Source organism: Afipia birgiae 34632, from assembly GCF_000308295.2.
GTDB classification, from domain to species: Bacteria; Pseudomonadota; Alphaproteobacteria; order Rhizobiales; family Xanthobacteraceae; genus Afipia; species Afipia birgiae.
Map to the genome: position 1 here is coordinate 282,926 of NZ_HG326654.1, position 57,671 is coordinate 340,596.

The window sequence follows — 57,671 nt, forward strand, 5'->3', positions numbered from 1 at the left end:
CCCGCAGGAACACCACGCGGTATATTTCGACGTGATGCGCGATTTCCTGAGCGCTGTGCCGAGCGCTGCTGGGATGATTGAGGAAATCAATAACCACATCTTAAGCGGCGACTACTATAGAGCCTTGAAGGAATCCAAGAAGCTGATCGCTTACGAGAAGCGCCTGATCGATCAGGCCCGCGGCCTGAACGCGGAAATGGCCCAAGCCGGCTTCAGCAGCGCCGCTTAGCACCACACGCAAACCAACATGCGAACAGGCCTCCAGAAGGAGGCCTTTTTCGTTTCAGGGTTTCGGTGTCATGGATCAAGTGCGTGACGATCGCCCGGCGGCGTGACGATGCACGCCGGCCTTACAGGAACTTCACCAGGCTCATCTGGTAAAGCGACGCGGTGGTTTGATACGACGCCTGCAAGGCGGTCTGCAAAGCAAGGATCTTGGTTGCGACCTCGTTGTCGTTGATGCCCTGGATCGAATCCAGCATCGACTGGGCGACCGCTCCGGTCTGTGTCTGCCGGTCTTTGGCGATGGAGATCGCACTTTGCGCTCCGGCAAAATCGGCCTGGATGTCCTGGATCGATTGCGTGCCCGGATGCACGGCAAGATTGTCGACAATCCGCGAGTTCAGCGCGGTGAGTTGTCCGTTCGCGTTCGGATTGCTCGCATTGGTCGACACGGCGGCATAGACCGCGATGTTCTTCAACTGTGCAACGAACGCATCTTCGTTGGCACGTGCCCCGTACTGCACCGAGATCGATTGATCGATGCCGGCGACAGCCGTTCCGCGCGCCGGGTCAGGACCGTCCTCGCCAGTGTACCAGGAGACAGTGTTGGTTGCCGTGCCGGGTACGAGCAGCGTCGCGGTGTTGAATGGAGGCCCATTGACGCGCAACGGCGGCGACGAACTGAAGAAATTATCGGATGCAGCCATGGCAGAGGCCGCCACCAGCGCCGTGTTCGACAGGGTGCCGACCGCGGTATTGAGCGCGGCCTTGAGGTTGGCGGCCGTTGCCGTTGAGTCAGCGCCGATGGCGAAGCTGCCGGCGGGCACCGGCGTTGTTGTCGTCGCCGTGAGCTCGATGGTTTCAGAGGTGCCGTCCGGCAGGCTGAATGTGAACCGGACCTTGTCGCCATCGGCCGGATTGGTCGCGCCGAGATCGACCGACATTTCCGAAGGTGCGCCGGGAGGCGCTGCCGGAGGCGCGGGGCCGGTGACGGTCGCAGTCGCCGACGTTGTTGTAATCGCGCTCAGCTTGAGGCCAAACGGAGATCCCGCGACGTCTTCGCCGATCGTCACCGATGTCGGCGTCGGCGACGTGATGACCGTCCGGCCAAGGCCTGTGGTGCCGTCAGCCTGGCCGCGCTCGTCGATGATCTGGTTCAGCCCGGCGCGGGTGCCGCTGCCGTTGAGAATCACATCGGCCGATTCCGTCGCGGGCGTATCGGTGGCGCGGCCGGAAAACATGTAACGTCCGCCGACTTCGGTGTTGAGAAGCGCGATGACCTGCGTGAATGACGCCATCGCGGTTTTTTGCCCGGCTGTTTTGCCGCTGCTGTCGAGATTAAGCGTTGCACCTGCGGCCGCAGCCTTGACCTGACTGCCCGCGCTGCTGATGCCCTGCAAGGACAGGTTCGCGACATTGATGCGCGTATTCAGCACGGAGCCGGTGTTGGCGTAACCGGCAATCGACGAAATCTGCGCGCGCAGGCCCGTTGCCGTGCCCGAATCAACGCCGAGGCCGGCATAGGTTGTCGACTTCTTTCCCGACGCAAGTTGCTGCGTCAGCGTATCGAGCTGACTCTTAAGGTTGAGAATCGACGAGCCGAGATACGAAGTCCGGCCGCTAACGCCCTCGATAGCCATGAGACCCTCACAATACCTGCATCAATGACTGGAACATCGAATTGACCGTGGACATCACGCGGGCGTTCGCCGAGTAAGCGTTTTGCAGCGCCAGCAGGTTGGCCATTTCCGTGTCGATATCCACGCCGGAGGTCGCATCCATCTTTTTCTGCAACGTATTGAGCACAACATCCTGACCGTCAGAGAGCTGCTGCGCCGAACTCGCGGCATTGGCCTGCAGGTTCGTGAACTGCTGGGTGAAGCTGAGCAGCGTCCCTTTATAGGGTGTAGCGATCGAGCCGACGCCTGTCGTTCCCGAATAGCTGTAGGTGGCCGACGTCAGTTGCGACAGGATGAAATCAGAGCGCGTGGTGTCGCCGGCCGGCGTCGCAGGGCTCGTGCTGTAAACGATCAGCCGTGACGAGTCCGCCAGCAATCCGGCATTGACAGTGATGCGTCCCGCCAGTCCGGTTTGCTGAGAACCGGACGCCGTGATCGCTCCCGTGTAAGGTCTTCCGCCGTCAGTGAACAAGGCGATCTGCGGGCCACCGCCGGTCAGCGATGTCGCCGTCGTCGTCACTGATGCGGCGTTGACGTCAGACAGGCCGCCCGCGCCGTCGTCAACCACACGCAGCGTCGAGCCCGCCGGATTCGAGAACTGGATGTTGGCTCCGCCAAGTGCGGCATTGAGCTGCGAGACCACCGACGACATGCCGCCGGAGAAATCGACACCGATCACCTTGTCATTCGGATCGATCGTCGCCGTGTCCTTCAGCGGCAATGCGTTCGGATCATCCACGCGAATGATCGAAACATTACGCTGAGTGCCGGTGCTGTCGGTGTAGGTCAGACGAACAACGTTGCCAGCCTGGAGACCGGAAAGATCGAGATCGAAGCCCGCTGGTGTTCCGGGCGGCGGAACGGGCGTAGCGGGCGGGTATGGCGTGCCGCCTGTCGTCTTGTCGGACAGCGCACTTGCCATCGCTGCCGCGAGCTGGTCGACCTGTTCCTGTGCCTGCACCAGCGTTTTGTCGCGCAATTCGAGATAGGCCGCGATTGATCCGGATCGGATCGCTCCACTTGAAACCAGATCTATGCTTCCGCCGTTCGCATAGGAAATGGAAATCGTTCCGAGCGCGCTCTTTGATGGATCGGCATTCCACTGCGCATCCGGCGTGACCGTGCCTTGGGTGTTGAACGACAGTTGCGCCGCATCGGAGCCGCCGACGAGCTGCGTGCCCGAGGTCGTGTAAACGGAAACCTGATTGCCATCTCCTTTGACGACGCGCACGTCCATCAATTGCGACACCTGCGTGATGAATTGATCACGCTGGTCCAGCAGCGCTGCCGTCGCAGCATCCTGGTTGGCATAACCCTGCAATTGCCGGTTGATCTTGGCAATCTGAATCAACGCGTTGTTGGCCGTCGACACCGCGTTGGTTATTCCCGTCTCAGCGCTGTTGCGCAGAGCCTGGATACCCTGGGAAGTGGAATTCAACTGCTGCGCCAGCGCCTGCGCCGCATTGATGACGCCGGTGCGCGCCGATTGCGAATCCGGGCTTGTCGAGAGCGACTGAAGCGCGGTCGTGAGCGAATTGAATGCCGCTTCGATCGTCGCAGACGAATCCGGATCGCCGTATACGCTCTGCAGATTGCTCAGGAAATTCGCGCGGGTGCGGGTATAGGCCGCACCTGAAGTTTCCGTCCGCAACTGGCTCTGGATATAGTCGTCGAGCACACGATTGACGCCGATGGTTTCGACGCCCGCGCCGTTGCCGACCGCGGTCTGGACCTGATTGGACGTCTTGCGGACGTAGCCCGGCGTCTCCGCGTTCGCCACGTTCGACGAGACCAGCGCGAGCGCCGCCTGATTTGCCCGCAAGCCGGACATCGCGGTTGAAAGAGCTTGGCTCAGACCCATAACATACTGCCCATCTCAGGTCGCATCATGCGACGCCACACTCGCGATTATCGCAGCACGTTCAGCAGATCCTGCGCCATCTGGTTCGCAGTGGTGATGACCTTGGTGTTTGCCGAATAGGCCTGCTGCGTAACGATCAGCTTGGTGAATTCGTCCGCAATATCGCTGTTGGATCCTTCGAGCGCCGAGCCGGTGATGCTACCGGCTTTTCCAAAAATCGGATTACCGGACTGGTCGGTTTCCTCGAACGCACCGCCATCGAGTCGTTTCAGGAAGTTCGCGCCGTTGAATGTGGCCAGCGTGATCTGCGCGAGATCGATGTTGCGGCCGTTCGAATAGTTGCCGACCACGCGGCCATTGTCGCCGATCGACACCGTCTGCAACGAGCCCGCCGGGAATCCATCCTGGCGGATTTCGTTGACCTGCGCGTTGCCGTTGGCATCGGCAAACGAGGTCAAGCCGCTGACGCCGAAGTTGACGGTGACATTGCCGAGCGTGATGCCGCTGATGGTCGGGGTCGTAAGGGTGACCGAAGCGACCGCCGGCGTGAGCTGGCCGTTTGCGCTGAAGGTGAAGTCGGTGCCGATATTCTGCCAGGCCGTCGCGGTGCCGGTCGCATTCGGGTCGACCTGATAGAACATGTTCCATCTATCGGTACGGCCCGGTCCGAGCGTCGAACTGTCCATCTTGGCCCAGCGGAACTGGATGCTCACCGGCGAACCGGAGATGTCGTAGCCGGTGGTGGCGCCACCCGCGATCGATTGTGAAATGAACGTTGCAGAATCGGAACCGATGACCGTTCCGGCGCCCGGCGAGCCGCCACCCAGACGGTTCACCGCCACGGGACCGGAGAAGCCGAGAGCGGCAAAGGCCGTCCCGTTGCTCGAACTGACTGTGAGATTGTTCGCCAGACCTGTATGCAACTGAACAGAGCCATTGTTGACGGTCGACGACAACGACGAGTTGCCGCTCAGCCCGTCAATCTTGTTGAGCAATTGATCGATTGTGCTGTCGATCGGAATGTTGTTTGCGTCGTCGAGACCGGGCGTCGGCGACGTCGATGCGGCCGTGAAGGTGATGGTGTTGCCGTTGACGGTGATGGTGTCTCCGATTGCGAAGCCCGCCGACAGCGAGTTGGTGTTCGCTGCGCCCGACAGTGCGGTCGAGCCGTTGATCTTGGTTGCCGTGGTCAGCGCGCTGTTGACGGAGGCACCGCTCCTGACGTTGTCGAGGTAAGGCAGCGGCGGGGTGCCGACCGTGCTCGGATTGACGGTGAAGTCGCCGACGTTGATCAGTTCGGAACCGGGAACAGACTTGTCGCTCTTCGTGGTCAGCGGATACGAGGCCAGGTTGGCGCGATAGGTGACGGTGCTGGTGGGCTGCGCCGGAAGGAAGTCGCTGCCGAATTTCAGAACCTGCGGGTTGCTGCCGGTGACGTTGCCCGTCGTCGGATCGATCGGAATGCCTTCGAGATAGTAGCCGGCGCCGTTTACGAGATAGCCGTTCTTGTCGAGTGTGAAGTCGCCACGGCGCGTGTAGTTGTTGACGCCGTTGAAGACCGGGTTGTTGTCGGTGAAGCTACCGGGCTTCTGAACCACAAAGAAGCCGTCACCGCTGATCGCCATGTAGGTGGCAACGGCCGCCTTCTGAACGTCGCCCTGCACCGTATTGGTTGAGCGCGATTCGGTCGCAACGCTACCCGCAAGCTGGTTGTTGTTGCCGGTCTCGGGAATAAGGTCGAGAAAACTCGTATCGATGCGCTTGAAAGCCGTCGTCTGCGAGTTCGCGATGTTGCCGGAGATATTTTCCAGCGCATAGGACTGAGCACGAAGACCCGCGACGGATGTGGTGAGAGCGCCAAAGAGACCCATTACATTATCTCCAACTTCGACCCGGGCGGCCTACCGGTGCCCAACGTTCACGGCCGCATTCGAAGAAGAGATCGCAAGCGCTGTGCCAACAGCAATAATTACGAAAAATCAGTCACTTAAAAGAAACGCCCCGGCCAAATGACCGGGGCACAATTGCCTAGCGGGCAAGAATTGCCGCGCGTATCAGGTCGTCGAGCCGGCCGCGGGCTTGAAGGTCAGCGCCAGTCCGTTCATGCAATAACGCAGCCCGGTCGGCTTCGGACCGTCGTCGAACACATGACCGAGGTGGCCGCCGCATCGCCGGCAAAGGGTTTCGGTCCTCACCATCATGAAGGTGCGATCGGACTTCTCGACAATGGCGTTGGGCAGCGCCTGATAGAAGCTCGGCCAGCCGGTGCCGCTTTCAAACTTCGTCTCCGAGGCGAACAGCGGCAGGTCGCACCCGGCGCAGGTGAAGGTTCCCTTGCGCTTCTCCTTGTTCAGCGGACTGGTGAACGGGCGCTCGGTGCCGGCTTCGCGCAGCACATGATACTGGGCGGCACTCAACTGCTTGCGCCACTCTTCTGGCGTTTTCTCGATCTCGAATTTTTCGGCGGATTTTTCGCCCGCGATGGCGCTGCCGCCAAAACCGAGCCAGCGGAATGCCGAGAATGCAGCGAGACTCATCGCGGATGCGAGCAGGATACGGCGGTCGATCATCGTCAAAGCTCCGTGCAGGTCGGGAAACAGGCTGTCCATCACGATCTACGGTCCCCGTCGCGAAAAGTTACAGCATCGCACTGGCGAGAGGCTCACTTTCGCGCGAGGTGGGAACGTCCCGCTAGGCCCGCCTGTTCCTTGAACCCCGATGCCGGCAGGTTATTCACCCGCCTCGCCCGTCACGCGCCGCCCTGACCGCGGCGATCTTCATGCATCGCCGCCGACGCCTGCTGCCTTGCAAAGGAGGCCTGCGCCCTTGCGGATGCGATCCTCGCCTCTCGCGCATACTCCCGCGCCTGTTCCCGGCCGCGGGCGCGTTCGCGAAATCGCGACAATGCGCCGGCCGCGGCAGATTGGCCGCGCGACCATAGATCGATCGCCTGCCCCGCGATGCGTCCGGCCGATCCGCCGGCCCACACCAGTTCGAACGGCGAAAACAGCCGCCAGCGGTCGTCACCCGACAGAATGCTGCGCGCCAAAAGCTGACCGCCCATCGCCGTCGTGTTCAGTCCCTGACGGCCGAAGCCGCTGAGAATCCAGAGACCCGGCTGAACTTCGCCGATCTGCGGCATGCCGTGCACCGTCTGGCCGAACATCCCGCCCCAGGTGTCTGCGGTCTTGACCGGACCCAGCTTCGGGAAAATCGCGGCGATGCGGCCCTGGATGCGCCTGGCATAGCGTCGCGGATCGCCCTGCCAGGTCGTCTCGGGACTCGACCACAGCAACCGATCGCCATCGACGACGCGAAAATGATCGATGCCGTGAGTATCCGTCACCGATCCCTGAAAGGCCACCGCGCCGGCGAGCCGCTCGCCAAGCGGCTCCGTCAACGCAACGTAGCGCCATGTCGGCAACAGCGTCGCGGCGAGACGGCGGCTGGGCGCGCCGATATGCGCATTGCCCGCAAGCACGACATGAGAGCAGCGCAGCTTTGCCGACGGCGTAAAGACGCGCTTGCGGATACCGGCGGGATCGATGCTGACCACCGGCGTGTCCTCGAAGATCCGCACGCCTTCGCTTTCCGCGAGCGCCGCCAGGCCGTGCACATATGCCCGCGCGTCGATCTGAAACGCCTTCGGAAAATGAATCGCATGAAAGTAGCGATCGGTCTTCAGCGCCTCGCGCACGCGGTCGGTCTGCCAGCCTTCGAGCTCTGTGCCGAAATCCTCACCGAGCGTCTGCAACCGGCTGATGAGCTCGTCACCGGCATCGACCCTTGAAACTTCAAGCGCGCCTTCCGTCAGCGCGATATCCGGCATGCCGGACGCTGTGGCGCGGACGTAATCGGCGCCCCCCTGCGCAAGTTTCCACAAATCGCGGGCATCTTCGAAACCAACGCGTTCGATCAGGTCGGACGCCGCGATGCCATATCCGGGCATCACCGTACCGAGATTGTGGCCAGAGGCATTCCAGCCGATGCTTCGGCCTTCGAGCAACGCCACGCTCGCGCCCCTTCGGACCGATTCAAGCGCCATGGTCAGGCCGGCCAGCCCTCCTCCAATGACGCAGATATCGACATCGAGATCGAACGTCAGCCCCGGACGGTTAGACACATTCGCCGGAGGATTTGCAGAAGGTTCTTCCATGCCCTTATTCCGGAAATCGCAGGCCGTGAGGCATCTGTTTTCTGGGTGTAACGGCACTCGCATCCGTCACATTGTTCTGCGTAAGCTTGTACACTATTCCGCGCCGTGCCCTAGTGTCCTGAATCCCAAGTTCGCTTCATTTTTCAGAAGCTTCTGTGCGAACTTGGAATTCAGGACACTAGCAATAGTAAATTCTAGTGTGGCTTTGGTTCGCAAGTCCGCAAAAACGCGCTGCAAATTTGATGCGGACTTACGAACCGCTACACTGGCGCCCGAAATCCTAAGCTGGCAACGTTTTCGACGCTTGCCGCGCAGACCGAAAACGAGATCGCGACATGCGCCGCCTGATCCTGCTCCGCCACGCTAAAACCGAGCGGGACGCCCCCTCGGGCAAGGACCGGGATCGCCGCCTTGACGAACGCGGCCGGCACGACGGCGCAGAGATCGGCCGCTGGCTCGCGCTTCAGGATTATCGCCCCGACCTTGTGCTGGTCTCGACCGCAACACGCACCCAGGAAACCTGGGACCTGCTGCGCACGACAATGCCGTCCGCACGCGTCAAGCATTTACCGGAACTGTACGGAGCCGATCCGTCTGAACTGTTGAGAGCTGTTCACGGCGCGGCGAAAGCAGACCCGCAATGCCTGATGATTCTCGCGCACAATCCCGGTCTGCATGAACTGGCGCTTGCGCTGGTTGCCAGCGGCGACACGGCCGGGCGGCACGGGTTGGCCGGCAATCTGCCAACCGCGGGGGTCGTCGTGATCGATTTCAAAATCGACCACTGGGACGGTGTCAGATTTCGCGGCGGGCGCCTCGAACGCTTCGCCAGCCCCAAGCTCCTGAGAGAATGGTCGGACGACGCTTAAGACCAACACAACTGGACGACCTTGCATCTTGCCGCCAACGACTTCATCGTAAGCGATCCATCGAGCGGAGAGACCGATGTTCCAGTCCATTCTCGTCCCCATCGACCTTGCCGATACCGATCTCGCAAAGCCGGCCATCGAGACCGCGGCTTCATTATCGAAATCGTCCGGCGGCACCGTGCGGCTGGTCAATGTGATGCCGATGACGCCCGTGATGCTGGCTGAGTATGTCCCGCCCGATTTCGACATTCAGCAGCGCCAGTCGTCAGAAGAAGCGCTGGCAATTGTTGCGCGCGAATCCGGAATTGAAAGCCGGCGCATTTCGGTCGTCGTCCGTCAGGGCGGCATCTATCACGAAGTGCTCGAAGAAGCCGCCGACATCGGCGCCGACCTGATCGTGATGACGTCGCACCGGCCGTCGATGCAGAGTTACTTTCTCGGTTCGAATGCCGGTCATGTCGTCCGCTATGCAAAATGCTCAGTGCTTGTGGTGCGGCACTAACGCGCAATTTTCGTGGCCCGGACTGGCTTCTCTCCGACATCATCGTCCGCTATGGTCGGGCGCCGTCGGAGGGTGATCCCCATCATCGGGCGGTAAGGTTTGGCCGGGCCGGCCAACGATGCCCGGCCGAGCTGACCGCCTGTTTTCTTACGGCAAGACGTCCTTTGGCAACGCGTCGAACGTGTAACCGCGCGGCCGGTTGCGCCGCATGAAGCCCCCGATCTGCCAGACAAACCAGCCGCCGAAGCCCGCCAGAAACAGGGCGCCAGCGAATTCGGCTGTGACCAGCGCACGAACGAACAGACCCAAAATCGAGATGCCGATTAGCGCCATCACAACAAGCCCCGCCATGTACAGCACCGGATTGATTCCAGCCGTCAGGCGGGCGCTGCTGTGCACGCTTGCCAAGCGGCGATGCAATTCCGTGATGAAAGCGCGGTAGTCATCATCCTGACGCGCCATCTGCGAGATCGAGTGCCACGTGGTCGAGAAGATCTTGATGCTTTGGCCGCTCAGCGTCTCGATATCCGCGCGAAACCGCCACGCCTGCATCGATGCCGGACGGTATGAAAGCCGGATGGCGGCAATGCTCTCCAGCGGCCACAACTCCGTCCTGGTCGCCTGCACGGTCAAGCCTGCATCAGAGAGCGTGAGCTGTTTCGCCCCGCCCGCAAGCGAGGACTTGAACAGATAGTGCGTCCCGTCGCCGGTTGCCGATCCCGCGGCTGGCGATTGACGAAGAGATGTAAGCAGTCCCGACAGCATCGAATGTCCTCAGTCCGGCCGTGCGCGCCCTGCTTGCACCCTGCCCGGACTTTACCTTACAAGATGAAGGACACGATCAGAAACGAATGCGCGCAACCGCAGCCCCGGCGAACATCTCGCACCATGGCAAAACCGGCCTATTTCTCACGCCACATCGTTCTCGCCGGGTCGATCCTGTTCGGCGTGCTGCTTGCGCTCGGCATCCACATCATCATCCAGCGCTTCAATCTTAATCTCGGCGACCTGTGGCGGACGGACGTTCCGGAATTGATCCCCGCGCGTGCGGCACTGGCATGGTGGCTGATCGGAGGGGTGGCGTTTCTCGCCGGCTTCATCTCGGCCTCGCTGATGAGCAGCGCGGTCTCGGGGCGGATCTCGCTGCGCCTGCGTCAATTCCTGATCGCCGTCGGCGTTATCATGCTGGCGGCCGCCGGTCAGGCCGCGTCCGCGCCGAGCCCGATTCCCACCCTGTCCGGCGCGCTGGCTGGTCTCGCGGCGCTCGGACTTGGCGCCGTGATGTCGCTATGCGGCGCGCAGTTCGCATTGCGCCGAAGCTGATCCTGAAGTTGCGCGAATGCCGCGCGGTTTGCGCCAACGCGGCGATTTACCTCACGGCTTCTCAATCCAGAGCAGGACGCAATCGGCCTGGTTGGCGGCCTTCAGGTTGATGCCACCAGCGGGCCGTAACGCGTGATCTCATAATGCTCGGCTGCCTGCGCCGCATTGATCAACGCCGCGTCGAGCACTTCCTCGTCCTTGAGCTAATTGCCATTGGCTTTTTCGGCGAGTTTTTGAATCGCCTTCACAAGTTGCTTCTAGGCGCAATAGACGTCCTGAAGCTGATGCACGAACAGATCGTCCAGCGTCTTGATGTCCCTTGTAAACAGTCCCATCGCCGTATCCTCAGCTTGTGAGAATCTCAGGGGACGCGATAACGCTGCCGTCCATTGCGACGGCCCGTCAATGCGCTCGGGCGTGATGGCTGTCTAACGGCGCGCATTGACTGATGTTCCGAAAATCCGATGCGAAGAATCGGCAATAATCGATGGAACAGAACGACCGGATCGGCCTTTCAAACAGCATGTTCATTCCCCACATGGGACAGACCGGATCAACGCAGGGCCGGTCCCTAATATGAAGCGCAGATGACGGTCCTTAGACCCCGTTTATCAGCCAAAACCGTTATTCGCGCTGCACAACCGCCCTATTTTCCAAGCGCGGGATTTCGCGTATGAGTACCGCCGCAGCCGCTTGCTCACTGTCGCCTCAATCGGCTTTTATAAGTTTCGCGCCCTGCCGGGAGGACGAATGCAACAATTGTTGAGCACGCTTGGGCGTGTCTTCAGGGAACGAATTGGCTGGAAACGGGTCGGGATCGTCGCCAGTATTGTCATCGTTTCCATTGCGATCATGCATTTGTTCCGCACCCTCAAGGGCGTGGACACCGCGATCGTTCTGACAGCGCTCGCCGAAAAGTCGCAGGGCCAGATCGCGCTGGCCGCATTGTGCGTGCTGGGTGCGTTCTTTACCCTGACGTTCTACGACCTGTTCGCGCTGCGTACGATCGGCAAGACGCATGTGCCTTACCGTATCGCCGCGCTGTCGAGCTTCACCAGCTACACCATCGGCCATAACCTCGGCGCCACCGTTTTCACCGGCGGCGCAATCCGCTTTCGCATCTATTCCGACTGGGGACTGAGCGCGATCGATGTCGCGAAAATCTGTTTCATTTCCGGCCTGACATTCTGGCTCGGCAACACCTTCGTGCTCGGCATCGGAATGATCTGGCATCCGGCCGCAGCCTCCTCGATCGATCTGCTGCCTGAGAGCGTCAACCGGTTGATCGGCATCGGGTTGCTTGCCGGCATTGCCGTGTATCTCGCATGGATCGCGACAGGACATGGCCGCCGCAAACTCGGCAAGGACGGCTGGAAGGTCCATCTGCCGTCCGCGCCGCTGACCGCGCTGCAAATCCTGATCGGCGTTGTCGATCTCGGCTTCTGCGCGCTTGCGATGTATCTTCTCGCACCATCGAGTCCTGACCTCGATTTCGTAACACTCTCGGTCGTGTTCATTCTCGCCACGCTGCTCGGCTTCGCCAGTCACGCACCGGGAAGTCTTGGCGTGTTCGACGCGGCGATGCTGGTCGGCCTGCCGATGCTCGGCAAGGAAGAGTTGCTCGCATCGCTGCTGGTGTTCCGCATTCTGTACTTCCTGATCCCGTTCGCCACCTCGATCACGATCATGGGCATCCGGGAGCTCTGGCTGAGCGTCATCCTGCCGTGGCAACAGAGCCGCAAACTCCGGCCCGCACCCGCTGTCGCACAATCGTCACCGCCGCAATCGAAGCCCAAGCAGGCGGCGGAGTAATCCGCGCACAAAGATGTGGCTTGTGGGGTCCCAGGGCGTATTCTACGTTTTGGGTTCGCCCCACATTTTGGCCTTATCCATCGGCTTCAAACCAGCATGATCCAGTCGCGCGTCATCCGCTTATCGCTCAAGGTTAGGCTCCTGATTGGAGCGTTCTTGATCGCCGCGCTCGGCAGCGCAATGGCGGGCCTTGCAGGCGCGCAGACGCCTCCCGCTGCGGACCCATCCGTCGCCCAGCCGCCGCTCGCGCAGCAGCCCGCCGTGCAACTCAGCACGACGATGCAGATTTCGTGGGAAGTCCGTAATCGCTTTCGGCTGTTTCGCGAAGAGCGCGACTTCAAGCTCCAGGTGGATTCGCTCAGCGGCCGCAGCATTCTTGCCGCCGAGCAGACTTTGGCGGCGCAGAGCGACGGTCGCGGCTGGGCACGCAACACGCTCGGCCGGCTTTGCATCGACCCGGCGGGACGCGTCAGCGAACCCTGCACCCGCGACGGCGTGAAGGAAAGCTATCTCACGCCGGTCGATCATCCGGTCACGGTTCGCCTCACCGGCACCGTGCCGGTCGGCGCGATCTGCGCATGGACCTTCGAGGACGGGGATCCGCCGCGGCAGTCGACGCTCGACTGCGCCGAGCCGATCAACCTGCGCATCCGCTACGGCCGCCCCACCCCTGTCACCGTCGATATCTCGAGCGGGTCGGAAGCGCCGCAGCGAGCCACAACACAGATCGCAGTGCGCGACATCTTCATCGCGGGTCTCGGCGATTCCATCGCGTCAGGCGAAGGCAATCCCGATCGGCCGGTGGCGCTCTCCGACGAAGGCTTCTGCTTCCGCTCTTATCTCGGTGGCCCCGCCGGAATGTATTTCCGCCCCGGTCGCGCCGGCTTCAAGGGCGCGCGCGCCTGCGATACGTCTGACGGCGCCAGCCTGCAGAACTGGCAGCGCGCCGGTGCGCAATGGTTCAACCCGGCGTGTCACCGCTCGCTCTATAGCTACCAGACCCGCATGGCGATCGCGCTGGCGGCGCAGAACCCGCAGATCGCGGTGACCTATCTGCCGCTGGCCTGCACCGGCGCAACCATCGCCGAAGGCATGTTCGGATCACAGCGCGCTCGTGAATGTATCGTCGGAAAGAACGGTTTGACCTGTCAGGGTACGGTGAACGCGCAGGTTGCCGAGTTGCGCGAAGCGCTGACCGCCGCCACGCGGCGGCAACCGGACCGGCAGCTCGATCTCATCCTGCTGTCCATCGGCGCCAACGACATCGACTTTTCGGGGCTGGTCGCCGACGTTATCGTAGAGCGTCAAACCGAGCGCGCACTGTCGCGGCGAACCGGCGTTCTCAGTTCGGTCGATGAAGCGCGGGGCGTCCTGCAAAGAGATCTTCCGCGGGATTTCAGCAAACTGCGTCAGGCATTGAAACCGCTCGTCGGCGGCGACCTGTCACGCGTCGTCTACACCTCTTACGCAAATCCGTCGCTGGCGAACGGCGCACCTTGCCCCGGCGGCCGTGGCGGCTTCGACATTCATCCATCGTTCAACGCCGATCCGCAGCGTCTCGCCGATGTGACGAATTTCGTCCAGAGCGAATTCCTGCCGCAGATCAAGCGGCTCGCGCTGTGCAGCGGCGGCGTGCTGTGCGGCGACAGCACCCGCGACCGCATGACCTTCGTCGACCAGCATCAGGAGGCCTTCGCCCAACACGGCTTCTGTGCGCGCGCGGAAACCGATCCGCCGTTCGACCGTGAATGCTTTTCGGCAAAAGGCGACAGTTTCGTCGCGGACATCGTCGATGGCGCGAACAATCCTCTGGTCTGCGGCGCGGCCGCCAGCGACTTCCGCGCCTACGCGCCGCGCGCGCGCTGGGTCCGCGACGCCAACGACAGCTACTTCACGGCGATGACCTATCCGCAGGCCGCGAAGGCGCCGAACCAGCCGGGCGACATTCATGATGCGACGTGGGGCGTGCTGTCGGCAGTATACGGCGGCGCAATCCATCCAACCGCAGAAGGCCACGCCGCCATGGCGGATGCGGCACTCCCCGCCGCAAAGGCGGTGCTCGGGCTTGGCCTCTCCGAAAATCCGGTGACCAGCGAACCGATCTCACCGATGCCGCAGCAGCAGACCCGTTAAACCGCTCTACTGACAGCTTGGAAATTCGAACGTCCAGTTAACACCGGCGGGAGAGAAATCGAGCGTGCCGACGCCATTCAGCGCACGCGGCACGATCTGCTCGATCACCACGTGGCCAAAGCCCCGGCGTTGCGGCGGCGCGACGACGGGCCCTCCGCTCTCGCACCATCGCACGTGAACCTTATCGCCCGCATCATTGAACAGCCATTGGATCGAAACCTTTCCGTCCGGAGCCGACAGCGCGCCGTGTTTCGATGCATTGGTGGCCAGTTCATGAAAGGCCAGACCAAGATTCTGCACCGCATCGGGTTTGAGAATAATCGGCGGTCCCACGACCTCGATGCGTCCCTCGACGGTTTCGTGAAACGGTTTCAGCTGCGCCGAGACCAGATCGCGGAACGACGCACCATGCCAGCTGTCCCTCACCAGCAGATCGTGACAGTGCGCAAGCGCCGTCAGGCGTTCCGAGAAACGCGCCTGATACTGCGCTACGTCACCAACTTGCCGGGCGGTCTGATTGGCAACGGCCATGACAACGGCCAGCAGGTTCTTCGTCCGATGCGACAGTTCGTCGATGATGAAGCGGATATGCTCCTCGCGTCGTATCTGCTCGCTGATGTCGATATGGGTGCCGATCCAGCGGTAGATGATGTCATTGGTGTCGCGAAGCGGAATGACGCGGGTCAGAAACGGACGGTACTCACCGTCCTTGCCGCAGAGCGACAATTCCATCTCGAATGCCGTACCGGTCGCGAGCGATCGCGCCCAATGTTCGCTTGCCTTGCGAGCGACAGCGGGATCGAGGAGCTTGTTCCAGTCGCGGCCGAGAATTTCCCCCGCCGGGATGCCCGTGTAGCCGTACCAGTGATTGTTGAACCAGAATATCTTGCCGTCGGCTTCGGCCATCCAGACGAGTTGGGGAATGGAATCCGCCAGCGTGTGAAATTGCTGTTCACTCGCCTTGAGCGCCGCCTCTGCGCGCTTGCGCTCGGTGATCTCCTCAGCCGCGACATTGATCCCTACGATCTCGCCATTTCGACCGTGCAGCGGATGCCAGTAGGTGACCCACGAGCGCTCATCGACCTGATCGGCCCGCTGCCCCGCGACCTCGATTCCCGTGACCGGTTCTCCGCTTTCGACAATCGACCGGACGATGGCTTCGACCGAGTCGGCCAGGGCCGGAACGCACTCGCGAACAGTGCGGCCCAGATGACCTTCAACAGAGATGCCGCAAATTTCCGTCAGGCGCTGGTTGATCTGGAGATAGCGGCAGTCGGTTGAGAGAAATGCCAGACCGATCGGGGCGCTGTCATAAATCAGCTGCAAGGCGGGCTGCTGCGAAAACGGCAGACCGAAAAAGGGCGACGACTGCCTCCCGGCGAACGCATCGTGATGCGAATTCTTCGACAACGATCCCTCCTGCCAAGGGTGTACGGTTCGTCGAACGTCGGCAAATTTTACAAAGCGTGTTGGGCGAGTTTCCCGCTCTAGTTCATCGCAGCATGAGCGCTCATGCGCGATTGATCAATCGCAACTTGTATCAAAATCGACCCGAAATCCGGCGAATTGGCGACGCCGCCTCGCCGGAGGGATACCCCAATTGGGTCAATTTACCCCGAGCTTCTTCTGCAGGCTCGACGATGAGGTCGTGTACTGGAACACGACGCGCTTGTCCGGGAAGACATAGCGGCTCGCCTTCTGCGCCATCAGCGCACCTTCATGGAAGCCCGAGAGAATGAGCTTCAGCTTGCCGGGATAGGTGTTGATGTCACCGATGGCGAAGATGCCGGGCACGTTGGTCTCGAACGCCTCGGTATCGACCGGCACGAGATTATTCTCGAGCTTGATGCCCCAGTTCGCGACCGGGCCAAGCTTCATGGTCAGTCCGAAGAACGGCAGCATGGTGTTGCACTCGACCTTGAAGATCTCGTTGTCGTTGCCCTTCACCGTGGCGCCCGACAACACGCCGTTCTCGCCTTCGAGGCCGGTCACCTGCCCGAGTTTCATATCCATTTTGCCCGCCGCAACCAGTGCGCGCATCTGATCGACGCTATGCGGCGCTGCGCGGAAGTCGTCACGGCGATGCAGCAGGGTGACGCGCTTCGCGATCGGCTGAAGATTGAGCACCCAGTCGAGCGCGCTGTCGCCACCGCCGACGATCAGCAGATCCTTGCCGCGGAACTGCTCCATCTTGCGCACAGCATAGAACACCGAGGTGCCTTCATAGGCCTCGATGCCCGGCACCGGCGGGCGCTTCGGCTGGAACGAGCCGCCGCCTGCCGAGATCACCACGACCTTGGTTTCGAACACCTGCCCGGCATCCGTGGTGACGCGAAACAGCGGATCGCCGATCTTCTCGATGGTCTCGACCATTTCATTGAGATGGAAGGTCGGATTGAACGGCTTGATCTGCTCCATCAGTGCATCGGTGAGGCCCTGCCCCGTCACCATCGGAATCGCCGGAATGTCGTAGATCGGCTTCTCCGGATAAAGCTCCGCGCACTGACCGCCCAGCTTGTCGAGAATATCGACCAGATGCACTTTCATATCGAGCAGGCCCAGTTCGAACACTGCGAACAGGCCGCAAGGGCCGGCGCCGATAATCAGGACATCAGTTTTGATCGTGACGGTCATGCTCGTTCCGGTCTTTGATGGAAAGAAATGGAGGTGCGGGAGCGGAAGGTGCCGCTTTTAGGGGCATTGTCTAGCCAAGACGGCCCCTCGGGGGAAGGGATTTTCGGCTGGCGGCCCTGCGCCATCGGCTTGTGACGCCCGGCTTTTTTCAGGTAAGGGTGCATAAATCCGGAGACTTATTCCTTGAACGCGCCGACCCGCCCACAGTCCAGCTTCAAGCTGGAAGATTACCCGTTCCGCCTGGCCGACAACGTCCGCTATGGCGACCTCGATCCCAACAAGCACGTCAACAACGGGGTGTATTCGACCTACTTCGAGACGGCACGCGTCACCCTCCTGCGCAGCGGCGACCGCGGCCTGATGCCGAAGGGCCTGAGCTGGATGCTGGTGCATCTGGCGATCGACTTCCGTGCCGAAATGCACTGGCCCGGAAGCTTCGAACTCGGCATCGGCGTCTCGAAGCTCGGCCGCACCTCGGCGCGATTCCAGCAGGTGGTGTTTGCCGGCGATGTCTGCACCGCCTCCGCCGAAGCTGTCACCGTCCTGGTCGACGCCCAAACGCGCAAGCCGACGCCACTGACCCCCGCCATCATCGAACGGTTTCAGCCATGGCTCTTGCGGGCATAAAGCAGCACGCCCACAGCGATTGATGTTGCCGTGGCCATCGTCTGCCTCTAAAGCTCCTGTCGAAATTCAGAGGCAAACGGACAGTTTCCGTCATGCTCATCTTCTCGACCGACGACCTGCGCCCACATGAGCGGTTCGATTACTGGTGCGAAGTGCGCGCCCGTAACCTGTTTGGCGTGACGATCTCGCTGAAGCAGGAAGAACGGCAGAACTTTCGCGGGCAGTTCTCGGCCAAACCCGTCGGCGGTGCGGTCCTGAGCCAGATGCAGGCGTCGCCCTACAGCGTGTCGCGCACGGCCGCCGATATTTCCCGCGCGTCGAACGACAGCCTTTGCATCTATCAACAGACCGGCGGCGCAAGCTGGTTCAACAGCCAGGCCGGCGGCGAGTTCGTGGTGCGGGCCGGTGAGTTCGCCATCAGTCATGCGGATCTGCCTTACCTGACCCGGCCCACCATGTCCCACGGCTTTGATCTGCGCGTCCTGAAGATCCCGATGGCCGGGCGCACGGCGCTCACTCCTGGCGCGCTTCGTCTCGCGCCCGCACCACTGCACAACGATCCGCGTCTGACGGCGCTGATATCCGCCTCGTTCGCCGCGCTCGTCGCGGACTCCACGAGAAGTCCTGGCTCCGATTTCGATCTGGCCGTCGCTCATCTGGCACAGCTGGCGCTGCTGGCCCGAAGCTCTGTTGCGACCGGCTCGCCGGACAGCCGCGCCGCACTGCGCTTCGGGTATCTGCAGGCAGCCCGCAATATCCTCGCGCGCGACCTGCATCGGCCGGACCTGTCACCGGCATTCGTGGCCGGTACGCTCGGTATTTCGTTGCGGCAGCTGCACCTTCTGTTCGAGCCGACCGGCTTCTCGTTTGCGCGCACGCTGACGGCAATGCGGCTGAAAGAAGCGCGGCGGCGGCTCGAGACCATGCCGGCGCGCTCGGTCGCGGACATCGCCTACGCCTGCGGCTTCGACAGCATCGCGACATTCTATCGCGTGTTTCGTTCGACCTTCGGCATGACGCCTGGCGATGTCCGGATGGCTTCTCGCAACGCGTGAATCCTTGCGGCCGCTGTCCGCCACGGCCTGAAAAGGATTAACCTTTCTGCATCCGGGTTGTGAATCTGCGCGGAATGAGAAGACGGGCACGCACCGATCTGCCACATGGAGCCGACACATCAAAGCCCCGCACACAGGCGGGGCTTCGCGTCGGATTTCATGACGTAAGTACTTACTGCCTACGTATTTTCAGCGCTTCTTTTCATGACCTAAAAATTTCCCGCTGCCCGCTGCCCGCAGCCGGTATTACGCCTGACGCTCCGGTGTCGTCAGCGTGAGACCTTCGAGGTCGTCGGTGACCTTGATCTGGCACGACAGGCGCGAATTCGGCCGCACGTCGTAACCGAAGTCGAGCATGTCCTCTTCCATCGGCGTCGGCGAGCCGACCTTCTCGCGCCAGGCTTCATCGACATACACATGGCAGGTCGCGCAGGCGCACGCGCCGCCGCACTCAGCCTCGATTCCGGGAATGGCGTTGCGGATCGCCGCTTCCATAACGGTTGCGCCGGCGTCCACGTCCACGGAACGGGTGGTACCTGTGTGATCGGTGAAGTTGATTTTGACCATGATTGTCGTGCTGCCCGGATAATTCAGATTGAGCAGTCGTATAACGGGTCAATCCACGGGATGCTAGTGATCCGGTTCTGGCATTCGTATCATAGCCTTAGCGGGCACGTTTACGAGTGCCAGAACCAAAGGATGACTAGAATCTAGTTTGCCAGTGTCCTTTCGTATCCGACGTTCGCTCGGGAGCTGCTGCAAAGTGAAGCGAACGTCGGATACGGGACCCTGACACTGGCGGGATAAAAGCGGTGCGGGAAAAGACCCGATCAGGACCGGTTCAACATCCGCCCGATCGTGGCCTGGGCTTCCTCGACGGTCTGCTGCAGAAGGGTGATCGCGGCTGCAATGTCGCCATTGTTCTTCATGGCTGCTTCAACATCAAGAGCAGCTTCGGCGACCCGGAAAGCGCCGATGGCCCGCGCAGACCCCTTCAGCGTGTGCGCCAGTGCGGCGGCGTCGGGCGGGATGGCTTTGAGGCGGGTGACGAGCTCCCCGCTCTGGGCCGAGAAAAGCGCGAGAACTTCGGCTTCGAGCGCGGCCTCGCCGAGCGTCATGCGCCCGAGATGCTGGACGTCGATGGCGGAGTCTTCCGGAACGAGCGGTGGCGACGGCATCCAGTTCAACCGCTCCAAATTGAGTGACATTGTCCATCCGAGATTGCTGACGGCGCCGGATCAACCGGCCGAAAACAGCCTCAAGCAATCACACCAATGGTTAATGAAACGTATCAGCTATTCGCCACCATTTAGCCATGCTTTCGCCGTGCCGCCGCCTAGAAATACCAATGTGCTTTTGAAAACTGTTGATTTCTTAAAGTGTTAACCCTTGCGCCGTTAACGATGATTAAAAATCTATTAACTCCTGCCATTTCATTCGACCGACCGAGCCAATAGGATGTTTGCGGAAGTGCGGGACAACCGGCGGGACAAATCGGCGACGTAACTTTCGTTTCGGCCGACGGTATCGGGGAACATTCGAAGGCGCGCGGCTTCTGCTGCGTAGCCACTTGCGGATGACGTAAAAATAAAGGCGTGCGGGACACATGGACAAAAATCCGAAGGTCAAGGATCCAACCGAAGTTGCTCTTTCGGCAATCCAGGAAGCTCTGAACATCGGCGACCTGCCTGAGACGGACCACAGCCGGGACAACCACTTGCGCAACGAACCGACGCTCGGCGCCGCCACCCGCGGTCCTGACAACCGTGGTTCTGATCTGCGCCAGCCGGCCGACGATCTTGGCGCTCCCGTCTTCGACCGCCTTCCCGCGAACGACGACCGCGAGACCATCGGCAACATTCTCCAGGCGATCCAGAAGGGCCGTCCGCGCCGCAACGCCTATACCGTCGCCACGCTGTTCTCGGGCCTGTGGATTGCAGGCGTCGGATTCCTCGCTTTCGCCTTCCTGCCCGCGCTTGAATCGATTGCCGGCCTGGGCAGCGCCGGCGCGCTGGCCATGATCGGTCTGATCGCCGTTCTCGTCGCCCCCCTGCTGCTGTTCTACTTCCTCGCCAGCATGGCGTGGCGCAGCCAGGAAATGAGCATGATCGCCCAGTCCATGGCGCAGATGGCCGTGCGGTTCTCCGAACCCGAACATATTGCCAATGGCTCTATCGTGACGGTGGGTCAGGCGATCCGCCGCGAAGTCGCGGCGATGGGCGACGGCGTCGAACGCGCGATCGCACGTGCCGGCGAACTCGAAGCCCTCGTTGCCAATGAAGTCTCGTCGCTTGAGCGCGCCTACAGCGACAATGAAGTGCGCATCCGCGCCCTGCTCCAGGACATCGCGGTTCAGCGCGACAACCTCGTCGGCCAGGCCGAGCAGGTCCGCAATGCCATTTCCGGCGTGCAGATCGACCTGCGTCAGGATATCGCCCTGATCAGCGACGCCATCGCATCGCGCGTCGATGAAGTGGCGAGCAGCATCACCGGCGCACTCGAGGAGCGCAGCGAACACATCACCCGCGCGCTCTCCAGCGCCGGCGACAACATGATCATCGCGCTCGGCGAGCGCGGCGGCGACCTGCTCGATCGCCTTGAGGAAGCCTCAACCCAGACCGCCGCCAGCGTGCTCGACGCCAGCGAGAAGCTGACCGCCAGCCTCAATTTCAAGACCGGCCACGTCCACGAGGAATTCGCGGACCTCGCCGACCGCGTTCACGACGCGCTGAACGAGCGCCTTGACAAGATGACCGGTGATTTCGAGCAGCGCTCGACCACCATCGTCGACGGCATCTCGGCGCGCTCCGAAGAGATCGTGCGAAGCGTCGCGGACCGTACCGAACGCATCTTCGACTCGATGAAGAATTCGAGCGAATCCCTGCTGTCGGAACTCGACGTGCGCGGCGCCACCCTTTCCGAGCAGATCGACGAAGCCGGCAACCGGCTGGCCGATCGCGTGCTGACCAGCGGCGACAAGGCCAGCGAAGCGCTCGACGTTACCATCAGCACGCTGGTGGCGAAGGTCATGACCCAGACCGAAAGCGCCCACGAGACGCTAAGCAACCAGATCGGCCTGTTCGACGGCCTGGTCAAGGAACAGGGCAACGAACTGGCGGAACGGTTCGCGCGCGACAGCGGCACGCTGGGCGCTCTCATCACCCGCCACATCGCCGAGTTCGACCGCACCGTGAAGACCTATGGCGGCGAGATCGTCGAGCGCATGGGCGAACACACCCAGGGCCTGGCCGACAGTCTCAAGACCTATGTCGACACCTTCGACGGCCGCGTCACCTCGCATGGCGACCAGTTGCACGCCAAGCTCGACCAGAGCCTCGACGGCTTCAAGTCTGCCGTTGAAACACGCATCGACAATCTCGACAACTCGCTGCTCGGCAAGGTCAGTGCGCTCGACGAGACCGTCACGAACCGCACCAGGGCGCTCGAAGAATCGTTCGATGCACGCGCCGCCGCCTTCGGCGAGACGGTCAGCGGCCGTGCCGCGTCCTTCACCTCGGTGATGGATTCGCGCACCAGCGCCTTCACCGATGCGATCGACAGCCGCGCGGTTGCATTCACCCAGAAACTCGACACCCACACCGACGCACTCGCCAGGACGTTCGACACGCGTGCCGCCGAGTTCACCGAGAAACTGGAGAACCACACCGCGGAGATCGCCAAGACGTTCGACACCCGCGCTGCCGAATTCACCGAAACGGTCGGCAATCACACCGCGGCGTTCAAGGAAACGATCGACTACCGCACCACCGCCTTCACCGACACCATCGACGGCCGCACCACCGCGTTCGCCGATCTCATTGATGCGCGCACCGCCGCCATCAGCTCGCGGATCAACAATGGAGCGGAAGCCTTCACCACCGTGGTCGATGCCCGCACCGCCGCGATCACCGAGGCGTTCGATACCCGCACGGCGGCCTTTGCAGACATCGTCGATGCGCGGACCAACGCGGTCTCCGACGCCTTCGATACCCGCACCGCGGCCTTCGCAGACATCGTCGATACCCGCACCTCATCCGTGGTGCAGACGTTCGACAGCCGCGCCGCGGCCTTCGTGGCGGTTGTCGAAAACCGCTCCGCGACCATCGCGGACGCGATGGAGAGCCGTGGCGCGCAGGTCATGAGCCTGATGACCAGCGGCGTCGACGACATGGCCGGCGCCATGTCGGCCCGCGTCAAGGACATCCAGAACAACCTGGAGTTCAACGTCTCCGCCCTCGCCTCGGATATCAGCGCACGCGTCGCGCAGTTCGAGAATCTGCTCGATACCCGCGTCGAGGCTGCCGCCAACCGCGTCACCACCAGCGGCCAGCATGCCGCCGAGGCGATCGGCTCCCGCTCCGACGAACTGTCGCTGACGATCAAGTCGCGTGTCGAGGAAGCCGAACGCATGCTGACCGGCCTGATGGCCGATACCACCGCGACGGTTCAGGGAGGCGCGCGCGCCGCCCAGCAGTCGCTGCTGTCGCTGTCCAGCGACGTCGGCAACCAGCTCAAGACCGTCTCAAGCGAAGTCAGCACCGAGCTGAAGACCGTCTCCAACGAAGTCGGCTCGCAGCTTCGCGGCATCACGGGCGATGTCGGCACCCATCTCCGGGATATTTCCGGCGAGGTGGGCTCGCATCTGCGCGGCGTCTCCAGCGACGTCAGCACCAGCCTCAAGGCTGTCTCCACCGACATCGAGCGCAGCATCCAGATGGCTGCGCGCGAAGCCGAGAACACCCTTACCGTCGCGTCGACCGGCGCGACCTCGCAGATCAAGTCGGCCTCGGCGGAGATCGAACGCACCATCGCGGTCTCCACCGACCGCTTCGGCTCGACCCTCAACGGCAAGGTCGAGGCGATCACCGACGGCGTTCGCGAACATACCGAGCAGCTCGCCCAGCTGGTCGACAGCAAGCGCAGCGCACTGGTCGATGCCATCGGCAGCAAGGCCGCCGAGATTTCGACCACCATCGGCAGCGCTGCGGATTCCGCGCTCAAGTCGATCGAGAACCATGGCGGCGCGTTCACCGTTGCGATGATGAACAACAGCTCCGATCTGGCGCGCCAGATCAATACCGCCAGCGAAATCGCGATCGGCGCCGTCAGCAAGTCGCTGAAGGACATCGACCAGACCTCGCGCGCGGCGATCGACCAGTCCCGTCAGGTCGCGACCTCGACCATCAACGAGCTGCAGGAAACCAGCAAGATCCTGCGCACGGACACGCTCGCCCTGTTCGAGCGGCTGCGCGAAGGCAATATCCTGCTGCAGGAAGTGCTCACCGGCGCACACGAGAACCTCAACTCGCTGGAGCGCACGCTTGTGACGCGGGTGGCGGAGTTCGTCTCGACGATGAACGACGTGACCAGCCGCAACGGCGAATCCACCGCTACGCTGGAGCAGCAGCTCGGAACCTTCACCGCCAAGACGTCGGGCGCGCTGGAGAATCTCAACGCCCTCTCTGCGCAGTTCGAACATCACGGCCGCGCGCTGGCCGAAGCCGCGACCCTGGTCGAGAAGAGCAACGAACGCGCCGGCGACTCCGTCGCCGATCGTAACGCGATCCTGGAATCGCTGGTCTCGAACATCGACCTGCGGACCCACGATCTCGACGATCGCCTCTCCCGCTTCACGAACCTGCTCGACGACTCGCTCGCCGCTGCGGAGACGCGGGCACGCGACATCGCGCAGATCGTGGCGCAGACCGCAGGCTCCAGCTCGGCCGAAGTCAGCCGCCAGTTCGAAGCGGTCCGCATGGCCGTCGAGGACGAACGCCGCCAGACCTCCGAGGCCATGGCAGAACTGTACGAACAGGGCACCCGCGAGGCGGACAACATGTTCCGTCAGGCTGCCGACAAGTTCGCGACCATTGTGCACGGCATGAAGCAGATGGCATCGGAACTGCACAGCGAGCTCGACGCCACCCGCGCCGAACTGCGCCGCGGCGTTCTCGAAGTGCCGCAGGAAGCCGCCGAGAGCACGGCGCATATGCGCAAGGTCATCGTCGACCAGATCGAGGCGCTCGCCGAACTGAACCGGATTGTCGCCCGCCACGGCAAGGGCCTCGACGTCGTGACGGCCGGCAGCCGCGCCGCTCAGCGCGAGGACGAGCTTGCGATGGTGAATGCAGGCGGACGTCAGGACGCCGTGTCCCGGCCCGCACCGCGCCCGCGTGACATCACCAGCGCATCGAGCCTGCCGCCGCCGGAATTCGGCCCGGCCAACCCCGCTCCGCGCCGCACCGAAGCGCCTCCGGTCAGCCCTGCTGGCAACGACCGCAACAACGACGGTTGGCTTTCGGACCTCTTGAGCCGATCCGACACCGACGAAGGCCCGCGTGGCCGCGGCGCTGCCGCTCCGCGCCAGTCCGGAAATCCGCTTGAGGCGCTGTCGCTCGACATCGCCCGGCTGGTGGAGCGCGAACTCGCAGCGGAAATGTGGGATCGCTATCAGCGCGGCGAACGCAAGGCGTTCTCCAAGCGGCTCTACACGCCGGCCGGCCAGAAGGCGTTCGACGAGGTCGCCCGCAAATATCGCTCCGACCGCAACTTCAAGCAGACGGTGGATCGTTACATCAACGAGTTCGAGCGGCTGCTCGACGAAGTCTCGCGCGACGAGCGCGGACCAGCGGCGCTGCGCAGCCACCTCGTGTCGGAAACCGGGCTGGTCTACACCCTGCTCGCCCACGCCGCGGGACGGCTGGGGTAAGACACACACCATTCGGCAACCATAAGAAAAGCGGAGGCGCGAGCCTCCGCTTTTTTCGTTTCACGAAATGGATTTCCTTCGTGACACTTGGCTATGGTCGCTTGCTGGCCAGCTACAAGATCAAGCAACCAGTTCGGATGGGCTCCATGAGATTGCTCCGCGTTGCTGCCGTTGCAGCCTTTCTGCTCTTTATCGCCTGGGCCACCATCGCGCGGCCAGATCACAAGTATCGGCTGACGTTCAATGTCGCCACACCGCACGGCATGGTGTCGGCGTCGAATGTCATGGCCGTCTATCTCGACGATTTTTCCATCGGTCCAATCGGTGGCGGCATCGGCATGAAAGGCGATGCCGTCTTTCTCGATCTGGGCGAAGGCAAGAACATCATTGCAATTCTGGCGCATGGGAAGGATGGCTCAGAGGATCGGATAGGTACTCTCGCAAGGGAGGCCTTTGCTACCGCAGGCCGAAAGGTGCAGTTCAAGGATGTGAAGCAGCTCACTGGAAAAGTTCCGGTGCAAGGTAATCTCATCCCTACCCTTGTGACCTTTACTGACTTGAACGAGCCCACCACGGCGAAAGTGCTCGATATCGGTGACATTGATACAAGTTTCGGTAAAGGCTATCGCCTGCAGAGTGTGTCGCTGGAAATGTTACCGGTGGGCCTGTGGCCATTCGATTTCGGCGGACCGCTTGGCGAGCCGGTAACGCGAGGGATCGAGGGGAAATTACCTTGGTGGAACAAGCCAGGTCGCCCGAACGCCGTTGCCCTAAGAGCTGCCGGATTGAGAACAGGGTCAACAATCGGTCCAGAATTGGCTTTCAGCAGAAACTAATTGGCCCATAGCAAGCGTAGCCCGGCCCGGATAGAGCGCAGCACAATCCGGGCATGCGCTCACCGTTCGTGCGAGATTTCGCTTCCTCCGGGCTACAACGATCGAACAAGCAAGAATGGATTGCTTCGTCGGCTTCGCCTCCTCGCGATGACGCTCTGTCTTGACATTTTCCGATTTAGGAATATATTCTCCATCACCTTGTTCGTGAGGGGCGCTTTCTAGAGGCGTCTTGAGAGCGGAGCAGGATGCGGCGCCCGCGCGCGTGTCTCGCACACACGTCGTCCGGGAGGCTGGGGTCAGCGTCCGGGCCAACTACGTGGCTCTGCCGTTCGCGGCTGCACGGGATGCGGATGAAGGCAGCGAAAGCTGACCGGATCAGGGTTCGCCCGTCCCATCCGGAAGCACGCTCCCCTCGCCCAAAATCGCCGCAATGGAGCGCCGTGAGGCGATGCGCTTCCGGAGTTCATCGCCTCGCAAGCGGTGCCGGGAGCGAAACGAGACAAGGTGCGCCTCGCGGCGCTCCATGCCCCTCATTGTTGCGAGGGGCAGAACCAAAAGCTCACCTCGCGCATCGATGCGCGAGAGCACTGTCGCGTGGCTGTATGGAAGTGGCTGTTTGAAAATTGAATCTGAATGGAGTGCACGATGCCTGACATCTCCCTTGTGGGGAGGCATAGGCGGCCTCCGGCCGCGGTCGCTAAAGAATGCCGATGCCTTGCATCGGCTATGGCGAAGCGGAGGCAGGGTGGGGGCTAAACGCAGCGTGTCGCCCCCCAACCGGCCCGTTGTTCGCTGCGCTCACAACGCGCCACCCTCCCCACAAGGGGGAGGGATAGAAAGATCACGCCTGTAGAAAGATTAAGCCTGCCGCTTGAGCCACTCCGGGAACGGCGACGACTCGTAACCCTTCTCGCGCACGTAACGGAACATGGCGAGGAATTCGTTCGGCTCCAGCAGTCCCGGCATCCGGGCGACTTCCCGCGCCTGCCCGCTTAACGCAGCCAGTCCATCGGCCTTCTCGGGAAAAAACTGGATCGTCGGCGTGAAGCGGATGCCGTAGGTCTCACCGAATGCTTTCTCGCTGCGCTTGCGTCCGTCGAAGTCGGTCACCTCGCGCGCACCGATATGATTGAGATGAAGGATCTCGAAATTGTCGCGGATATATCCCTCGATCTTCGGGTCCTGCATGTGCACCTCGTGCATCCGCTTGCAGGCGGAGCAACCCTTCAGGCCCCACATGATCGCGAAGCGTTTGCCTTTCGCAGTCGCGCCGGCAAGATCCTCGGATACATCAAGGAAACTCTCGAGATACCAGTCCATATGGTAGATCCCGTCGTCGCCAAGCGTCGTCTTCGCGGAGGCCGGCGCAGCACGCAGGCTCAGGGCGCCGATGCCGAGCGCGGCAATGGCATGCCGGCGGGTCAGAAGTTTTTTGTTGTTGGGCAAGAGAGCCTCCCTCTGTCGCGTCAACCGATCGTTCCAAACACCGGAAATGTTTCCAAAAGCCAACCGGCGATGCGCGGCATGCCGCCAGTCAAAAACAGCACACCGGTCAGCACAAGAGCGCCGCCGATCACCTTTTCGATAGTGCCCATGTGGCCGCGCAGCCGCGCCATCAGCCGCATGAACGGCGCGGAAAACAGCGACGCCAGCATGAAAGGAATGCCGATCCCGATCGCATAGGCCCCAAGCAACAGCGCGCCGCGCCCCGCCGATCCCTCGACGCCGGCAACCATGAGGATCGCGGCCAGCACCGGCCCGACGCAAGGCGTCCAGCCGAACGCGAATGCGAGGCCGACGACATAGGCCCCGAGAAATCCGGCAGGCTTCGACACGGTTTGAAACCGCGCTTCGCGAAACAGCAGACCAATCCGGAACACACCGAGGAAATGCAGACCGAGGATGATGATAATCACGCCGGCGATGATGCCCAGCGTTTCGAAATGGGCGGTGATGGTCTTGCCAAGCGCCGAGGCCGAAGCGCCGAGCGCGATAAACACGGTGGCAAAGCCGAGCACGAAGGCGAAGGACAGCGCCACCACGCGCCAGTCCGGCCGCCAGCCGCGTGCTTTATCGTCCTTCGTCAGTTCATCAAGGCTGATGCCCGCCAGAAAACAGAGATACGGCGGCACCAGCGGCAAAACGCAGGGTGAGAGGAACGACAGCAGCCCCGCCCCCAGCGCCCCGATCAAGGAAATGGAAGAAACCACGGATTTTCCGGCTCTGGTAGATACATGCGAATTCGTGTATATGTATCACATGTCTGGACAAATGCTCGCAAAAACCGTCGCCGCAGCCGCACTTTCAACAAGTGTGCTGTGGCCGGGGATGGCGCAGGCGGCCGAACTCGTCATGTTCGAGCAGGCCGGCTGCATCTACTGCCAGCGGTGGGACCGCGAAGTCGGCGCGCTCTATGAGCGGACCGATGAAGCCAAGGCGATGCCGCTGCGGCGCGTCGATATCCAGAACCAGAAAGCCAGCGGCATCGTTCTCGCGTCGCCGGTCCGCTACACGCCGACCTTTGTGGTCGTCGACAACGGCCGCGAAATCGGGCGCATTACCGGTTACAGCAATGACAATGCATTCTGGGGATTGCTCGACGCGCTGGCCGCGAAGCTGCGGCCCTCATCGCGCGAACCCAACCGAATCTGACGACATCTCAGTCCACGTTTGAAAAGATGAGCTCATGACATCGATCCTTTCATCCGAACTGGAAACCGAGCTTCGCGACGGCGCTGAGTATTCGCCCGAACTCGACCAGCTGATGCGCAAGGCGCGCAAGGCCAGCAACTTTCTCAAGGCGTTGTCGCACGAGAACCGGCTGCTGCTGCTGTGCCTGCTGGCCGAGCGCGAACGGTCCGTCACGGAGCTTGAGAACATTCTCTCGCTGCGCCAGTCCGCCGTGTCGCAACAGCTCGCGCGGCTGCGTTACGACGGCATGGTCGATACGCGCCGCGACGGCAAGACGATCTACTACAGCCTCGCCAACGACGACGTGCGCCGGGTGATTTCGGTGGTCTACGATATTTTCTGCGCGCCGGTGGAGGCTGCGGACAAGAAATAATCCTGCCGCAACGGCAGGCGGACGCGACACGGCCCGCAAGGCCAGAGGTCACGCCGGTTTGGGAGAAACGCCATGCAGAATATGTCTGCCTGGATGCAAGCACTCGGCGGCCTCGCCATCGGCGCGACAGCAGGCTTTGCCGTGCGTCATGCGCGGCTGTGCACGTTCGGCGCCATCGAGGATGCGCTGATGGGCGGCGACAGCCGGCGGCTGCGCGTGTTCGGGCTGGCGCTCGGCATCGCCATTATCGGAACACAGGCCCTGATCCTCGGCGAGGTTCTCGATCCGGCTCTCGTGACCTACACGCCGGCTGCGTTGCCGCTGGTTGCGATCATGATCGGCAGTGTGATGTTTGGCATCGGCATGGCGATGGTCGGCACCTGCGGCTTCGGTTCGCTGGTGCGGCTCGGCACCGGCGATCTGCGCAGCCTTGTCGTTGTCCTGGTTCTGGGCGGCGCAGCCTATGCGACGCTGCGCGGAATCTTTTCCGGATTCCGGATCAATTTTCTGGAATCCCTGTCGCTGGCCATGCCTGACGGCACGCGCGCCGATATCGCGTCACTCTCGTCGCAATTTCTCGGCTTTGACACGCGCGCCGTCCTTGCCGTGGTCCTCGGTGCCGGACTGTGCTGGCTTGCTCTCCGCGATCCACGGCTGCGGCGCGCACCGCGGCTTCTATCTGCGGGAATCGTTCTTGGCGTTCTGATCGTCGCCGGATGGACCATCACGGTGTCCGTCGTGGACGAGTTCGCAGGCCCGGCGCGTCCGCAAAGCCTGACCTTCGTCTCCACCGTCGGCAAGGCATTATATGCGGGTTTGCTGAATGTAATGAACTTCGCGGACTTCGGCGTCGCCAGCGTGTTCGGTGTCATCGCCGGATCGTGGCTTGCCGCGTGGCGCGCAGCGGAATTGCGCTGGGAAGCGTTTGACGACGATCATGAGATGCGGCGGCATCTGTCCGGCGCCGTGCTGATGGGCGTCGGCGGCATCCTTGCCGGCGGCTGCACCATCGGTCAGGGGCTGACGGCGGGATCGGTGCTGGCGTTGTCCGCGCCGCTCGCCATCGGCGGCATGGTCGTCGGGGCGCGGCTGGGGATCGCCATTCTGGTCGACGGTTCGCCGCGCGACATTATTCAGCGCCGCTGGGCCAGCCTGCTCGGCAAAGGCGATCCCGCGGAATAGCGACGTTCAGGGACGAACGATGGTATAGCCGCCCTCGCTCAGGGTCAGCAGGTGCCCGACGCCGACCTGCACCTCAATGGCGTGCGGATTGATCTTCGGCCGTTGCCCGGTCTCGTGTTCGATGGTGTCGAGCGTGTTCCCGCAAACATCGAAGCGAACACCCTGCGTGATGAGACTGTCGACCAGTTGCCGATTCTCACTCGTGTCGCGCAAGAGATCGATGCCGGGTCCGAAGGCCACCACTTCAATGGCGATCTTGTCCTGTCCGTAGGCCTTCTGAAGATTGCTCGCAACGCTCAGGACCAGCCGCTGCTTTTTCGGATCGGAGTCGGACAGTTGCAGCGCAATGAAATGCTCCGCGAACGGCTTGTCCTCGGGAGGCTTGCGTCCCGCCTTTGGCTGTGCGGCAGCCGGACGCGAAACGGCCGAGGCCAGCGCAGCAAGGGCGGCTGAGTAAAACAATTCACGGCGATTCATAATGGCTTGCCTCTTCCGGCCGACAACGCGGTCGGAGAATGCAGGAGCGCCTTCGGAACGACAAGTGTTGGCGGCAAACGTTCTGGTGAACGCCGGTTGGATTAACGCGTTGCGAGTGCCGGGATCACAACTGGTCCGCGAATGCCGAGCGCCGCGCCCGAAATGATCCCGGCGACCGCGATGAACGACGGCATACCCAGTGTGGACAGGCCGGTCAGTCCCTGCCCGATCGAGCAGCCGTAAGCCATCGCACCGCCGATGCCCATCAATGCTGCGCCGGAGATCGAGCGCACCATATGGTTCGGTGAGGTATAGCCCTCAAGCTTGAAGCGCCCGGTTACAATCGCCGTCACAAGGCTGCCGCTAAGCACGCCCGCAACAAGCGCGATGCCGAAGCTCAGCGTCAGGCCGGTAGAGAGCATCGTATACTGTAGCGAATCGGCAATCGGTGAGACGAAGCTGAGCGATGTCACCGGGATCGGGTTGAACTCATCGGCGCCGAGCCAGCCGGTGGTGAGCCAACCGGCAGTGACCAGGAGGCCAACGGCGAGGCCGGCCGCGATCTGGCCGTAAGCGCGGCGGAACTGGCCGTCGGAGAATGCGAAGAACAGCAGCGCGCCGCTCGCGATCAGCGTCACGGCGATGCGGGCCACGAACTCGTCAATGCCCATGGTGGCAAGCAGCGCCGGCGCGGACACGGCGGCCGACGTGGTCTGCGTGGCTTGAAGGACCGCGAGACGCGCCGGCGCGACCAACCCCTTCAGCGTCATCTGCGCGGCGATGCCGATGATGGCGATCACGACCAGCGAACGGAGGTTGCCCTTGCCCAGCAGGACCAGCGCGCGCGAGGCGCAGCCATTGGAAAGAACCATGCCGAAGCCGAACAGCAAACCGCCTGCGAAAATCAGCGGCGCGGAGAATGACGGCTGCAGATAAATCGACTTGGCGATATCGACGAAGCCCACGCCCGCGATAAACTGCGTTCCGAGGATTGCAACGGCCAGCGCGACTGCGTAGCTGCGAACCTTGCGGCCGTCATTGGCGGTCCACCAGTCCCGCAGGCTGCTCATCAGGCAGAAGCCGCTGAGCAGGCCGACAACGCCGAAGGCGAGACCAATCGCGAAACCAGCGGAGACCGGGATACCGGGCATGACGGAGTTTTCCTTGCCTACAATCGATGACGTCTGGAGAACAAATATCTATTCGCCCGCCTGCTGGGGGTCCATATCGTTGAAAAACTAAGGATATTCTTGCCCGCGCGGCGAAAAATGGAGAGAGTCCTGCTACTATGAGAGGCGCCAGGCGGAAATCCTTCTCCCATGCTTCAGCAAAAAACCGCGCTTCCGGCAGCACTCTCTATAATCCTGCCCCATAGGCGGTCTATTCTGGCCGCATGAAATCAAACGCCCCCCTTTCCGCCCCCGCTAAATCCCCCAGAGACGGTATGAACCCAGTTAAAGCTCTTACGACCCACGGCCAGGCCATCTGGCTCGATTTCCTCGCACGCGGTTTCATCGCGAATGGCGAACTCAAGGCGCTGGTCGACAGCGACGGGGTACGCGGCGTGACGTCCAATCCTTCGATTTTCGAGAAGGCGATCGGCGGAAGTGACGAGTACGACGGAGCTGTCTCTGCGCTCCTGAAGGAGCGCGACCGGCCGGTGGCCGATCTCTATGAAGCCCTCGCCGTGGAAGACATTCAACGCGCGGCCGATGCGCTGCACTCCGTCTATGACGACCTTCAAGGCGCGGACGGCTATGTCAGCCTCGAAGTCTCACCATATCTTGCACGCGACACCGAAGGCACGATCGCCGAAGCACGGCGGCTCTGGACAAGCGTCGCCCGCGACAACCTGATGGTGAAGGTGCCCGGGACGCGCGAGGGCGTACCGGCGATCCGGGCTCTGATCTCGCAGGGCATCAGCATCAACGTCACGCTGCTGTTCTCGCAAAAGATGTATGCCGAAGTCCTCGAAGCCTACATCTCCGGCCTCGAAGCATTCGTCGCGGCCGGAGGCGATCCTAAGCGCATCGCCAGCGTCGCCAGTTTCTTCGTCAGCCGCATCGATACGTCGGTCGATAGTCAGCTCGACGGCAAGATCGCCGCAGCCAGCGGCGATGAAAACGCGCGGCTTGGAGCGCTCAAGGGCAAAGTCGCCATCGCCAATGCCAAGCTTGCCTATCAGCATTACAAGAAAATCATTACCAGCGACCGCTGGAAGAAGCTCGCGGCAAAGGGCGCGCAGGTCCAGCGACTGCTGTGGGCTTCGACCGGCACCAAGAACAAGGCCTACAGCGACGTATTATATGTCGAAGAACTGATCGGCCAGGACACGGTGAACACCGTCCCCCCAGCGACGCTTGATGCCTTCCGCGACCACGGCAAGCCGCGCGACAGCCTCGAAGAAAATATTGCGGACGCCGAGAATGTGCTCTCCGGCCTCGCGAAAAGCGGCATCTCGCTCGACGCAATCACCGAAGCGCTGGTCGACGACGGCGTAAAGCTATTTGCAGAAGCCTTTGACAAGCTGCTTGGCGCTGTCGCGCAGAAGCGCGCCGCTATTCTCGGTTCGAGCATCGACGCGCAGACCATCAAACTGCCGGCGGAGATCGAGAAGGATGCCAGGGCCCTCTCGGAACAGTGGCGCGCCAACGGCACCATCCGCGCGCTATGGGCACGGGATGCATCGGTCTGGACCGGCACCGATGAAAGCAAATGGCTGGGCTGGCTCGATGTCGTGGCGCGCGGGCAAGGCGAAATCGAGCGCTATGTTGCGTTCTCAGGTTGGGTAAAGAGCAAGAACTTCACCGATGTCGTCGTGCTCGGCATGGGCGGTTCGAGTCTCGGACCGGAAGTCCTTGCTGAAACCTATGGCCAAATCGACGGCTTTCCGAAGCTGCGCATTCTGGACTCGACCGATCCCGCACAAATCCGGCGGACCGAAGCCGCAATCAATCTCGACAGAACGCTGTTCATTGTGTCGAGCAAATCGGGCGGCACCACCGAGCCCAACGCGCTGATGGAATATTTCTTCGTTCGCGCCGGCGCAAAGGCCGCCGAACGCTTCGTCGCGGTGACCGATCCCGGTTCGTCGCTTGAGAAGACCGCGTCCGCGCGCGGCTTCGCGCAGATTTTTCACGGCGAGCCGACCATCGGGGGCCGCTACTCGGTGCTGTCGCCGTTCGGCCTTGTGCCGGCTGCGGCGGCCGGAATCGATGTGGCAGAATTCCTAGGTCTTGCCGCTGCGATGGTACGCTCCTGCGGTCCCGATGTGCCGCCTGCGGAAAATCCGGGCGTTCAGCTCGGGCTCGCACTCGCCGCTGCCGCCAGGCATGGCCGCGACAAGCTCACCCTGACCGGGTCGAAGCGCATCGCCGATTTCGGCGCCTGGGCCGAGCAACTGATCGCCGAGTCCACTGGCAAGAACGGCAAGGCGCTGATCCCGCTCGAAGGCGAACCTCTCGGCAAGCCAGAGATCTACGGCAAGGACCGCGTATTTATCGATCTGCGATTGAAAGACGACAGCGACAACGTGCGTGAGATCGCGCTGGCTGTGCTGGAAGCCGCGGGACATCCTGTCATTCGCATTGTCGTGGCCAGCCCCCCACACATCGGACAGGAATTCTTCCGGTTCGAGATCGCGACCGCCGTTGCAGGCGCGGTGATGGGTGTCAATCCGTTCGATCAGCCGGATGTCGAAGCCGCGAAGGTCAAGACGCGGGAGCTGACGTCCGCGTTCGAGATATCAGGGAAATTGCCTGCCGAGACTGCTGTCGCAACCGACGGCACGATTGCGGTTTACACCAATGCGGCGAACGCCGACGCACTGCGCAAAGCAGGTGCTGGTAGCGATCTGGCTTCATGGCTCAAGGCGCATCTCGCCCGCATCAAGACGGGCGACTACGTTGCAGCCCTCGCCTATCTCGACCGCAGCGACGCCAACATCGCCGCGATACACGCCATTCGCATAACGATCCGCGATAGCAGGCACGTTGCTACCTGCGTCGGATTCGGCCCGCGCTTCCTCCATTCCACCGGACAGGCCTATAAAGGCGGGCCGAACAACGGTGTGTTTCTGCAAATCACGGCGGACAACGCCGCCGATCTGGACGTCCCCGGCCAGAAGACCAGCTTCGGCGTCATCGAAGCGGCACAGGCGCGTGGCGACTTCGATGTGCTGGCGGAACGCGGCCGCCGCGCGCTGCGGCTTCACATCACCGGCGACGTGGCGAAGGGCCTCGCGGCCATTGATGCGGCCGTTCGAAGCGCCTTGAAATAGGCATTGGGCTGCGCGTCAGCGATCCTGAACCGCAGACGCGATGAACCGATAGATGTCGGTGTGATCGGCGCTCGTTTCGAGCGCAGCCCTGGCGTTCTCCCAAAGCGTTGCAATGGTCTCCGCGTTCGACGGATCGAGTCCGACGAGTTTCGACAGGTCGGCGGCGATGCGCAGATCCTTGGCCATCAGGGCCAGGGAGAATCCTGACGCGAACGTCTCCGAGATCACGAACTGCTTCATCTTGACGTCGGTCGAGTTGTTCTTGCCAGTCGACGCGTTAAGTACTTCGATGACGGTGTCCGGTTGCAGACCGAAGCGGCGGCCAACCAGCAACGCCTCGCAGGCCGCGACAAGTCCGGCCGCAGAGACATAATTGTTCAGCGCCTTCATCGCATGACCGGAGCCAAGCGGTCCTGTGGCAAATACCGATTTGGCCATGGCCTGCAGCACCGGCTTCGCACGCTCCACCAGCGCGGCGTCGCCTCCGGCCATGATCGATAGCGTGCCGTCGATGGCGCGCTTGACGCCGCCGGATACCGGCGCATCGATCACCGCGATCCCCCGCGCCGCGAGATCGTTGCCGAGCGACTGCGTATCGACCGGCACCGATGAACTCATGTCGATGATCAGCGCGTCCTTCGCAAGAACATCGGCGACGCCCTGACCGCCGAGCACAACTTCGCGCACGATCCGGCTGTCCGGCAGCATGGTGATCAGGATCGATGCATCTTTTGCGGCTTCGCGTGCGCTCGCGAAAACCTCACCGCCCGCTGCCGCAAGCGCGTCGCGCGCGGGAGCCGATGGATCCGCACCGCGAACCTTGAAACCGGCGGCGATGCAACGCTTCGCCATGGGCAGTCCCATTTGACCGAGGCCCACGAAGACAACAGTGTCGGATGTGGTCATGGTGCTTACCGATCCATACTGGCCTTAGAATAAAAAATATGCCGGCGCGAGCAACCCCGCGCCGGCATAATCATAGCGAACGATCTCAGGCTGCGTTGAAGCCTGCAATCGCCTTGGCTTCGAGATACTCCTCGAGGCCGAACTTGCCCCACTCGCGGCCGTTGCCCGACTGCTTGTAGCCACCGAACGGCGCGGTGCGCTCGTTCGGCACACCATTCAGGTTGATGTTGCCGGCACGAAGCTGACGGCCGACCTTGCGCGCGCGCTCGACGGTACCCGCCGAAACATAGCCCGCAAGCCCGTATGGCGTGTCGTTGCCGATCTTCACGGCCTCTGCCTCGTCCTTGGCGCCCATGATGACCAGAACTGGTCCGAAGATTTCCTCGTTGGCAATCGTCATGTTGCTGGTGACATCCGAGAATATGGTCGGACGGACGTAGAAGCCCTTGTTAACTCCTTCCGGAAGACCGACGCCGCCGGCGACCAAGGTCGCGCCTTCGTCGATGCCCTTCTGGATCAGGCTCTGGATCTTGTCCCACTGCGTGCGGTTGACGACGGGACCGATCGTGGTGCCCTCGGCGCGCGGATCACCCGCCTTGGTCTTGTCGGCAACGGCCTTGGCGATCGCCGCGATCTCCTTGATCTTCGCCTGCGGCACGATCATGCGCGAGGGCGCGTTGCAGGACTGGCCGGAGTTGTTGAACATGTGCGCAACGCCACCGGTCACAGCCTTCGTGAAGTCAGCATCATCGAGAATGATGTTCGGCGACTTGCCGCCCAGTTCCTGGCTGACGCGCTTCACGGTATTGGCGGCGCGCTTCGCAACGTCGATGCCCGCGCGGGTCGAACCGGTGAACGAGATCATGTCGATCCCGGGATGTTCGCTCATGGCGACGCCGACATCCGGGCCGAGGCCGTTGATCAGGTTGAAGACACCCTTCGGCACGCCCGCTTCATGCAGGATTTCCGCAAAAATCAACGCCGACGACGGCGTATATTCCGACGGCTTCAGGACCATGGTGCAGCCGGCGGCGATCGCTGGAGCGACCTTGCAGGCGATCTGGTTGAGCGGCCAGTTCCATGGCGTGATCATGCCGATGACGCCGACCGGCTCGCGGACGACGACCGCCGAACCGATAGTTTCTTCGAACTCGTACTTCTTGAGAACGTCCAGCGTCGACATCAGATGACCGAGGCCGGCACCTGCCTGCATCTTTTCCGCCATCGGCAGCGGCGCGCCCATTTCATCGGACACCGCAGCACCGATATCCTTCATCCGGGTCTTGTAGACGGCGATGATCTTTTCAAGCAGCGCAACGCGCTCTTCGCGGGTGGTCTGCGAGAAAGTCTCAAACGCGCGGCGCGCAGCAGCGACCGCCTTGTCGACGTCGGCTTTCGATCCAACGGCAATTTCATAGATCGCTTCTTCCGTCGCCGGATTGACCACCGGAATGGACTTTTTGACGGCGGGATCCACCCAGCTGCCGTCGATATAGAATTGCATACGATTGGTCATGACGTTTCCCTTACTGGCCGCGCTCGTGCGTAGATATTGATGGAATCGATCGTGCGATCGGTGAATTAGCAGACCGGCCCTCGCCGGCATATCGGGATCGTACCGCTCTTGCCGAGGAAGCGAAAGGCCATCCCCGCCGTTTCTCCTAACGTGCTGTTGCAGTGCATGCGAGGCATGCGTTCTCCTTTGAGCTTTCAGGGTTTCATGCGGCGTGGATGCGACAATATCGCCGCTCATGAGCAGGTTTTGAACGGGAAAGATCATTTTGACAATAGCATAGTATATGGCCTTAATATCGACTTTCCAGATATGAGAGACACGCGATGGACACCGAACTGGCCAGGACTTTTCTGACAGTCGTTGAGGCGGGCAATTTCATCAGCGCCGCTGAACGGCTCCATGTAAGTCAGTCGACCGTCAGCACGCGAATTCACACGCTGGAGAATCTGCTTGGCTGCGTTCTGTTCGTGCGCAACAAGGCCGGGACCACGCTGACGCCCGCCGGCCGTCAGTTTCAAAGGCACGCGACCGCACTGGTCAGGACCGTAGCCCAGGCGCGCCACGATGTCGGCCTTCCCGAAGGTTTCAGCGGCACATTGGTGATCGGCGGCCGCATTGGGCTGTGGGAAGAATTCCTGCTGCAATGGCTACCGCTCATGCAAAAGGCGACACCCGCAATCTCCTTTCGTGCCGAAAGCAGCCTCGAACCCGAAATCATGCAGGGACTGATCGAGGGCCGGATCGATATCGGCGTGATGTACACGCCGCAAAGCCGTCCCGGCCTGAAGGTTGAACAGTTGTTCGACGAACGCCTTGTGATGGTCTCGACCAGCGCCAGGAACGCGCCTGAACCGCAGGCCGGGTATGTTTACGTGGATTGGGGTCCGGAATTTTACGCGCGACACAGCGCCAGCTTTCCGAATTTCGGAGGGCCTTCGCTGACAGCGAATATCGGCTGGCTGGGACTGCAACATGTCATGAAGAGCGGAGGATCCGGCTATTTTCCGATGCGGATTGTCCTTCCCCACATCGCCGCAAAGCGGTTGCATCTTGTCGCAGGTGCACCTGAATTTTCGGTGCCCGCCTATGTCGTCTATCCCGTCGATAGCGAACGCGAGGTGATCGCAAGCGCAATCGACATCATGCACCGGCTGGCCAGTTCAGCGACGAAAAGCAAGACTGCGGCAAAACCGGTCAAGCGCACGAAACGGTAAGCATTCTCGACGCAGGGATGATGTATCCGGTTCCTCGATACATGCGGCCACCATTTATCGCTTGCCAAGCACGTCCTCGGGGCGAGGATACCGAATGTTCGCAAGCGCAACGGACCCACGATGTATCGAACGCCATCCGGACAGGAATCTGATCTCGCCATCATGATCCGGAAAAACACTGCCTCTCCTTGCTGGCCTCGTGAAACCGGCACCGAGCAGCCATTGTCCAGCGAAACAACGGACTCTTCGCCGCCTGCTCCTCCGGATACTCAGCGGAACAAAAAAGTATGACTGCAACACCTGCTGGACTTACGGATGCCCTGCTGGCATCGGCGTCGGATGCCATTATCGCGACCGACCGTGACGGTGTCGTCACTTTCTGGAATCCCGGCGCCGAGCGAATCTTCGGCTTCTCGTCTGATGACGCGATGGGACAGCCGCTCGATTTCATCATTCCCGAGAATCTCAGGGCGCGGCATTGGGCTGGATATCGCCATACAATGACGACCGGCGAGAGCCGCTATGGCGCGGGAGATCTGCTGTCTGTTCCGGCCTTGACCAAGAGCGGTCAGCGCATCTCCGTCGAATTCACGATTGCAATATTGCGCGACGGATGCGGACAACCTGATGGAACGGTCGCCATTCTCCGCGATGTGACCAGGAGCTTCGCAGAAAAGCTCGCATTGAGACGAGAGGTTGCTGAGCTTCGGCGACCGGGGCCGAGCACATGAACGGTCTTTGCTGCCCTGTTTCTGAAAATCAGGTCTGATTTGACACCGTTCGGAACGAAGGGATAGCGTTCCGGCGACGTCATTCCCACGACCTCCAGTCGCGCGCTGGACATCCGAAATCGACGCACGCTGCGTTGCAAAAACCGCATCCCTGCTGGACGGCCGGGCAAAAGAATGTGCAGGACCATGATGATCGATCATCACCCCCTCCCGACAGTTGGAAAAGGTCATTTGGCGTGAGCGAAAACATTGTTGCGGAGACGGCGGATCGGATTTTTGCGGACCTTGCGGATGCGCAGAGCATCAACAGCGCTGCAAATGACGGATGGAAAACGCCGCTGTGGGCCGCGCTGAGCGATGCAGGCCTGCCGCTCTCGTGGGTGCCGGAGGACTGCGACGGCTCCGGCGCAAGCCTTGCGGATGGTTTTGCAGTTACGGCGTCTAGCGGAAAGTTTGCGATAGCTATTCCGCTGGTCGAAACCATGCTCGCCGGCTGGCTGCTGGCGCAGGCTGGACTTCCCTCGCCTGCTGGCAAAATGACCGTTGCTCCTGCGCGCCCGCAGGATCGCATCACGCTCAATGCGGACGGTACGCTCAGCGGACGGGTTCGCGGGGTACCGTTCGCATCCGAGGCCGCGCATATCGCGGTGATTGCGCAGGACGCGAAGGGTTATTCGATTGCGCTGGTGGAAACCTCAGCCTGCCGGATCGAGGCCGGCGAGAGTCTCGGCAGCGACGCGTCGAACACCGTGACGTTCGACAATGTCAGGCCGCTCGCGAGAAAGCCCGCGCCTGCGGGAATGACGCAAACCTCGCTGATGCAAATGGGCGCGACCGTCCGCAGCCTGCAGATCGCAGGCGCGCTGGAAACAATGCTCGAGATCACGGTGCGCTATTCGAACGAGCGTGTGGCGTTCGAGAAGCAGATCTCGAAATTCCAGGCGGTGCAGCATAACCTCGCGCGACTCGCGGGCGAAGTCGCTGCCGCCGTCGCCGCGGCAGGATCGGCCGCCGACGCCATCGCGAACAGCACGTCATTCGACGATGCCGTGTTCCTTGAGGTCGCGTCCGCCAAGGTTCGCTGCGCGGAAGCAGCCGAAAAAGGCACTGCGATCGCGCATCAGGTGCACGGCGCCATCGGCTTCTCGATGGAGCACGTCCTGCATCGCTACACCCTGCGCGCATTGGGCTGGCGCGACGATTTCGGACACGAAAGCCACTGGGCTGCCGAACTTGGCAAGTTCGTCGCGGCCCGGGGCGCAGATGAACTGTGGCCGCTGGTCGCGTCGCGGTAATCAAACCACAACTGCATTTTCAGGAACTGTCAGATGACCGCAGCGCTTCGTTTCGACCAGATCCGTTTGCCGGAGGAATGCGAGACGCTGCGTCGCGAAGTGCGCGCGTTCCTCGCCGAGGAAATCGCAGCCGGCACCTTCAACCCGCATGAGCCGCAGCGCGAGGACACCGATATCCCCGAGTTCAGCCGCCGGGTCGGCGAACGCGGCTGGATCGGCATGACTTGGCCGAAACAATATGGCGGCCACGAGCGCACCTTCCTGGAGCGCTACGTCGTCACCGAGGAGATGCGCGTCGCCAATGCGCCGACCCGTCGCTTCTTCGTCGCAGACCGCCAGAGCGGCCCGGTGCTGCTCAAATACGCCAACGAGCGGATCAAGATGGACATCGTACCGCGGATCTGCCGCGGCGAAGTCTGCTTTGCGATCGGCATGAGCGAACCGAACTCCGGCTCCGATCTGTTCGCCGCAAAGACCAAGGCTACAAAGACTGACGGCGGCTGGCTGATCAACGGCACCAAGATCTGGACCACCTCGGCACACATGGCCGACTACATGCTGGCGATCTTTCGCACCTCGCCGCCGACCAAGGAAAACCGCCGCCACGGCCTGACGCAATTCCTGGTCGACATGAAGACGCCGGGCATCACCGTCAATCCGATTGCGCAGATCAGCGGGCTGAAGGAATTCAACGAAGTGGTTTTTCAGGACGCCTTCATGCCTGATGAAAATGTATTGGGCGAGATCGACGGCGCGTGGAAGCAGGCGACCAGCGAGCTGGCCTATGAACGCAGCGGGCCCGAGCGCTTCCTCGAGACCTACTACGTGCTGACCGAGCTTGTTCGCGCGCTGGGAACGAATCCCGACACGCGGGGCGCGGAAGGCATCGGTCGGCTCGTCGCCCAGTTGCACACCATGCGCCGCATGTCGGTGTCGGTGGCAGGCATGCTGCAGGCCGGCAAGGAGCCCGTGGTCGAGGCCTCCATCGTCAAGGACATCGGCACCATCTGGGAGCAGCAGCTGCCGCACCGGGTGCGCGACCTTGCCGCCTTCATCGATGCCGATGCCTCCAATCATCACACGCTGGGAGACCAGCTGGCCTTCGCCATCAAGATCGCGCCCAAGCTCACCATCCAGGGCGGCACCACCGAAGTCCTCCGCGGCATCATCGCGCGCGGACTTGGGCTGCGTTGAAACAAGCAACAAGCATCGAAAGAGGAAGACTCATGAGCGGCTTCACCGATATCGGCGTCGAGAAACATAGTCACGTCACGCTGATCGAAATTCGCCGGCCGCCGCTGAATTTTTTCGATCTCTCCCTGATCCGTCAGATCGCCGACGCGCTCGGGCAGATCGACAATGATATGGATAGTCGCGCCGTGGTGTTAGCCTCACAGGGCAAGGCATTTTGCGCGGGCGCAAACTTCAACCGGCCTGCGGGCTTCGATGGCGACGCCGCGTCCGGCGACGGCACCACCGGTGACCTCTATCTTGAAGCCGTTCGCATCTTCAGTAACAAGAAGCCGATCGTTGCCGCAGTCCAGGGCGCCGCCATCGGTGGCGGATTGGGTCTTGCGGTCTCGGCGGATTTCCGTGTCACCTGCCCCGAGGCGCGGTTCGCCGCAAACTTTACCAAGCTTGGATTTCATCCCGGCTTCGGGCTGACCGTGACACTTCCCGAAGTGATCGGAAAGAACAACGCCGCGCTGATGTTCTATACCAGCCGCCGCGTCACCGGCGAGGAAGCCTTCAACATGGGGCTGGCGAACGTACTGGTGCCGCAGGATCAGGTGCGCGCCGAAGCATTCAAGCTCGCGCACGAGATCGCCGAGAATTCGCCGCTTGGTTTGATGTCAACGCGCGCGACGATGCGCGCAGGGCTAGCACAGCGGGTGAAGGCGCAAACCGATCATGAACTCGCTGAGCAAACGTGGCTGCGCGAAACCGAGGACTTCCAGGAAGGCATCAAGGCGACGACAGAGCGCCGTGCCGGCAACTTCAAGGGGCGGTGACGGCTCTTTCTTCCTCGTCCATCAACTCCAGCAGCCACGCTAGACTGACGCCAAGGCCCAGCCCCAGCAGCAAACTGGTGAACAGCGCGCCAAAGGGAAACGCTCCGCTGGGCTCAAGCGGTGCTGTCGCACGACTGAGTATCCGGGCATTCGAACTGTCAGTTCGCTGCTGGCCGCCGAGCTCACGGGACCGGGCCAGAACAGCCTGGTAGGCAACGCGGCTTGCCTCCATGTCCCGTTCCAGCTCCTTGAGACGAGCGATGATTTCGGTGGATTTTGTCTGATCCTGTTTCGATGCATCAAGGCGGCTCTTCAGTTGGCTCACAGCGGAGCGTGCCTGTTCCAATTCTGCTGAAGTTGACTGAACCGTGTCCCGGATTGCCTGCTCCAGCAGTCGTTTTGCTTCGGTCGCCCGCATCCGCGCAATGATGAGATCTGGATGGCGGGGACCAAGTGTTTCGGACAGATCGAGTTCAAGTTGCTTGGCTGCCGCATAGCGGTTTCCGAGCGCGCCGATTTCGCCTCCGCGAACCACATTAGGAATTCCGCCAGCATCCAGGGTCTTCCTGGCGCGCTGAAGCTGCCCAAGTGTCGAACGCAGACCGTTGAGCTTGGCTTCGGCAGTGCTCGCCTGAGCGGAAAGTTCAATTATCTGCTTTTCAGCATTGGCTGAACCGTTAGCAACAACGGTGCGGTTCTCGCCGCGAAACACCTCATAGCGCTGTTCGGCATCGCGCAACCGGGCCTGAAGCGTTTCCAGCCGTACGCCAAGAGGTGCCGCTGCGTCGGGTGATGTTTTCCTGCCCGCAGACGCTTGTTCGTCGACATAGCTATCCATCACCGCGTTAGCGATCCTTGCAGACATATCGCGATCCGACGTGACAACATTGACATCCACGGTGTGAGAACCAGGATTGCGCACGATGCTGACGGCGCGATCGAGCTGGCGCAACGCTATCGCGTGCGGATCGACAGCACGGGCGAGTCCGACACTCGCTAAAAGCGCGGAGAGGATTCCTTTCGACTTGCCACCAAAGAGCGGGTCGGTTTCGAGTTTTTCCTGCCTAATGACCCGGTCGTAGACACTGCGCGACGTCAGAGTATAGATCTGGTTTTCAACGTCTATCGTGCCGGCTTCTCCGGGTCCTGCCGGAGCGCCACTCCCGGCGATCCGGGCACCCGGCACGTCGAGCAAAATCCGGCCAGATGCGATATATCTGGGAGCCGACAGCAATATCCAGGCAAGACAAATACCGACGCATGCAAGGGTCACCGCCGCTATGAATGCGGCCCGGCGGCGCAACATCGACGCGATGCCGTCCACATCCAGAGCGGGTGCTTGAATGCGCGGCAGGTACGCGTCGCGTCTGTCGCCCTCGGATATCGCCATGCCAACGACCCTACGCGGTACAAATCCAGACGCCAGTTTAGCCCCTCTCCCCACTCCCTGGGGAGACATCTTTGCTCAATGATTGAACAAAATCCGCCCTCAGGCCGGACTTTCGGTTGGCGCCAGCGCCATGAACTGGAGTTGCAAAGGTCGCGATCCGGATATGCGTATCAGTCTGCAAATTCGATAAAGACCGGCTGATGGTCCGATGCTGCAGTTTTGGCGTCCACCTCAACGCGACGAATCCGGCCGCTCAAATCTTCCGTCGCGAAGATAAAATCCCGGCAGTCCGGACCGTCCGACCACTGCCGGCGATCGTATAGGCCGCATGTCAGCGCGTGAGGCTTGCCGGGATGACGGATCGACCACGCATCGCGATAATTCAATCCCGGACGGACCGACTCATGAATGAGCGCATGCTGAGGATCCGAGATATCGAAATTGAAATCACCGCAAAGCAGGCTCGATGCGGCCAGCGTCTGGGCCGCGTAGGGCTCGTTGTGGGATCCACCAGCCTTGGCGCTGGTCGACGCCTCCTCCTGAAGATCGAGCAATCGCCTGATCTGCGCTTCGCGCTGAGTAGCTGAATGATACTCGAGGTGCGTGTTGACGACGCGCAGCGCACCAAACGCAGTTTGAACCGTCACATCGAGTGCATGACGTCGCATGCTGCGGACAGCACCGGCTTCCGGCCACGGCAGCAAGTGATTGGAGATTTGCATCACCGGCAGACGCGACAGCGTCATGTTTCCGAACCGGTGCGTTCGTCTATCGCCATCGATGGTTTCAATTGCCGGACGAAATACCGGAACATATCCGGGGAGCAGAGAAGCCAGTCGCGCACTTTGATCCGTGCCGCCGTCGAGATTGACAAAATTGTCTGACACTTCCTGAAAACAGTAGACATCAGCGTCCGCCAACTCCGTTGCGACGGACACAATCCGCGCGAGGTCGGTCACGCCGTCGCAGCCCCTGCCGCACTGAATATTCCAGGTCAGCAGCCGCATCAGCGAATGCCTGCGCGCATGAAGGATTGCACGAACTGCCGCTGAAACAGCAGGAACGCGATCAGCAACGGCGCCATGGTCATCACCGTCGCGGCCGTAATGATCGACCAATCCACGCCGGTCTCAGGTGCACCAAACACTGCGAGGCCTACTGTGAGCGGCCGGCTTTCGACGGAATTCGTCACGATTAAAGGCCACAGGAAATTGTTCCAGTGATAACTGACCGAGACGAGGCCGAAGGCGACGTAAGTCGGCCGCGCCAGCGGCACATAAACCTTCCAGAGGATTTGCAGCGGCCCCGCACCCTCGACACGGGCAGCTTCGACCAGTTCCTGCGGCACGCTCTTGAATGTCTGCCGTAACAAGAAGATGCCGAAGGCGCTGGCCAGGTATGGCAATGCAATTGCCGGGATCGTATCGAGCAACCCGAGCTTTCCGATCATGCGGTAGTTCTCGACGATCAGAACGTCGGGCATGATCATCAACTGCAAAAGCACCAGTGCGAATGCGATCCCGCTTCCCCGGAACGTAAACCGCGCAAAGGCATAGGCCGCCAGCGTCGAGAGTATGAGCTGGCCGATCAGGATGATCACGACCAGCACGACGGTGTTGATGTAGTACCTTCCGAACGGCGCCTGATGCCACGCGCGCGCGAAATTCTCCAGTGTCCACGGCGCGGACAGGCTGAACGATGTCGCATAAGCTGCCGGATGCAGCGCGCTCCAGAAAGCATAAACCAGCGGCGCGAGCCACAGCAACGCCAGCAACCACGCTGCAACCGCCTCAAGAGGATGCGTGCGGCTGTTCATTGATAGTGAATCCTGCGATCGAGATAGCCGAATTTGATCAACGCCACTGTGCTGAGCAGGACCAGAAGCACCACCGTGAGGGTCGCGGCGTAGGCCGAATCCTGGAAAGTGAATGCGACTTCATAGATATAGTAGAGCAGCAACGTGCTGGCGTTGTTGGGGCCGCCCTTGGTCATGATCACCAGATGATCGACCAGCTTGAACGAATTGATCACGGCGTTGATCGCGACGAACAGCGTGGTCGGCATCAGCAAGGGAAAGGTGATCCGCCGGAACGTGTACCAGCGGCTGGCGCCCTCAACTGACGCCGCCTCCTCAAGATCCGGCGACAATTGCTGGAGCGCGGCCAAATAGAAGATCATGAAGAATCCGGCTTCCTTCCAGATCACCATGACAATCAGGCAGCTCATCACTGTGCTGGGATCTCCGAGCCAATTCCAGCCCGCAAGCCCAAAAACTCCGCGCAATTGATCCAGCAATCCGTAATCCGGTGTGTAGAAAAACAGCCAGATATTCGCGACCGCGATCATCGGGAGCACGGTCGGCGTGAAAAAGGCAAGGCGCAGAAAGCCGCGGCCGCGCATGTTGCGATTAACCCAGATCGCCATCAGCAGCGCCAGAGCGATCGACGTCGGAATGGTGCCCAGCGCAAACCAGAAATTGTTGACGAGCGCCTTCCAGAAAATCGGATCGGCGGCCATCGACTGATAGCTTTCAAGACCAATGAAGACTTCCGTGCCGTTCCGGCGCGTAATGAAAAACGAATGCCGGATGGTCGCCAGGATCGGGTAATGCGTGAATGCGATCAACAGCACCGCCGCCGGCAACAGCAGCAGCCACGCGTTCACAGCATTCCACCACGCGTGCGACTTCGGCCTGCGTGCGGCAACTGACATGGTGGCGGCCTGATCTGTCATCGGACAAATGGCCGGAATGGCGACGAACCGCCACCCGGCCCTTTCTTCGGTTATTTGTACGCGCGTAGCACGCGGTCGGCCTGCTGCTGCGCAGCCGCCAGCGCTTCGGATGGCTTTTGCGAACCGGTCACCGCCGCCTGCACCGCGTCGTTGACGAACTTGTAGATGCGGCCGTTCTCGTGAACCGACAGTTCCGGCACCGCATGTTCAAGCTGATCACGCGCCACGGTCGCGGCCGGGAAGCCCTTCGCATAGGCCTCCATCGCCGGCGTCTTGTAAGCCGCGGGCGAAACAGCGGCATATCCGGTCTTGATGCTCCATTCGGCCGCGCGCTCAGGCGTCGTCATCCACTGGATGAACTTCACCGCAGCCTTCTGTTGCTCAGGCGAGGCGCCCTTGAAGATGTAGAAGCTACCGCCGCCGGTCGGCGAGCCGCGGCGTTCCTTGGCCGGCAGCATCGCAACACCGAAGTTGAACTTGGCGCCATCCTTCACTGCGGTCAGATTGCCCGTGGTGTGCCACATCATCGCGGTCTTGCCCTCAAGGAAATCGGTGCGCAGCGTCGCCCAGTCGATGCTGCCCGGGGGCATCACCGCATGCTTGCGCGACAGATCGACCCAATAATCCAGCGCTCCAACAGTCTTCGGTGCAGTGAGATAGACCTCATTACCCGCTTCGTTCATCAGCCTCTGGCCGTTCTCGATCGCTAGCGCCTGCAGCATCCAGTAGCCGTAGCCCGTGGTCGGAATTTCGACACCCCAGCGGGTCGTGTTGCCGGAAGCGTCCTTCTTGACGAGCTTCTTGCCCATCTCGGTCATTTCGTCCCAGCTCGCAGGCGCCTTCTCCGGATCGAGGCCCGCTTCCTTGAACGCGTCCTTGTTCCAGTACAGCACGATGGTCGAACGCTGGAACGGAATGCTCCAGGTCTTTCCGTCGATCTGACCGTTGGCCATGAACGCAGGATAGAACTCCTTGAACCACGACTTGTCGGCAACAAGACCGTCCATCGGCACGATGGCGTTCTCATCCATCAACGTGAAGACGTCGGTCGAGAGCAGCACCGACAGTTGCGGCGGCTGGCCGCCCTTCATCGCGGTCATCGCCTTGGTCATGGTGTCGGTGTAGTTGCCGGCATATACCGCGGTCACCTTGATGTCCGCGTTCTCCTTCTCGAACCGCGCCACCATATCGTCGATGATCTTGGTCACCGGACCGCCGACCGCGACCGGATAATACATGGTAAGATCAACGGCGGCCGCGGGCCGTGACGTGAGAGACAGAGCGGCGAGCGCGGCCGCCGCAACCATCGTTCGTCCAAAGAATTTCATATTAACCTCCCCTGTTATCGTTTTGCGTGATCCTGCCATCAGGACCTCAGGCGACCGTTACTCGCTTAGTGTCACAGGCCGCGGACTCCATCCGCCGCTCTGATGTTTTGTCGAACTGGTGTTCGGAACCTGCATCCCATGCGAGCCGGATGTCGTCGCCCGGCAGTGACTTGCTGAAGCCGTCCTGCCGCACCGAGACTGGCTGCCCGTCGATTTCACAAAGAATGATGCTGTCGGCTCCGAGATGCTCGACCGCCTTTACGCGCGCCGGATGACCGTCATGCGACACGACGCGAATATGTTCCGGACGAATGCCAAGCAACCGGTCACCTCGCGCAATGAGATTCATTGGCGGCGTCCCGATGAACCGCGCGGTGAAAGCGGTTGCAGGCCGATTGTAAAGCTCTTCCGGTGTGCCGTTCTGCTCGATACGGCCGTCACGCATCAGCACAACACGATCCGCCATGGTCATGGCTTCGGTCTGATCGTGGGTCACATAAACCATTGTCATACCAAGACGCTGCTGAAGCGAACGAATTTCAGTGCGCATTTCATGACGGAGCTTGGCGTCGAGGTTGGAAAGCGGCTCGTCCATCAGACAGACTTTCGCCTCAGCAATGATGGCGCGTCCGAGCGCGACGCGCTGACGCTGGCCGCCGGAAAGCTGCGAAGGTTTGCGCTCCAGAAGATGGCTGAGACCGACGATGTCCGCGACGCGCTTGAGCCGCGCATCACGCTCGGCGCGGGACACGCGGCGAACGCGCAGCCCAAAAACGATGTTTTCCCCGACGCTCAGGTGCGGAAACAGCGCGTAGGATTGAAAGACCATCGAAATCTTGCGCTGAGCCGGCGTCAGAGCCGTTACATCCGCGCCGCCGATTGTAATGGTGCCGCCGTCCGGCTGCTCGAGGCCGGCGATCAATCGCAGCGTGGTGGATTTGCCGCACCCCGAGGGTCCCAGAAGAACCAAGAGCGAACCCTGATCCGCCGTGAGACTGACGTCGTCAACGGCGCGCATCGGACCCCAGTTCTTGGAGATATGATCTAGAGTGATCGCCGACATGCACCTACCTGATCCGAATGAATTGCGAGATGCGAGAGCCGCTCCTTACGCTTGGGCAAACTGGCCGGTCCGTCTCCTCGACCTGAGACTCCTGAAACCCGCTCACGACAAAAAGAACTCTTCGTCCGGTCCAAGGCAACATCCTGCTCTCCATATGTTCATTCGAACATAATTTTTGATCAAACGAAATAAGAAATTGCACATTTCGTGTTCGGATGATAATATTTCAATCAGATACATGCTCAAGATGACAAACAAGCGACAGACGCTGATCCTCGAAATCGTGCGCGAAAAGGGTTTCGCCTCGATCGAGCATCTTGCTGCGCACTTCAACGTGACGCAGCAGACTGCACGCCGCATTGTGAACCAGCTCTGCGATCAGGGTTTGTTGCGTCGCATCCATGGCGGTGTTGGCCTGCCGGTCTCGAACCAAAATCTCGCCTATGAAAGCCGGCAGGGCCTGAACTTCGAGGCCAAGCGGCAGATCGCGCAGGCGGTCTTAAATTTCATCCCCGACGGCGCATCGATCATGATCGGTCTCGGGACGACGCCCGAATATGTCGCGCGAGCGCTCGCGGATCGCAAGAATCTGCGGGTCATCACCAACAATCTCAACGTGGCGTCAGCGTTCGCACGCAACCCCGATGTGGAGATCACAATCGCGGGCGGAACTCTACGTCCGCTCGACCGCGATATCATCGGTGACGCTGCGGTGCGCTTCTTCTCGCGGTTCAAGGTGGACGTCGGGATCTTCGGCGTGGGCGGCATCGACGAAGAAGGCACGTTGCTCGATTTCTATTCGGGCGAGGTTCAGGCGCGTCAGGCCATCGTCGCAAATTGCCGGACCGCCCTGCTCGTCGCCGACGCCAGCAAGTTCGGCCGCAGCGCCACGGTACGTGGCGGGCATATCAGCGATTGCCATCATCTTTTTACAGACAAGCCGCTTCCGGCTGATTTTCAGCGGATCGCCGAACAATATGGCGACAAGATCCGCATCGTGGGCGATGGCCGCGTGCAGGCCGCCTAGACTCGTTTCGTCGCACAAAGGGACTCGATCATGACCCTGGCCATCAACCTGATCGATCTTGCCGGATTCATCGCGTTGCTGCTGTGGGGCACCCATATGGTGCAAACCGGCATCCAGCGTGCCTTCGGTTCGAAACTGCGCACAATTCTCGGCAGCGCTTTGCGCAATCGCTTTCGTGCGTTCCTGGCAGGCATGGGCGTTACCGCTGTCCTTCAGAGCAGCACTGCAACCGGACTAATGACCGCCGGTTTCGCTGCAGGCGGCTTCATGGGGCTGGTGCCTGCCCTCGCCGTCATGCTCGGCGCCAATGTCGGGACGACGCTGATTGTGCAAATTCTGTCATTCGATGTCACGCTGGTTGCGCCTGCCCTCGTGCTGATCGGCATGCTGATGTTCCGAAGAGATTCGCGGACGCAGGTCCACGACCTTGGCCGCGTGTTCATTGGTCTTGGATTGATGCTTCTCGCGTTGCGCCATCTCCTCGATCTCATGACGGGTTACGAGAGTTCTCCGACCTTGGCCGCACTGCTTGGCCTTGTCTCGTCATCATGGCTGCTGGATGTATGCCTCGCGGCCGCATTGACATGGGCTGCTCATTCGAGCGTCGCCATCGTTCTGCTCATCATGTCGCTGGCGACAAAAGGAATCGTGCCCCCGGATGCCGCATTCGCGCTGGTACTCGGCGCGAACATCGGCACGGCCATCAACCCTCTTATTGAGGGACCGGCAGGCGATGACCCGGCCGCCAAACGTCCCGCACTGGGAAACCTGATCGGCCGCCTTGTCGGCGTTGCTGTCGCAATCGGTCTTCTCGGGCCGATCAGCCAGTTCATCATGGCGATAGAGCCGAACAAAGCGCGCGCCGTTGCCGACTTTCACACGCTTTTCAACCTCGCCGTCGCAGTCGTGTCGCTGCCGCTGCTGACACCCTACGCATCGCTGCTGCGACGCTTGCTGCCCGACCGAATCGATCCAGCCGACCCCGCCCGGCCGCTCTACCTCGATCCCGCGGCGAAAGAGACGCCCATCGTCGCTCTCGGCGCAGCTTCACGTGAAGCACTGCGTCTGGCGGACGTACTGGAAGAAATGCTGCTGGGAGTGAATGCCGGGCTCGCAAAGGGAGACCGCCGCTTGCTCGTGGAAACCCGCCGGCGCGAGGATGTCCTCGATAAGCTCAATATCGCGATCAAGTCGTATCTGACATCGCTGGATCCCGACGAACTGAATGAGACAGATCAGCGCCGCCTGAATGAAATTCTCACCTTCACGATGAACATCGAACAGGCTGGCGACGTCGTCGACCGGAATTTTCTGCCTCACGCTTCCAAGCGACTTAAGCGCGGTCTTGTTTTCTCCAACGAAGAGCAAAACGACCTGAGTGCGATGATTGGACGTCTTGCGGGTAATCTCAAGACGGCGGCATCGCTCTTCGTTACCGAAGATCCGCGAACCGCGCGACTTCTGGTCGATGAGAAAGCCGTATTCAGGGATGCGGAATCAAAGGCGACAGCCTCACATTTCGACAGACTCAGGGATAGCGACCTTCAGACCGCCCAGGCCAGCTCGATCCATCTCGATCTGTTGCGCGACATGAAGCTGATTAATTCGCACATCGTCGCCGCAGCCGCATATCCGGTTCTGGAACGAACAGGGGCATTGTTGCCAAGCCGCGTGACATAGCCAGCGTTAGCCTGAGGCAGCAGACGCGACGCGGTCGGACTAGCGTTCGACGAACGCTTTCTCGATCACGAACTCGCCAGGTTCGCCATGATTGCCCTCGGTAAAGCCTTTGTCGAGCAGCAGCGTACGGGTGTCCTGCAATAACGCGGGACTTCCGCAGATCATGACGCGATCATGAGTGGCCTCAAGCGGCGCGAGGCCCGCATCGCTGAACAATTTTCCTGACGTTATCAGATCGGTGATCCGGCCGCGATTGCGGAACGGATCGCGGGTAACCGTCGGATAGTAGATCAACTGGTTGCGCACCAGTTCGCCAATCAGATCATCCTTCGGCAAATGCTCGTTGATCATCTCGCCATAGGCAAGCTCGGCGACGTGGCGACAGCCATGCAGCAACACAACCCTTTCGAAGCGATCGTAGGTTTCCGGATCCTTGATGACGCTCAGGAACGGCGCGAGCCCGGTACCGGTGCCGACCAGATAGAGATTCCGGCCATTCCTCAGATTGTCGATGACAAGCGTACCGGTCGCCTTGCGGCCGACAACGAGCTCGTCCCCCTCCTTCAAGTGCTGAAGGCGCGAGGTCAACGGGCCGTCGGGCACCTTGATCGAAAAGAATTCGAGATGGTTTTCGTAGTTCGCGCTCGCCACACTGTAAGCGCGCAGCAGCGGCTTTTCGCCGACCTTCAGGCCGATCATGGTGAATTCGCCATTTCGAAACCGGAACGACGGATCGCGTGTGGTGGTGAAACTGAACAGCGTGTCGGTCCAATGATGGACACTGAGGACGCTTTCCTGATTGAAGTTGCTCATGTCGCTCGATCCGATGTGCAGGTCCGATCGCGGGGCAAAATCAAAAACGCGGAGACAGATTGCCTCGCCAAATTTCATTTGTATACTAATGAATAATCCAACTTGATCCCACCGTCAAGCCGCGCTCAAGTTGGCGCCGCCCCGCAGAGAAGACCTTGATCAAAAGGAACAATCCATGTCCCACGACGCGCCCCAAGGCACACCGGACCAACCAAGCTGGTGATCCGCAACATCGGTCTGATCCTGAGCGGGGCGATGGAAAAGCCGATCCTGGACGCCGACACCATCGTCGCGGAGAACGGCAAGATCACCGCAATCGGGCGGGCCAAGGACATCGACGCAAAAGGCGCGACCACCACCATCGATGCCAACGGCACGACGGTGACCCCCGGCCTGATCGACAGTCATGTTCATCCCGTGGCAGGCGACTGGACGCCGCGGCAGAACCAGATCGGCTGGATCGACAGCTTTCTGAATGGCGGCGTGACCACCATGATCTCGGCCGGCGAGGTCCATATGCCGGGCCGCCCCCGCGACATCGTCGGCGTCAAGGCCATGGCGATTTTCGCCCAGCGTGCGTTCGACAATCTGCGCCCCGGCGGCGTTAAAGTTCATGCCGGAGCGCCGGTGATCGAACCGGGCATGACAGAGGAGGATTTCAAGGAGTTGGCAGCAGCCGGGGTCAGGCTACTCGGCGAAGTCGGGCTCGGCGGCGTCAAGGACGGCCCGACCGCGCGCAAGATGGTGGCTTGGGCACGCAAGTACGGCATCCAAAGCACAATCCACACCGGCGGCCCGTCAATTCCGGGATCTGGGTTGATCGATGCCGACGTCGTACTGGAGGCCGATACCGATGTCGTCGGGCACATCAACGGTGGCCACACCGCGCTGCCCGATGGGCAAATCCGCTGCATCTGCGAGGGCTGTAAACGCGGCCTCGAACTGGTTCACAACGGCAACGAGCGCGCCGCGCTCTACACGCTGCGGATTGCCCGCGAGATGAAGGAACTGAACCGCGTCATTCTTGGCACGGATGCTCCCGCCGGTTCAGGCGTGCAGCCGCTCGGCATCTTGCGCATGGTGTCGCTACTGTCGTCGCTTGGCGACGTCCCCGCTGAAATCGCATTCTGCTTTGCCACCGGCAACACCGCGCGGATGCGCGCGCTGGATTGCGGCATTATCGAAGTCGGCCGCGCGGCCGACTTCGTCATCATGGACAAGGCACAGCACTCGGCCGGGAAGAACATTCTGGACAGCGTTCAGCTCGGCGACCTGCCCGGCATCGGCATGACCATCATCGACGGCATCGTCCGCACCCAGCGCAGCCGCAACACCCCACCAGCGACCAAGGTGCCGGAGATTGTCGCTCACTAGTCAGCGATCGATAGATCACCTCAGCTTACTCAGCAGCGCGACAAAGGTTTCGCGCTCCTTTGCATCGAGCGGAGCGAGCGTTTCCTTGGTGATGGCCAATGCGTTGGGCGCGGCCTTCTCGGCCATCGCCTGCCCGGCGCGGGTCAAGCTGACCAGAAGGCGGCGGCCGTCCTTCGGATCGGAACTGGTTTCGGTCAGGCCGCGCGCGGTCAACCGGTCGATCACGCCCTTGATGGTGGCGACATCCATCGCCGTCAACCGACCGAGCTGGTTCTGGGAGCACGGCCCTGTCTCAGTGAGCTTTGCCAGCGCAGCCCATTGCGTCGGTGTCAAATTGATCCCAATTTCTTTCGCGAAGATAGTAGCGTGACGCTGCCAGACCTGACGCAGGATAAATCCGATCTGGTCATCGAGCACGTAAGATGGCTTCGAGGTCTTCGGATTGCGCTTGGGAACAGCTCCCTTGGCGGCAGCCGCTATCTTGTTTTGAACAGAAACCTTGTTCTGAGCAGCTTTGGCCATTCCTATACCCCCGGACTTACTTTTGTTCGGCGGAAATCCGCCGCCAGTTAGACAGCCAGATGCGCGTCGCGAATATCCGGGCGAGCCTTAAGCTCGCTCATGGTGCCGCTGAAGCAGATGCGGCCGCGTTCGATGATGTAGGCCCGGTCTGATATCAGATTCGCAAAGTGGAGATTCTGCTCGGAGACGACGATGCTGACGCCCTCCTTCTTCATCGCCAGAATCGCGCCCACCATTTGTTCGACAATCTTGGGCGACAGTCCTTCAGAGGGCTCATCCAGCAACACCAGCGACGGATTTCCCATTAAAGTCCTAGCGATGGTCAGCATCTGTTGCTCGCCGCCGCTCATGCGGCCGCCCATACGGCCACGCATCTCACCAAGGTTTGGAAACAATGCGAACAGTTTATCACGGGTCCATTGCGGCGCATTCGATCGCGGCGGCTGACGCCCGACTTCAAGATTTTCGTCGACGGTGAGGTCCGTGAAAATACGACGCTCTTCCGGGACATAGCCGAGCCCGTTACGGACGATGGCGTGGGTGGGCTGGTTAGACATATCCCGCCCCTCGAAGATAATCTGGCCCTCGCGCTGTTCGACCAGCCCGACGATCGAACGGAATGTCGTCGACTTGCCAGCGCCATTGCGGCCGAGAAGCGCAACGACTTCACCCTCACCGACCTCAAGCGCCACATCGAACAGGATATGCGCCGGCCCGTAGTAGCTGTTGAGGCCCTGAACCGAGAGCTTCATGCCGTTGCTCCCTCGCGATGGCGTGCATCATAAACGAGACCTTCGCCAAGGTAGATTGCGCGGACCTGCGGATTGCGGCGAACTTCTTCCGGCGAGCCCTCCGCGATCAACGTGCCACGGTTAAGCACTAGAATGCGATCGGCGTGTTCGAATACCACATCCATATCGTGCTCCGTGAACAGAACTCCGATCGACTTCTCGCGTGCGATCCGTGCTGTGAGGCGCATCAGCTCGACGCGTTCGCGCGGCGCCATACCTGCGGTCGGCTCATCCATCAAAAGAAGCTTTGGCTGATTGGCGAGCGCGATCGCAAGCTCCAGCCGCTTGAGATCGCCATAGGCAAGTTCTCCGCAGGGCCGGTCCGCATAGCCGCTCATTCCGACGAGATCGAGCAAGCGGTCCGCCTCAACGCGCTCAAATCCGGCTGTAGAACGCCACATGTTGAAAAGCTGGGCGTTGTACGACACCAGGGGAACCTGCACGTTCTCACGCACAGTCATGGTTGGGAACGTCGCCGTAATCTGGAAGGTACGGCCAACGCCGAGCCGCCAGATTATGCGCGGCTTTTTTCCTATGGTATCCTGGCCGAGCAGATTGATACGGCCGCTATCGGGCACGTTCTGGCCGTTCAGCATATCAAAACAGGTGCTCTTGCCTGCGCCGTTGGGACCTATCAGCGCAAGGATTTCACCTGCAGCCAGAGAGAACGACACGTTGCGCACGGCGTGCACGCCACCATAGGACTTGGTCAGGCCTTCGACTGCAAGCAGTGTGGGTGCGACACTCATTCTGCCGTCTCGATCCGTGATGCCAGAATGGCAGATTTCGACGATTGCGACTGACGCCGCGCGCGAATTGTTTCGATCATGCCGACGATGCCCTTCGGGAACGCAACCACAATCAGCACGATAATCGCGCCAAGCACCAGTTTGGAAAGATCGGTCTGGCTCACCAGCCAGATGTTGAGCGCCTTGAAGACGATGGCACCGACCACCGCGCCCGATACCGTCTCGACACCGCCGAGCAGCACCATCACCAGCGCATCGACCGAAAGCGAGATGCCGAGGCTGTCGGGAAACACGCTTCCTTTGAGATATGCGAACAACGCACCGGCAACACCCGCAACGGTGCCCGCGATCACGAACGCGGTCCATTGAATGCGTTTGCCGTCAATACCGATCGCTTCGCTCCGCAGGATGGAATCACGTGTCGCACGTAGCGCGTAGCCGAACGGCGAAAACACGATAATGCGAAGCACCGCCACAGCCAGCGTCGCGATGCCCAGCGACAGCCAATAGAAACTGGCAGGCCCTGCTGCCCAGGTATCAGGCCATACTCCGAGTATCCCGTTGTCGCCACCGGTCACGCTCACCCACTGGAACGCAATCGACCAGACGATCTGCGCAAAGGCCAGCGTCAGCATCGCGAAATAGACGCCTGACAGTTGAACCGCGAAAAATCCGAAGATTGCCGCGCCGAACAGTCCCAGCAGCGGGCCCAGCAACAGACATGCAATCATCGGCAGGCCGGCAGCTTTGGCGAAGAATGCCACACCGTAGGCCCCGAGGCCAAAATAAGCTGCATGGCCAAAGGACGCGAGTCCGCCGACCGACATCAGGAAATGCAGACTGACGGCGAAAATCACGAAGATCGCAATTTCCGCGCCGACGGTGAGCGCATAGTTGCCGCCAAACAGCGGCAATGCCGCCGCCACGATCAGTACCGCCAGCATTGCAAACCGCTCGTTCGTGGTCAGTGGACGCCACGGACGAACCGTCAGACCGGGCGTCTTGCGCGCCGGCGCTTCCGGTTTTCCGAACAGGCCCCATGGCCGAACGATCAGGACCGCGGCCATCACAAGGAACACGAGAATGATCGAAATTTTCGGAAATATC

At 61.3% G+C, this 57,671-nt stretch carries 48 protein-coding genes and 2 pseudogenes (2 of these 50 running past the window's edge); 22 read left to right on the top strand and 28 right to left on the bottom strand.

Annotation, left to right across the window (positions count from 1 at the left end; translation table 11 throughout):
• Positions 1–229, top strand: partial view of a flagellar biosynthesis repressor FlbT gene (flbT, locus tag BN32_RS20005; RefSeq protein ID WP_019196228.1) — the 3' portion only. The gene continues 206 nt to the left of window position 1, outside the view; only the last 229 of its 435 coding nucleotides appear in the window; the start codon falls outside the window, past its left edge; its stop codon occupies positions 227–229.
• Positions 230–350: 121 nt separating this feature from the next.
• Here the strand turns inward: flbT and BN32_RS20010 are convergent, their stop codons facing one another.
• The 5 genes from BN32_RS20010 to BN32_RS20030 all read right to left on the bottom strand — a co-directional run bounded on the left by BN32_RS20010 (position 351) and on the right by BN32_RS20030 (position 7,918).
• Complete coding sequence (locus BN32_RS20010) at positions 351–1,862, bottom strand: flagellar hook-associated protein FlgL (RefSeq protein WP_019196227.1); 1,512 nt, start codon at positions 1,860–1,862, stop codon at positions 351–353.
• A gap of 7 nt (positions 1,863–1,869) precedes the next feature.
• Positions 1,870–3,762, bottom strand: coding sequence for a flagellar hook-associated protein FlgK (gene flgK / locus BN32_RS20015; RefSeq protein WP_040427089.1), 1,893 nt, complete (start codon positions 3,760–3,762; stop codon positions 1,870–1,872).
• Positions 3,763–3,809: 47 nt separating this feature from the next.
• Positions 3,810–5,633 (bottom strand): flagellar hook-basal body complex protein, encoded by a 1,824-nt coding sequence (locus tag BN32_RS20020; RefSeq protein ID WP_019196226.1) that lies wholly within the window; start codon positions 5,631–5,633, stop codon positions 3,810–3,812.
• Positions 5,634–5,816: 183 nt separating this feature from the next.
• Positions 5,817–6,332 carry a peptide-methionine (R)-S-oxide reductase MsrB gene (gene msrB / locus BN32_RS20025; RefSeq protein WP_040427353.1) on the bottom strand — a complete coding sequence of 172 codons (516 nt, stop codon included), beginning with the start codon at positions 6,330–6,332 and terminating at the stop codon, positions 5,817–5,819.
• A 179-nt stretch (positions 6,333–6,511) separates the two neighbouring features.
• Positions 6,512–7,918, bottom strand: coding sequence for an NAD(P)/FAD-dependent oxidoreductase (locus BN32_RS20030; RefSeq protein ID WP_019196224.1), 1,407 nt, complete (start codon positions 7,916–7,918; stop codon positions 6,512–6,514).
• A 335-nt stretch (positions 7,919–8,253) separates the two neighbouring features.
• Here BN32_RS20030 and BN32_RS20035 point away from each other — a divergent pair, with 335 nt between their 5' ends.
• Both BN32_RS20035 and BN32_RS20040 read left to right on the top strand, forming a co-directional pair.
• Positions 8,254–8,787 (top strand): SixA phosphatase family protein, encoded by a 534-nt coding sequence (locus BN32_RS20035; RefSeq protein WP_019196223.1) that lies wholly within the window; start codon positions 8,254–8,256, stop codon positions 8,785–8,787.
• A gap of 76 nt (positions 8,788–8,863) precedes the next feature.
• A complete protein-coding gene (locus BN32_RS20040) occupies positions 8,864–9,289 on the top strand; it encodes a universal stress protein (RefSeq protein WP_019196222.1) in 426 nt (141 codons plus the stop codon).
• Between the two features lie 147 nt (positions 9,290–9,436).
• Here BN32_RS20040 and BN32_RS20045 read toward each other — a convergent pair whose 3' ends face one another.
• Positions 9,437–10,054 (bottom strand): hypothetical protein, encoded by a 618-nt coding sequence (locus tag BN32_RS20045; RefSeq protein ID WP_019196221.1) that lies wholly within the window; start codon positions 10,052–10,054, stop codon positions 9,437–9,439.
• Between the two features lie 123 nt (positions 10,055–10,177).
• Between BN32_RS20045 and BN32_RS20050 the strand changes: the two genes are divergently transcribed.
• Positions 10,178–10,612, top strand: a complete 435-nt coding sequence (locus BN32_RS20050) for a hypothetical protein (RefSeq protein ID WP_019196220.1) — start codon at positions 10,178–10,180, stop codon at positions 10,610–10,612.
• Between the two features lie 110 nt (positions 10,613–10,722).
• On the opposite strand, the pseudogene BN32_RS26370 reads toward BN32_RS20050, so the two are convergent.
• Positions 10,723–10,947, bottom strand: a pseudogene (locus BN32_RS26370) (DUF892 family protein); the annotation flags it as partial.
• Positions 10,948–11,362: 415 nt separating this feature from the next.
• Between BN32_RS26370 and BN32_RS20060 the strand changes: the two are divergent.
• Complete coding sequence (locus BN32_RS20060) at positions 11,363–12,424, top strand: lysylphosphatidylglycerol synthase transmembrane domain-containing protein (RefSeq protein ID WP_019196218.1); 1,062 nt, start codon at positions 11,363–11,365, stop codon at positions 12,422–12,424.
• A 96-nt stretch (positions 12,425–12,520) separates the two neighbouring features.
• Positions 12,521–14,557 carry an SGNH/GDSL hydrolase family protein gene (locus tag BN32_RS20065; RefSeq protein WP_019196217.1) on the top strand — a complete coding sequence of 679 codons (2,037 nt, stop codon included), beginning with the start codon at positions 12,521–12,523 and terminating at the stop codon, positions 14,555–14,557.
• A 6-nt stretch (positions 14,558–14,563) separates the two neighbouring features.
• Here BN32_RS20065 and BN32_RS20070 read toward each other — a convergent pair whose 3' ends face one another.
• Entirely contained in the window at positions 14,564–15,967 is a 1,404-nt protein-coding gene (locus tag BN32_RS20070; RefSeq protein WP_019196216.1) for a PAS domain-containing protein, read from the bottom strand.
• A gap of 195 nt (positions 15,968–16,162) precedes the next feature.
• Complete coding sequence (locus BN32_RS20075; protein ID WP_019196215.1) at positions 16,163–17,191, bottom strand: NAD(P)/FAD-dependent oxidoreductase; 1,029 nt, start codon at positions 17,189–17,191, stop codon at positions 16,163–16,165.
• Between the two features lie 183 nt (positions 17,192–17,374).
• On the opposite strand from BN32_RS20075, the gene BN32_RS20080 reads away from it, so the two are divergent.
• Together BN32_RS20080 and BN32_RS20085 are read left to right on the top strand one after the other, a co-directional pair.
• Positions 17,375–17,818: an acyl-CoA thioesterase gene (locus BN32_RS20080; protein ID WP_019196214.1), complete on the top strand. Its 444-nt coding sequence runs from the start codon at positions 17,375–17,377 to the stop codon at positions 17,816–17,818.
• A gap of 92 nt (positions 17,819–17,910) precedes the next feature.
• A complete protein-coding gene (locus tag BN32_RS20085) occupies positions 17,911–18,873 on the top strand; it encodes an AraC family transcriptional regulator (protein WP_019196213.1) in 963 nt (320 codons plus the stop codon).
• Positions 18,874–19,119: 246 nt separating this feature from the next.
• Here the strand turns inward: BN32_RS20085 and BN32_RS20090 are convergent, their stop codons facing one another.
• Together BN32_RS20090 and BN32_RS20095 are read right to left on the bottom strand one after the other, a co-directional pair.
• Positions 19,120–19,440, bottom strand: a complete 321-nt coding sequence (locus BN32_RS20090) for a 2Fe-2S iron-sulfur cluster-binding protein (protein WP_019196212.1) — start codon at positions 19,438–19,440, stop codon at positions 19,120–19,122.
• 263 nt (positions 19,441–19,703) lie between these two features.
• Positions 19,704–20,081, bottom strand: a complete 378-nt coding sequence (locus BN32_RS20095) for an Hpt domain-containing protein (RefSeq protein ID WP_019196211.1) — start codon at positions 20,079–20,081, stop codon at positions 19,704–19,706.
• A gap of 398 nt (positions 20,082–20,479) precedes the next feature.
• Between BN32_RS20095 and BN32_RS20100 the strand changes: the two genes are divergently transcribed.
• Both BN32_RS20100 and BN32_RS20105 read left to right on the top strand, forming a co-directional pair.
• Positions 20,480–25,582: an apolipoprotein A-IV repeat region-like domain-containing protein gene (locus tag BN32_RS20100; RefSeq protein WP_019196210.1), complete on the top strand. Its 5,103-nt coding sequence runs from the start codon at positions 20,480–20,482 to the stop codon at positions 25,580–25,582.
• An 80-nt stretch (positions 25,583–25,662) separates the two neighbouring features.
• A complete protein-coding gene (locus BN32_RS20105) occupies positions 25,663–26,418 on the top strand; it encodes a hypothetical protein (RefSeq protein WP_152343910.1) in 756 nt (251 codons plus the stop codon).
• A gap of 858 nt (positions 26,419–27,276) precedes the next feature.
• Here BN32_RS20105 and BN32_RS20115 read toward each other — a convergent pair.
• Positions 27,277–27,864 carry a SoxW family protein gene (locus BN32_RS20115; protein WP_019196207.1) on the bottom strand — a complete coding sequence of 196 codons (588 nt, stop codon included), beginning with the start codon at positions 27,862–27,864 and terminating at the stop codon, positions 27,277–27,279.
• A gap of 20 nt (positions 27,865–27,884) precedes the next feature.
• Complete coding sequence (locus BN32_RS20120; RefSeq protein ID WP_173405796.1) at positions 27,885–28,628, bottom strand: cytochrome c biogenesis CcdA family protein; 744 nt, start codon at positions 28,626–28,628, stop codon at positions 27,885–27,887.
• Between BN32_RS20120 and BN32_RS20125 the strand changes: the two genes are divergently transcribed.
• From BN32_RS20125 to BN32_RS20135, 3 genes are all read left to right on the top strand, one after another.
• Entirely contained in the window at positions 28,615–29,070 is a 456-nt protein-coding gene (locus tag BN32_RS20125) for a thioredoxin family protein (RefSeq protein ID WP_019196205.1), read from the top strand. The two genes, BN32_RS20120 and BN32_RS20125, sit on opposite strands and share 14 nt — an antisense overlap.
• 34 nt (positions 29,071–29,104) lie before the next feature.
• The gene (locus tag BN32_RS20130; protein WP_019196204.1) at positions 29,105–29,482 is read left to right on the top strand and encodes an ArsR/SmtB family transcription factor; all 378 of its coding nucleotides are present in this window, start codon (positions 29,105–29,107) and stop codon (positions 29,480–29,482) included.
• A 72-nt stretch (positions 29,483–29,554) separates the two neighbouring features.
• Complete coding sequence (locus tag BN32_RS20135; protein WP_019196203.1) at positions 29,555–30,664, top strand: YeeE/YedE family protein; 1,110 nt, start codon at positions 29,555–29,557, stop codon at positions 30,662–30,664.
• Between the two features lie 6 nt (positions 30,665–30,670).
• Here the strand turns inward: BN32_RS20135 and BN32_RS20140 are convergent, their stop codons facing one another.
• Together BN32_RS20140 and BN32_RS20145 are read right to left on the bottom strand one after the other, a co-directional pair.
• Complete coding sequence (locus tag BN32_RS20140) at positions 30,671–31,141, bottom strand: DsrE family protein (protein ID WP_019196202.1); 471 nt, start codon at positions 31,139–31,141, stop codon at positions 30,671–30,673.
• A gap of 101 nt (positions 31,142–31,242) precedes the next feature.
• The gene (locus tag BN32_RS20145; RefSeq protein WP_019196201.1) at positions 31,243–32,292 is read right to left on the bottom strand and encodes a YeeE/YedE family protein; all 1,050 of its coding nucleotides are present in this window, start codon (positions 32,290–32,292) and stop codon (positions 31,243–31,245) included.
• Between the two features lie 293 nt (positions 32,293–32,585).
• Here BN32_RS20145 and BN32_RS20150 point away from each other — a divergent pair, with 293 nt between their 5' ends.
• Entirely contained in the window at positions 32,586–35,420 is a 2,835-nt protein-coding gene (locus BN32_RS20150) for a bifunctional transaldolase/phosoglucose isomerase (RefSeq protein ID WP_019196200.1), read from the top strand.
• Between the two features lie 15 nt (positions 35,421–35,435).
• On the opposite strand, the gene BN32_RS20155 is transcribed toward BN32_RS20150, so the two are convergent.
• Positions 35,436–36,326: an NAD(P)-dependent oxidoreductase gene (locus BN32_RS20155; RefSeq protein WP_040427094.1), complete on the bottom strand. Its 891-nt coding sequence runs from the start codon at positions 36,324–36,326 to the stop codon at positions 35,436–35,438.
• A gap of 85 nt (positions 36,327–36,411) precedes the next feature.
• Positions 36,412–37,842 carry an aldehyde dehydrogenase family protein gene (locus BN32_RS20160; protein ID WP_019196198.1) on the bottom strand — a complete coding sequence of 477 codons (1,431 nt, stop codon included), beginning with the start codon at positions 37,840–37,842 and terminating at the stop codon, positions 36,412–36,414.
• A gap of 323 nt (positions 37,843–38,165) precedes the next feature.
• On the opposite strand from BN32_RS20160, the gene BN32_RS20165 reads away from it, so the two are divergent.
• The 5 genes from BN32_RS20165 to BN32_RS20185 all read left to right on the top strand — a co-directional run bounded on the left by BN32_RS20165 (position 38,166) and on the right by BN32_RS20185 (position 43,094).
• A complete protein-coding gene (locus tag BN32_RS20165) occupies positions 38,166–39,056 on the top strand; it encodes a LysR family transcriptional regulator (protein WP_019196197.1) in 891 nt (296 codons plus the stop codon).
• Positions 39,057–39,343: 287 nt separating this feature from the next.
• Complete coding sequence (locus BN32_RS20170; RefSeq protein WP_019196196.1) at positions 39,344–39,787, top strand: PAS domain-containing protein; 444 nt, start codon at positions 39,344–39,346, stop codon at positions 39,785–39,787.
• 236 nt (positions 39,788–40,023) lie between these two features.
• Positions 40,024–41,082 (top strand): acyl-CoA dehydrogenase family protein, encoded by a 1,059-nt coding sequence (locus BN32_RS20175; RefSeq protein WP_019196195.1) that lies wholly within the window; start codon positions 40,024–40,026, stop codon positions 41,080–41,082.
• A 33-nt stretch (positions 41,083–41,115) separates the two neighbouring features.
• On the top strand, positions 41,116–42,276 hold the full coding sequence (locus BN32_RS20180) for an acyl-CoA dehydrogenase family protein (RefSeq protein ID WP_019196194.1): 1,161 nt from the start codon (positions 41,116–41,118) through the stop codon (positions 42,274–42,276).
• Between the two features lie 32 nt (positions 42,277–42,308).
• On the top strand, positions 42,309–43,094 hold the full coding sequence (locus tag BN32_RS20185; protein ID WP_019196193.1) for an enoyl-CoA hydratase/isomerase family protein: 786 nt from the start codon (positions 42,309–42,311) through the stop codon (positions 43,092–43,094).
• Here the strand turns inward: BN32_RS20185 and BN32_RS20190 are convergent.
• The 6 genes from BN32_RS20190 to BN32_RS20215 all read right to left on the bottom strand — a co-directional run bounded on the left by BN32_RS20190 (position 43,081) and on the right by BN32_RS20215 (position 49,608).
• Positions 43,081–44,484: a GumC family protein gene (locus tag BN32_RS20190; protein WP_019196192.1), complete on the bottom strand. Its 1,404-nt coding sequence runs from the start codon at positions 44,482–44,484 to the stop codon at positions 43,081–43,083. The two genes, BN32_RS20185 and BN32_RS20190, sit on opposite strands and share 14 nt — an antisense overlap.
• 170 nt (positions 44,485–44,654) lie before the next feature.
• Positions 44,655–45,491 (bottom strand): endonuclease/exonuclease/phosphatase family protein, encoded by an 837-nt coding sequence (locus BN32_RS20195; RefSeq protein ID WP_019196191.1) that lies wholly within the window; start codon positions 45,489–45,491, stop codon positions 44,655–44,657.
• Positions 45,491–46,300 (bottom strand): carbohydrate ABC transporter permease, encoded by an 810-nt coding sequence (locus tag BN32_RS20200; RefSeq protein WP_019196190.1) that lies wholly within the window; start codon positions 46,298–46,300, stop codon positions 45,491–45,493. The genes BN32_RS20195 and BN32_RS20200 overlap by 1 nt, the downstream gene beginning before the upstream one ends.
• Positions 46,297–47,196 (bottom strand): carbohydrate ABC transporter permease, encoded by a 900-nt coding sequence (locus tag BN32_RS20205; RefSeq protein WP_051488570.1) that lies wholly within the window; start codon positions 47,194–47,196, stop codon positions 46,297–46,299. The genes BN32_RS20200 and BN32_RS20205 overlap by 4 nt, the downstream gene beginning before the upstream one ends.
• A 71-nt stretch (positions 47,197–47,267) precedes the next feature.
• Positions 47,268–48,545, bottom strand: coding sequence for an ABC transporter substrate-binding protein (locus BN32_RS20210; protein ID WP_040427097.1), 1,278 nt, complete (start codon positions 48,543–48,545; stop codon positions 47,268–47,270).
• 46 nt (positions 48,546–48,591) lie between these two features.
• The gene (locus tag BN32_RS20215) at positions 48,592–49,608 is read right to left on the bottom strand and encodes an ABC transporter ATP-binding protein (protein WP_019196187.1); all 1,017 of its coding nucleotides are present in this window, start codon (positions 49,606–49,608) and stop codon (positions 48,592–48,594) included.
• A gap of 238 nt (positions 49,609–49,846) precedes the next feature.
• On the opposite strand from BN32_RS20215, the gene BN32_RS20220 reads away from it, so the two are divergent.
• Both BN32_RS20220 and BN32_RS20225 read left to right on the top strand, forming a co-directional pair.
• A complete protein-coding gene (locus tag BN32_RS20220; RefSeq protein ID WP_019196186.1) occupies positions 49,847–50,635 on the top strand; it encodes a DeoR/GlpR family DNA-binding transcription regulator in 789 nt (262 codons plus the stop codon).
• A 30-nt stretch (positions 50,636–50,665) separates the two neighbouring features.
• Complete coding sequence (locus BN32_RS20225; protein WP_019196185.1) at positions 50,666–52,315, top strand: Na/Pi cotransporter family protein; 1,650 nt, start codon at positions 50,666–50,668, stop codon at positions 52,313–52,315.
• Positions 52,316–52,354: 39 nt separating this feature from the next.
• Here the strand turns inward: BN32_RS20225 and BN32_RS20230 are convergent, their stop codons facing one another.
• Entirely contained in the window at positions 52,355–53,128 is a 774-nt protein-coding gene (locus BN32_RS20230; RefSeq protein WP_040427356.1) for a ferredoxin--NADP reductase, read from the bottom strand.
• 175 nt (positions 53,129–53,303) lie between these two features.
• Here BN32_RS20230 and BN32_RS20235 point away from each other — a divergent pair.
• Positions 53,304–54,502: pseudogene (locus BN32_RS20235) on the top strand (amidohydrolase family protein).
• A gap of 15 nt (positions 54,503–54,517) precedes the next feature.
• Here the strand turns inward: BN32_RS20235 and BN32_RS20240 are convergent.
• The 4 genes in view from BN32_RS20240 to BN32_RS20255 are tightly spaced (at most 47 nt apart) and all read right to left on the bottom strand, a layout consistent with a single transcriptional unit that may run on beyond the window.
• Positions 54,518–55,024, bottom strand: coding sequence for a MarR family winged helix-turn-helix transcriptional regulator (locus tag BN32_RS20240; protein WP_019196182.1), 507 nt, complete (start codon positions 55,022–55,024; stop codon positions 54,518–54,520).
• Between the two features lie 47 nt (positions 55,025–55,071).
• Complete coding sequence (locus BN32_RS20245) at positions 55,072–55,776, bottom strand: ABC transporter ATP-binding protein (protein WP_019196181.1); 705 nt, start codon at positions 55,774–55,776, stop codon at positions 55,072–55,074.
• Positions 55,773–56,564, bottom strand: coding sequence for an ABC transporter ATP-binding protein (locus BN32_RS20250; RefSeq protein ID WP_019196180.1), 792 nt, complete (start codon positions 56,562–56,564; stop codon positions 55,773–55,775). The genes BN32_RS20245 and BN32_RS20250 overlap by 4 nt, the downstream gene beginning before the upstream one ends.
• On the bottom strand, positions 56,561–57,671 hold the 3' portion of the coding sequence (locus tag BN32_RS20255; protein ID WP_019196179.1) for an ABC transporter permease. 776 nt of this gene lie beyond the right edge of the window; the window shows 1,111 of its 1,887 coding nt (coding positions 777–1,887); its start codon lies off the right edge, out of view; its stop codon occupies positions 56,561–56,563. Before BN32_RS20255 ends, BN32_RS20250 begins: the two co-directional genes overlap by 4 nt.

Bases quoted from the DNA above. Each gene is read 5' to 3' on its own strand.
- BN32_RS20160 (WP_019196198.1), bottom strand. From the start codon at position 37,842: ATGACCAATCGTATGCAATTCTATATCGACGGCAGCTGGGTGGATCCC.
- BN32_RS20180 (WP_019196194.1), top strand. From the start codon at position 41,116: ATGACCGCAGCGCTTCGTTTCGACCAGATCCGTTTGCCGGAGGAATGC.
- BN32_RS20230 (WP_040427356.1), bottom strand. From the start codon at position 53,128: ATGAGCAACTTCAATCAGGAAAGCGTCCTCAGTGTCCATCATTGGACC.
- BN32_RS20240 (WP_019196182.1), bottom strand. From the start codon at position 55,024: ATGGCCAAAGCTGCTCAGAACAAGGTTTCTGTTCAAAACAAGATAGCG.
- BN32_RS20130 (WP_019196204.1), top strand. From the start codon at position 29,105: ATGACATCGATCCTTTCATCCGAACTGGAAACCGAGCTTCGCGACGGC.
- BN32_RS20250 (WP_019196180.1), bottom strand. From the start codon at position 56,564: ATGAGTGTCGCACCCACACTGCTTGCAGTCGAAGGCCTGACCAAGTCC.
- BN32_RS20095 (WP_019196211.1), bottom strand. From the start codon at position 20,081: ATGTCACTCAATTTGGAGCGGTTGAACTGGATGCCGTCGCCACCGCTC.
- BN32_RS20145 (WP_019196201.1), bottom strand. From the start codon at position 32,292: ATGCCCGGTATCCCGGTCTCCGCTGGTTTCGCGATTGGTCTCGCCTTC.
- BN32_RS20075 (WP_019196215.1), bottom strand. From the start codon at position 17,191: ATGACCGTCACGATCAAAACTGATGTCCTGATTATCGGCGCCGGCCCT.
- BN32_RS20065 (WP_019196217.1), top strand. From the start codon at position 12,521: ATGATCCAGTCGCGCGTCATCCGCTTATCGCTCAAGGTTAGGCTCCTG.
- BN32_RS20030 (WP_019196224.1), bottom strand. From the start codon at position 7,918: ATGGAAGAACCTTCTGCAAATCCTCCGGCGAATGTGTCTAACCGTCCG.
- BN32_RS20200 (WP_019196190.1), bottom strand. From the start codon at position 46,300: ATGAACAGCCGCACGCATCCTCTTGAGGCGGTTGCAGCGTGGTTGCTG.
- BN32_RS20155 (WP_040427094.1), bottom strand. From the start codon at position 36,326: ATGACCACATCCGACACTGTTGTCTTCGTGGGCCTCGGTCAAATGGGA.
- BN32_RS20020 (WP_019196226.1), bottom strand. From the start codon at position 5,633: ATGGGTCTCTTTGGCGCTCTCACCACATCCGTCGCGGGTCTTCGTGCT.
- BN32_RS20045 (WP_019196221.1), bottom strand. From the start codon at position 10,054: ATGCTGTCGGGACTGCTTACATCTCTTCGTCAATCGCCAGCCGCGGGA.
- BN32_RS20100 (WP_019196210.1), top strand. From the start codon at position 20,480: ATGGACAAAAATCCGAAGGTCAAGGATCCAACCGAAGTTGCTCTTTCG.
- BN32_RS20150 (WP_019196200.1), top strand. From the start codon at position 32,586: ATGAACCCAGTTAAAGCTCTTACGACCCACGGCCAGGCCATCTGGCTC.
- BN32_RS20210 (WP_040427097.1), bottom strand. From the start codon at position 48,545: ATGAAATTCTTTGGACGAACGATGGTTGCGGCGGCCGCGCTCGCCGCT.
- BN32_RS20190 (WP_019196192.1), bottom strand. From the start codon at position 44,484: ATGGCGATATCCGAGGGCGACAGACGCGACGCGTACCTGCCGCGCATT.
- BN32_RS20085 (WP_019196213.1), top strand. From the start codon at position 17,911: ATGCTCATCTTCTCGACCGACGACCTGCGCCCACATGAGCGGTTCGAT.
- BN32_RS20135 (WP_019196203.1), top strand. From the start codon at position 29,555: ATGCAGAATATGTCTGCCTGGATGCAAGCACTCGGCGGCCTCGCCATC.
- BN32_RS20125 (WP_019196205.1), top strand. From the start codon at position 28,615: ATGGAAGAAACCACGGATTTTCCGGCTCTGGTAGATACATGCGAATTC.
- BN32_RS20060 (WP_019196218.1), top strand. From the start codon at position 11,363: ATGCAACAATTGTTGAGCACGCTTGGGCGTGTCTTCAGGGAACGAATT.
- BN32_RS20195 (WP_019196191.1), bottom strand. From the start codon at position 45,491: ATGCGGCTGCTGACCTGGAATATTCAGTGCGGCAGGGGCTGCGACGGC.
- BN32_RS20010 (WP_019196227.1), bottom strand. From the start codon at position 1,862: ATGGCTATCGAGGGCGTTAGCGGCCGGACTTCGTATCTCGGCTCGTCG.
- BN32_RS20185 (WP_019196193.1), top strand. From the start codon at position 42,309: ATGAGCGGCTTCACCGATATCGGCGTCGAGAAACATAGTCACGTCACG.
- flgK (WP_040427089.1), bottom strand. From the start codon at position 3,762: ATGGGTCTGAGCCAAGCTCTTTCAACCGCGATGTCCGGCTTGCGGGCA.
- BN32_RS20220 (WP_019196186.1), top strand. From the start codon at position 49,847: ATGCTCAAGATGACAAACAAGCGACAGACGCTGATCCTCGAAATCGTG.
- BN32_RS20215 (WP_019196187.1), bottom strand. From the start codon at position 49,608: ATGTCGGCGATCACTCTAGATCATATCTCCAAGAACTGGGGTCCGATG.
- BN32_RS20165 (WP_019196197.1), top strand. From the start codon at position 38,166: ATGGACACCGAACTGGCCAGGACTTTTCTGACAGTCGTTGAGGCGGGC.
- BN32_RS20245 (WP_019196181.1), bottom strand. From the start codon at position 55,776: ATGAAGCTCTCGGTTCAGGGCCTCAACAGCTACTACGGGCCGGCGCAT.
- msrB (WP_040427353.1), bottom strand. From the start codon at position 6,332: ATGATCGACCGCCGTATCCTGCTCGCATCCGCGATGAGTCTCGCTGCA.
- BN32_RS20035 (WP_019196223.1), top strand. From the start codon at position 8,254: ATGCGCCGCCTGATCCTGCTCCGCCACGCTAAAACCGAGCGGGACGCC.
- BN32_RS20040 (WP_019196222.1), top strand. From the start codon at position 8,864: ATGTTCCAGTCCATTCTCGTCCCCATCGACCTTGCCGATACCGATCTC.
- BN32_RS20090 (WP_019196212.1), bottom strand. From the start codon at position 19,440: ATGGTCAAAATCAACTTCACCGATCACACAGGTACCACCCGTTCCGTG.
- BN32_RS20205 (WP_051488570.1), bottom strand. From the start codon at position 47,196: ATGTCAGTTGCCGCACGCAGGCCGAAGTCGCACGCGTGGTGGAATGCT.
- BN32_RS20225 (WP_019196185.1), top strand. From the start codon at position 50,666: ATGACCCTGGCCATCAACCTGATCGATCTTGCCGGATTCATCGCGTTG.
- BN32_RS20170 (WP_019196196.1), top strand. From the start codon at position 39,344: ATGACTGCAACACCTGCTGGACTTACGGATGCCCTGCTGGCATCGGCG.
- BN32_RS20050 (WP_019196220.1), top strand. From the start codon at position 10,178: ATGGCAAAACCGGCCTATTTCTCACGCCACATCGTTCTCGCCGGGTCG.
- BN32_RS20140 (WP_019196202.1), bottom strand. From the start codon at position 31,141: ATGAATCGCCGTGAATTGTTTTACTCAGCCGCCCTTGCTGCGCTGGCC.